This is a genomic window from Nocardioides oceani (genome assembly GCF_030412965.1).
GTDB classification, from domain to species: Bacteria; Actinomycetota; Actinomycetes; order Propionibacteriales; family Nocardioidaceae; genus Nocardioides; species Nocardioides oceani.
In genome coordinates this window covers 384,418-441,699 of record NZ_JAUHJQ010000001.1, presented here as the reverse complement: position 1 = coordinate 441,699, position 57,282 = coordinate 384,418, and the positions used below count along the sequence as shown (strand labels likewise).

50 protein-coding genes and 1 tRNA gene (2 of these 51 cut by a window edge) are annotated in these 57,282 nt (G+C 72.9%); 40 read left to right on the top strand and 11 right to left on the bottom strand.

The window, feature by feature from the left end; genetic code table 11:
* Positions 1-1,484 carry the 3' portion of an ABC transporter permease gene (locus QWY28_RS02185; RefSeq protein ID WP_300950658.1) on the top strand. The gene continues 184 nt to the left of window position 1, outside the view, so 1,484 of the gene's 1,668 nt are visible here — the last part of the coding sequence; its start codon lies off the left edge, out of view; its stop codon occupies positions 1,482-1,484.
* Entirely contained in the window at positions 1,481-2,587 is a 1,107-nt protein-coding gene (locus QWY28_RS02180) for an ABC transporter ATP-binding protein (protein ID WP_300950657.1), read from the top strand. Before QWY28_RS02185 ends, QWY28_RS02180 begins: the two co-directional genes overlap by 4 nt.
* On the opposite strand, the gene QWY28_RS02175 is transcribed toward QWY28_RS02180, so the two are convergent.
* The 3 genes from QWY28_RS02175 to QWY28_RS02165 all read right to left on the bottom strand — a co-directional run bounded on the left by QWY28_RS02175 (position 2,479) and on the right by QWY28_RS02165 (position 6,911).
* Entirely contained in the window at positions 2,479-5,136 is a 2,658-nt protein-coding gene (locus tag QWY28_RS02175; protein WP_300950656.1) for an AMP-binding protein, read from the bottom strand. The genes QWY28_RS02180 and QWY28_RS02175 overlap by 109 nt on opposite strands.
* Before the next feature lie 87 nt (positions 5,137-5,223).
* Positions 5,224-6,429, bottom strand: a complete 1,206-nt coding sequence (locus QWY28_RS02170) for a cytochrome P450 (protein ID WP_300950655.1) — start codon at positions 6,427-6,429, stop codon at positions 5,224-5,226.
* Positions 6,426-6,911: a GNAT family N-acetyltransferase gene (locus QWY28_RS02165; RefSeq protein ID WP_300950654.1), complete on the bottom strand. Its 486-nt coding sequence runs from the start codon at positions 6,909-6,911 to the stop codon at positions 6,426-6,428. The genes QWY28_RS02170 and QWY28_RS02165 overlap by 4 nt, the downstream gene beginning before the upstream one ends.
* Positions 6,912-6,985: 74 nt before the next feature.
* Between QWY28_RS02165 and QWY28_RS02160 the strand changes: the two genes are divergently transcribed.
* Complete coding sequence (locus QWY28_RS02160; RefSeq protein ID WP_300950653.1) at positions 6,986-7,624, top strand: MBL fold metallo-hydrolase; 639 nt, start codon at positions 6,986-6,988, stop codon at positions 7,622-7,624.
* Positions 7,625-7,671: 47 nt separating this feature from the next.
* On the opposite strand, the gene QWY28_RS02155 is transcribed toward QWY28_RS02160, so the two are convergent.
* Positions 7,672-8,958: an isochorismate synthase gene (locus QWY28_RS02155; RefSeq protein ID WP_439117216.1), complete on the bottom strand. Its 1,287-nt coding sequence runs from the start codon at positions 8,956-8,958 to the stop codon at positions 7,672-7,674.
* A gap of 110 nt (positions 8,959-9,068) precedes the next feature.
* Between QWY28_RS02155 and QWY28_RS02150 the strand changes: the two genes are divergently transcribed.
* The 17 genes from QWY28_RS02150 (at position 9,069) to QWY28_RS02070 (ending at position 27,685) form a co-directional block, all read left to right on the top strand.
* A complete protein-coding gene (locus tag QWY28_RS02150; protein ID WP_300950652.1) occupies positions 9,069-9,701 on the top strand; it encodes a hypothetical protein in 633 nt (210 codons plus the stop codon).
* A 55-nt stretch (positions 9,702-9,756) separates the two neighbouring features.
* Entirely contained in the window at positions 9,757-10,446 is a 690-nt protein-coding gene (locus tag QWY28_RS02145) for a demethylmenaquinone methyltransferase (protein ID WP_300950651.1), read from the top strand.
* Between the two features lie 288 nt (positions 10,447-10,734).
* Positions 10,735-11,094, top strand: coding sequence for an NADH-quinone oxidoreductase subunit A (locus QWY28_RS02140; RefSeq protein WP_300950650.1), 360 nt, complete (start codon positions 10,735-10,737; stop codon positions 11,092-11,094).
* Between the two features lie 16 nt (positions 11,095-11,110).
* A complete protein-coding gene (locus QWY28_RS02135; protein WP_300950649.1) occupies positions 11,111-11,665 on the top strand; it encodes a NuoB/complex I 20 kDa subunit family protein in 555 nt (184 codons plus the stop codon).
* Complete coding sequence (locus QWY28_RS02130) at positions 11,662-12,393, top strand: NADH-quinone oxidoreductase subunit C (RefSeq protein ID WP_300950648.1); 732 nt, start codon at positions 11,662-11,664, stop codon at positions 12,391-12,393. The genes QWY28_RS02135 and QWY28_RS02130 overlap by 4 nt, the downstream gene beginning before the upstream one ends.
* Before the next feature lie 30 nt (positions 12,394-12,423).
* A complete protein-coding gene (locus tag QWY28_RS02125) occupies positions 12,424-13,764 on the top strand; it encodes an NADH-quinone oxidoreductase subunit D (protein WP_300950647.1) in 1,341 nt (446 codons plus the stop codon).
* The gene (gene nuoE, locus QWY28_RS02120) at positions 13,761-14,579 is read left to right on the top strand and encodes an NADH-quinone oxidoreductase subunit NuoE (protein ID WP_300950646.1); all 819 of its coding nucleotides are present in this window, start codon (positions 13,761-13,763) and stop codon (positions 14,577-14,579) included. The genes QWY28_RS02125 and nuoE overlap by 4 nt, the downstream gene beginning before the upstream one ends.
* The gene (gene nuoF / locus QWY28_RS02115; RefSeq protein WP_300950645.1) at positions 14,576-15,907 is read left to right on the top strand and encodes an NADH-quinone oxidoreductase subunit NuoF; all 1,332 of its coding nucleotides are present in this window, start codon (positions 14,576-14,578) and stop codon (positions 15,905-15,907) included. Before nuoE ends, nuoF begins: the two co-directional genes overlap by 4 nt.
* On the top strand, positions 15,904-18,336 hold the full coding sequence (locus QWY28_RS02110; protein WP_300950644.1) for an NADH-quinone oxidoreductase subunit G: 2,433 nt from the start codon (positions 15,904-15,906) through the stop codon (positions 18,334-18,336). Before nuoF ends, QWY28_RS02110 begins: the two co-directional genes overlap by 4 nt.
* Positions 18,333-19,649 (top strand): NADH-quinone oxidoreductase subunit NuoH, encoded by a 1,317-nt coding sequence (nuoH, locus tag QWY28_RS02105; protein WP_300950643.1) that lies wholly within the window; start codon positions 18,333-18,335, stop codon positions 19,647-19,649. Before QWY28_RS02110 ends, nuoH begins: the two co-directional genes overlap by 4 nt.
* Positions 19,649-20,245, top strand: a complete 597-nt coding sequence (nuoI, locus tag QWY28_RS02100) for an NADH-quinone oxidoreductase subunit NuoI (protein ID WP_300950642.1) — start codon at positions 19,649-19,651, stop codon at positions 20,243-20,245. The genes nuoH and nuoI overlap by 1 nt, the downstream gene beginning before the upstream one ends.
* Positions 20,242-21,114 (top strand): NADH-quinone oxidoreductase subunit J, encoded by an 873-nt coding sequence (locus QWY28_RS02095; protein ID WP_300950641.1) that lies wholly within the window; start codon positions 20,242-20,244, stop codon positions 21,112-21,114. Before nuoI ends, QWY28_RS02095 begins: the two co-directional genes overlap by 4 nt.
* Entirely contained in the window at positions 21,111-21,413 is a 303-nt protein-coding gene (gene nuoK, locus QWY28_RS02090; protein WP_300950640.1) for an NADH-quinone oxidoreductase subunit NuoK, read from the top strand. The genes QWY28_RS02095 and nuoK overlap by 4 nt, the downstream gene beginning before the upstream one ends.
* Positions 21,414-21,425: 12 nt before the next feature.
* Positions 21,426-23,360 carry an NADH-quinone oxidoreductase subunit L gene (gene nuoL / locus QWY28_RS02085; protein WP_300950639.1) on the top strand — a complete coding sequence of 645 codons (1,935 nt, stop codon included), beginning with the start codon at positions 21,426-21,428 and terminating at the stop codon, positions 23,358-23,360.
* On the top strand, positions 23,357-25,054 hold the full coding sequence (locus QWY28_RS02080) for an NADH-quinone oxidoreductase subunit M (protein WP_300950638.1): 1,698 nt from the start codon (positions 23,357-23,359) through the stop codon (positions 25,052-25,054). Before nuoL ends, QWY28_RS02080 begins: the two co-directional genes overlap by 4 nt.
* A 1-nt stretch (position 25,055) precedes the next feature.
* Positions 25,056-26,666, top strand: coding sequence for an NADH-quinone oxidoreductase subunit NuoN (gene nuoN / locus QWY28_RS02075; RefSeq protein ID WP_300950637.1), 1,611 nt, complete (start codon positions 25,056-25,058; stop codon positions 26,664-26,666).
* Positions 26,663-27,685 carry a polyprenyl synthetase family protein gene (locus QWY28_RS02070; protein WP_300950636.1) on the top strand — a complete coding sequence of 341 codons (1,023 nt, stop codon included), beginning with the start codon at positions 26,663-26,665 and terminating at the stop codon, positions 27,683-27,685. The genes nuoN and QWY28_RS02070 overlap by 4 nt, the downstream gene beginning before the upstream one ends.
* Before the next feature lie 251 nt (positions 27,686-27,936).
* Here QWY28_RS02070 and QWY28_RS02065 read toward each other — a convergent pair whose 3' ends face one another.
* Both QWY28_RS02065 and rarD read right to left on the bottom strand, forming a co-directional pair.
* Positions 27,937-30,009, bottom strand: coding sequence for a PhoX family protein (locus tag QWY28_RS02065; protein WP_300950635.1), 2,073 nt, complete (start codon positions 30,007-30,009; stop codon positions 27,937-27,939).
* A gap of 101 nt (positions 30,010-30,110) precedes the next feature.
* Positions 30,111-31,022, bottom strand: coding sequence for an EamA family transporter RarD (rarD, locus tag QWY28_RS02060; protein ID WP_300950634.1), 912 nt, complete (start codon positions 31,020-31,022; stop codon positions 30,111-30,113).
* 91 nt (positions 31,023-31,113) lie between these two features.
* Between rarD and QWY28_RS02055 the strand changes: the two genes are divergently transcribed.
* A complete protein-coding gene (locus QWY28_RS02055; RefSeq protein WP_300950633.1) occupies positions 31,114-31,506 on the top strand; it encodes a hypothetical protein in 393 nt (130 codons plus the stop codon).
* A 111-nt stretch (positions 31,507-31,617) separates the two neighbouring features.
* Here the strand turns inward: QWY28_RS02055 and QWY28_RS02050 are convergent, their stop codons facing one another.
* Positions 31,618-32,742, bottom strand: coding sequence for a 2-oxoacid:ferredoxin oxidoreductase subunit beta (locus tag QWY28_RS02050; RefSeq protein WP_300950632.1), 1,125 nt, complete (start codon positions 32,740-32,742; stop codon positions 31,618-31,620).
* Complete coding sequence (locus QWY28_RS02045) at positions 32,739-34,724, bottom strand: 2-oxoacid:acceptor oxidoreductase subunit alpha (protein WP_300950631.1); 1,986 nt, start codon at positions 34,722-34,724, stop codon at positions 32,739-32,741. Before QWY28_RS02045 ends, QWY28_RS02050 begins: the two co-directional genes overlap by 4 nt.
* A 293-nt stretch (positions 34,725-35,017) precedes the next feature.
* On the opposite strand from QWY28_RS02045, the gene QWY28_RS02040 reads away from it, so the two are divergent.
* The 4 genes from QWY28_RS02040 to QWY28_RS02025 are packed head-to-tail and all read left to right on the top strand — an operon-like array spanning position 35,018 to position 38,807.
* Positions 35,018-36,097, top strand: a complete 1,080-nt coding sequence (locus tag QWY28_RS02040; protein WP_300950630.1) for a sulfate ABC transporter substrate-binding protein — start codon at positions 35,018-35,020, stop codon at positions 36,095-36,097.
* Positions 36,098-36,128: 31 nt separating this feature from the next.
* Positions 36,129-36,968, top strand: a complete 840-nt coding sequence (cysT, locus tag QWY28_RS02035) for a sulfate ABC transporter permease subunit CysT (RefSeq protein WP_300950629.1) — start codon at positions 36,129-36,131, stop codon at positions 36,966-36,968.
* Entirely contained in the window at positions 36,961-37,806 is an 846-nt protein-coding gene (locus QWY28_RS02030; protein WP_300950628.1) for a sulfate ABC transporter permease, read from the top strand. The genes cysT and QWY28_RS02030 overlap by 8 nt, the downstream gene beginning before the upstream one ends.
* A complete protein-coding gene (locus tag QWY28_RS02025; protein ID WP_300950627.1) occupies positions 37,803-38,807 on the top strand; it encodes a sulfate/molybdate ABC transporter ATP-binding protein in 1,005 nt (334 codons plus the stop codon). Before QWY28_RS02030 ends, QWY28_RS02025 begins: the two co-directional genes overlap by 4 nt.
* Positions 38,808-38,874: 67 nt before the next feature.
* Here the strand turns inward: QWY28_RS02025 and QWY28_RS02020 are convergent, their stop codons facing one another.
* The gene (locus tag QWY28_RS02020) at positions 38,875-39,366 is read right to left on the bottom strand and encodes a YajQ family cyclic di-GMP-binding protein (RefSeq protein ID WP_300950626.1); all 492 of its coding nucleotides are present in this window, start codon (positions 39,364-39,366) and stop codon (positions 38,875-38,877) included.
* A 96-nt stretch (positions 39,367-39,462) separates the two neighbouring features.
* Between QWY28_RS02020 and QWY28_RS02015 the strand changes: the two genes are divergently transcribed.
* Positions 39,463-39,544 (top strand) — tRNA-Tyr (locus tag QWY28_RS02015).
* A gap of 60 nt (positions 39,545-39,604) precedes the next feature.
* On the opposite strand, the gene QWY28_RS02010 is transcribed toward QWY28_RS02015, so the two are convergent.
* Positions 39,605-40,315, bottom strand: coding sequence for a GntR family transcriptional regulator (locus tag QWY28_RS02010; RefSeq protein ID WP_300950625.1), 711 nt, complete (start codon positions 40,313-40,315; stop codon positions 39,605-39,607).
* Positions 40,316-40,497: 182 nt separating this feature from the next.
* Here QWY28_RS02010 and QWY28_RS02005 point away from each other — a divergent pair, with 182 nt between their 5' ends.
* The 10 genes from QWY28_RS02005 (at position 40,498) to sucB (ending at position 51,985) form a co-directional block, all read left to right on the top strand.
* Complete coding sequence (locus QWY28_RS02005; RefSeq protein WP_300950624.1) at positions 40,498-41,475, top strand: isocitrate lyase/PEP mutase family protein; 978 nt, start codon at positions 40,498-40,500, stop codon at positions 41,473-41,475.
* A complete protein-coding gene (locus QWY28_RS02000) occupies positions 41,472-42,899 on the top strand; it encodes an FAD-dependent oxidoreductase (protein WP_300950623.1) in 1,428 nt (475 codons plus the stop codon). Before QWY28_RS02005 ends, QWY28_RS02000 begins: the two co-directional genes overlap by 4 nt.
* Positions 42,893-43,693 carry an SDR family NAD(P)-dependent oxidoreductase gene (locus QWY28_RS01995; protein WP_300950622.1) on the top strand — a complete coding sequence of 267 codons (801 nt, stop codon included), beginning with the start codon at positions 42,893-42,895 and terminating at the stop codon, positions 43,691-43,693. The genes QWY28_RS02000 and QWY28_RS01995 overlap by 7 nt, the downstream gene beginning before the upstream one ends.
* 59 nt (positions 43,694-43,752) lie before the next feature.
* Positions 43,753-44,334, top strand: coding sequence for a cysteine hydrolase family protein (locus QWY28_RS01990; RefSeq protein ID WP_300950621.1), 582 nt, complete (start codon positions 43,753-43,755; stop codon positions 44,332-44,334).
* Positions 44,335-44,354: 20 nt separating this feature from the next.
* Positions 44,355-45,857 (top strand): FAD-dependent oxidoreductase, encoded by a 1,503-nt coding sequence (locus tag QWY28_RS01985; protein ID WP_300950620.1) that lies wholly within the window; start codon positions 44,355-44,357, stop codon positions 45,855-45,857.
* 2 nt (positions 45,858-45,859) lie between these two features.
* Positions 45,860-46,663, top strand: coding sequence for an aspartate/glutamate racemase family protein (locus QWY28_RS01980; protein ID WP_300950619.1), 804 nt, complete (start codon positions 45,860-45,862; stop codon positions 46,661-46,663).
* Positions 46,660-48,027 carry an FAD-dependent oxidoreductase gene (locus tag QWY28_RS01975; RefSeq protein WP_300950618.1) on the top strand — a complete coding sequence of 456 codons (1,368 nt, stop codon included), beginning with the start codon at positions 46,660-46,662 and terminating at the stop codon, positions 48,025-48,027. The genes QWY28_RS01980 and QWY28_RS01975 overlap by 4 nt, the downstream gene beginning before the upstream one ends.
* Before the next feature lie 229 nt (positions 48,028-48,256).
* Positions 48,257-49,213: a thiamine pyrophosphate-dependent dehydrogenase E1 component subunit alpha gene (locus QWY28_RS01970; RefSeq protein WP_300950617.1), complete on the top strand. Its 957-nt coding sequence runs from the start codon at positions 48,257-48,259 to the stop codon at positions 49,211-49,213.
* A complete protein-coding gene (locus QWY28_RS01965; RefSeq protein ID WP_300950616.1) occupies positions 49,210-50,214 on the top strand; it encodes an alpha-ketoacid dehydrogenase subunit beta in 1,005 nt (334 codons plus the stop codon). Before QWY28_RS01970 ends, QWY28_RS01965 begins: the two co-directional genes overlap by 4 nt.
* A 10-nt stretch (positions 50,215-50,224) precedes the next feature.
* Positions 50,225-51,985, top strand: a complete 1,761-nt coding sequence (gene sucB, locus QWY28_RS01960) for a 2-oxoglutarate dehydrogenase, E2 component, dihydrolipoamide succinyltransferase (protein ID WP_300950615.1) — start codon at positions 50,225-50,227, stop codon at positions 51,983-51,985.
* Positions 51,986-52,231: 246 nt separating this feature from the next.
* Here sucB and QWY28_RS01955 read toward each other — a convergent pair whose 3' ends face one another.
* Positions 52,232-52,879, bottom strand: a complete 648-nt coding sequence (locus tag QWY28_RS01955; protein WP_300950614.1) for a TetR/AcrR family transcriptional regulator — start codon at positions 52,877-52,879, stop codon at positions 52,232-52,234.
* A gap of 317 nt (positions 52,880-53,196) precedes the next feature.
* Between QWY28_RS01955 and QWY28_RS01950 the strand changes: the two genes are divergently transcribed.
* The 4 genes from QWY28_RS01950 to QWY28_RS01935 all read left to right on the top strand — a co-directional run.
* Complete coding sequence (locus QWY28_RS01950; RefSeq protein ID WP_300950613.1) at positions 53,197-53,787, top strand: hypothetical protein; 591 nt, start codon at positions 53,197-53,199, stop codon at positions 53,785-53,787.
* 61 nt (positions 53,788-53,848) lie between these two features.
* On the top strand, positions 53,849-54,862 hold the full coding sequence (locus QWY28_RS01945) for a cyclase family protein (RefSeq protein WP_300950612.1): 1,014 nt from the start codon (positions 53,849-53,851) through the stop codon (positions 54,860-54,862).
* Between the two features lie 116 nt (positions 54,863-54,978).
* Positions 54,979-56,571, top strand: coding sequence for an acyl-CoA synthetase (locus QWY28_RS01940; RefSeq protein ID WP_300950611.1), 1,593 nt, complete (start codon positions 54,979-54,981; stop codon positions 56,569-56,571).
* An 11-nt stretch (positions 56,572-56,582) separates the two neighbouring features.
* A protein-coding gene (locus tag QWY28_RS01935) for a class I adenylate-forming enzyme family protein (protein WP_300950610.1) crosses the window boundary here: on the top strand, positions 56,583-57,282 show its 5' end (the start). The gene runs 851 nt beyond the window's last position; the window shows 700 of its 1,551 coding nt (coding positions 1-700); it begins with the start codon at positions 56,583-56,585; the stop codon falls past the right edge of the window.

The following is a 57,282-nucleotide window of genomic DNA, read 5'->3' as shown; positions in this document are numbered from 1 at the left end:
TCGGCCTGGTCGCGGCCGGCACCGCCGTGCTCGGCACCGGGCTGGCGTGGCTGGTCACCGCCTACGACTTCCCGCTGCGCCGGACGCTGGGCTGGCTGCTGGTGCTGCCGCTCGCGATGCCGGCCTACATCCTCGGCTTCGTCTACCTCTCGACCTTCGACTACGCCGGACCGGTGCAGACCTGGCTGCGGTCGGTGCTCGGCGACGACCTGGGCGTCGGGTCGGACGGCATCCCCGTCCGGTCGGTCGGCGGCGCGGCCGTCGTGCTGGTGCTGACGCTCTACCCCTACGTCTACCTGATGACGCGCGCCGCGCTCGCCGAGACCGCCCCGGCGGCGTACGACGCGGCGCGCAGCCTGGGCGCCGGCCCCGGCCGGGCCTTCCGGACCGTCCTGCTGCCGCTCGTGCGGCCGTCCCTGGCCGCCGGCCTGGCGCTGGTGATGATGGAGACGCTGACCGACTTCGCCACGGTCCAGTACTTCGGCGTGCGCACCCTCTCCGTCGGGGTCTACCTCGCCTGGAAGGGCTCCTTCGACGTCGGCTCGGCCATCGCCGTCGCGGTCCTCGTCCTGCTCGCGGCCGTCGCGGTGCTCGCCGCGGAGCGGGTGCTGCGCGGGCGGGCCCGGTTCTCCCAGCGCGGCGGCCGGGGGCGCGGCCTCGCCCAGCGGCGGCTCACCGGCCCCCGCGCGGCCACGGCGACCGGGTGCGCGCTCCTCGTGGTCGCCCTCGCCTTCGGCCTCCCGCTCGCCCGCCTGGGCGCCTGGGCGGCCGCCGCCCTCGCGGACGACCCCGGCGCGGCGGTCGACGAGCGGTTCGCCGACCACCTCGGCTCGAGCGTGACCGTGGCGGCCATCGTGGCCGGGACGTGCGTCCTGGTCTCCCTGCTGATGGCCCACGCCCTCCGGCTCGGCGGCGGGCGCGTGGTGCGGGGCGCCGCCCAGCTCACGACGTTCGGGTACGCCGTGCCGGGCGCGGTGGTGGGCATCGGTGTCCTGGTCGTCTTCCAGGTCGCCGACCGCGCCCTGGTCGCGCTCGGCGTGGAGGGCGGGACGGGGCTGCTCGTGACCGGCTCGGTCCTCGGCGTCCTGATGGCGTACGTCGTCCGGTTCACCGGCCCGGCGTACCAGGCCGTCGACGCGAGCTTCTCGCGCGTCCCGCCGACGGTGACCCAGTCCGCGCTGGCCCTCGGCGCCGGTCCGCTCCGCCTGCTGGCCCGCGTGCACCTCCCGCTGGTGCGCCCGGGCGTGGCCGTCGCGCTCACCCTCGTGGTCGTGGACGCCGTCAAGGAGCTGCCGCTGGTGCTGCTGCTGCGGCCCTTCGGGTTCACGACGCTCTCGGTGTGGGTCTACGAGCTGGCGTCGGAGAACTTCTGGGAGCAGGCGGCGCTGCCCGCCCTGCTGATCGTCGCCCTGGCGCTCGTCCCCGTGGCGCTGCTCAACCGGTCCTCGCGACCGGTCGACCCCCGGGCGGGAGTGCGCCCGTGACCGGGCCAGGCTCCGGGCCGGGCTCCGGGCCGGCGCTGGGCCTCGCCGGTGTCGACAAGCACTACGGGCGCGTGCACGCCGTCCGGTCGCTGGACCTCTCGCTCGCCGCCGGGGAGGTGCTGACCGTCATCGGGCCCTCGGGTTGCGGCAAGTCGACGCTGCTGCGGCTGGTGGCCGGGCTCGAGCGGCCCGACGCGGGCCGGGTGACGGTGGGCGGCGTCGTGGTGGCCGAGGGCCGCCGCTTCGTGCCGCCGGAGGCCCGGCACGTGGGGCTGGTCTTCCAGGACCACGCGCTGTTCCCCCACCTCGACGTCGGCCGCAACGTGGCCTTCGGCCTCGCCCACCTGCCGCGCGGTCAACGCGCGGCCCGCGTCGCCGAGGCGCTCGCGCTGGTCGGGCTCGGGCACCTGGCCGGACGGCACCCGCACGAGCTGTCCGGCGGCGAGCAGCAGCGGGTCGCGCTGGCGCGCGCGCTCGCCCCCCGCCCGGCGGTCGTCCTGCTGGACGAGCCGTTCTCCAGCCTCGACGAGAACCTCCGCGCCCAGGTCCGCGGCGACACGCTGGCCGCGCTGCGGGAGACCGGCAGCGCCGCGCTGGTGGTCACCCACGACCAGGCGGAGGCGATGTCCCTGGGCGACCGGCTGGCGGTGATGCGTGGGGGCGTCGTCGAGCAGGTCGGCTCCCCGGCCGAGGTCTACGAGCGTCCGGTGAGCCGGTTCGTCGCGACCTTCATGGGTGAGGCCGACTTCCTGCCGGCCCACGTCCACGACGCGCTGCTCACCTCCGAGATCGGGCCGGTCTCGACGGTGCCCGGCTGGGGCGGGGTGGACCTGGACGTGGAGGTGATGCTGCGGCCGCACGAGGTGGCGCTGCGCCACGACCCCGCGTCGACCAGTCGGGTCGAGCGGACGGAGTACCACGGCGGGTTCGTGCTCCACCACGTCCGCCTCGCGTCCGGGCGCGTGCTGCGCTCGTGGCAGCAGCACGGCGTGCGTCACCCTGCCGGTACGCCGGTCGCCGTGAGCGTCGTCCCCGGTGCCCGGCCCGTGCTGCTCTCCGGCGACACGGCGATGACCGAGCCGCCCTCCGGCGCGGCGCGCTGAATAGCCGGCCTGCCCGAACGCAGGCCACGCACCGCCCGACCACCGACGGCGGTCGCCGCCGTCCAGGCGCGCTGGGCGGTCACGCCGACGGCCAGCGACGCCAGCAGGGCGAGCAGCGGCCAGCGGTCCTCCAGGTGCGGGTACACCTGCCAGTGGGTCAGGTAGATCCACAGGGACGCGCCGGCCAGGGTGCCGCACGCCCTGGCCACCACGGCCGGGAGACGGACCACCGGCGCCCACACCAGGGCCAGCAGGCCGGCCGCGACGACCGCCTCCCGCGCGGGGTCGCCGAAGAAGCCGGGCACCGTCGCGACCAGCAGCAGCGAGACGACCGCCCGGTGCTGCCACGTGGTCGCTCGCGCCGCCGCCCAGCCGAGGGCCACGAGCCACGCCAGCACGTGCGCCCGGTGGATCTCGTCGCCGCCGCGCAGGGACACCAGGTCGTAGCGGGTGGCCAGCGCGGCGACGGCGACGGCGACGGGCAGCCAGAACGGCCAGCGGCGCTCGACCCGGTGGATCCCCGGCACGACCACGAGGGCGGCCGCGCCGAGCAGCAGCGCGACGACCGCCTCGACGAACCACAGGTGCCACGCCGGCTCCGACCACGAGGCCGGCCCGGCCACCCCGTTGAGCAGCAGCGCGGTCCGCCAGGGGTAGGCCCCGGCCAGGAGCGTCACCGCGCCGGCCCAGAGCACGGTGGGCACCGCGATCCGGGTCGCGCTGCGCACGAGCCGGCGGGCGCGCTCCGGCGCCGACGTCCCGGTGAGGTGGAACCGCGCGAGGTTGAAGCCGACCAGCCCCAGCAGCAGGTGCGCACCGCCGGCCAGGTCGACGAGGTTGCCGTGCGTGGCGACGATCGCCGTGATCGCCAGCGCCCGGAGCAGCACGCCCGTCTCGACCGACCGGCCACGCCGTCGCGGTCGCTGCGCCGCGTCGCCGCGGCGGCGCAACGCCTCGAGCTCGCCGACCGACAGCACGTGCCAGCCGGTCGGGAGCGTCCCCAGCAGCTCCTCCAGGCGCACGGTGGTCTCGACGTAGGAGAGCGAGTCGGCCCCGAGCGAGGTGAACGTGTCCTCGTCGTCGACCCGCTCGACGCCCAGCACCAGCGCGAAGGTGCCCCGGACGTCCTGCGGCTCCGGCGCGCCGGAGCCCGCGGCCAGCTCGAGGACGGCGCGGGCGTCGGGCTTGCCGCTGGGCAGCCGCGGGATCTCGCGGACGGCGACGACGCGGACCCCCGACGGCGGCAGCGAGGTGATCGCCCCGACCCGCGCTGCGACCCGTGCTGCGACCCGTGCCTCGAGCCGGCGGCCCGGGCCGGGACGCGCGGGACCCTCCACCTGCACCGCGACCACGAGCCGCTGGTCGTCGGAGGCGCAGGCGGCCACCAGGCCGTCGTCGGCGAGCACGTGGTCCACCCGGTCGAGGTCGACGCGCAGGCCGTAGACCTTCGCGAACCGGGCGACCCGGCCGACGACCTCGACCAGCCCGGCCTCGTCGAGCCGGGCGAGGTCGCCGGTGCGGAGCTCGGTCACCTCCCGCGGCCGCGCGAGGTCGGCCGGCCCGGCGGCGTACCCGAGCATGACGTTGGGGCCGGCGTAGACCAGCTCGCCGACGCCCGTCACCGGGTCCGGCGCGTCGATGCGCAGCTCGCCGCCCGGCACCGCGACCCCGACCGAGCCCGGGTGCTCCAGGACGAGGTCCGGGGGCAGGTAGGCCATCCGGGCGGTCGCCTCGGTCTGCCCGTACATCACGAACAGGTCGAAGCCGTGGCGCTGGCCCAGCTCGGCGTACCGGCGGACGAGGTCGGGCGCCATCCGCCCGCCGGCCTGGGTGAGGTAGCGCAGGCTCGGCGGGACCCCGGCGCCGAAGCCGACCCGGTCGAGCAGCTCGAAGGTGTGCGGCACCCCCGACAGCGAGGTGACCCCCTGCGCGCGCACGAGGTCCCAGAAGCAGGCGTCGACCACGGAGAGCGAGGTCAGCACGACGCTGGCTCCCCGGAGCAGGTGGCTGTGCAGCACCGACAGGCCGTAGCAGTAGTGCAGCGGGAGCGTCGTCACCGCGACGTCGCTGTCCCGGACCGCGAGGTACTCCGCGATCGACTCGGCGTTCGCCTGCACGCCCTCGACGCCGAGCCGCACCAGCCGCGGGGAGCCGGTCGTCCCGGAGGTGGACAGGAGAAGGGCGAGGTCGGGGTGCAGGTCGTGCGCGGTCCCCGCGCGGCGCTCGTCGACCCGTCCACCGCGCACGACGACGTCCGGGTCGTACGTCGCCACGAGCTCCGCGACCGACGCGTCCCGGTCGGCGGTCAGCAGGACGACGTGGCCGGCCGCCAGCGCGCCGAGGTGCGCCACCACCGAGCCGCGGTCGTTGCCCGCGGCCACCAGGACCAGGCGGCGCGTCCCGCCGAGGAGGCGCCCGACCTCCTCGACCTCCGCCGCCAGCGCGGCGTAGGTCAGGACCCGCTCGCCCTCGACGAGTGCCGGGCGGTCGCCGAAGCGGGCGAGGCCGGTCGCCAGGGCGACTCGTCGGTCGGGGGGCAGGCTGAGCACCCGCTGAGAATAGGCGAGGCTAACCTTGGTGTCGCGCGGAGTCCGCAGCTCGCGCAGGCTCCGCAGCGGCCCCGGCCAGCACCCGGGTCAGTGCCCGGGCGTGAACCGCACCGGGAACGACAGTGCGCCGGTGTTGCCGGAGACCGGCAGCCAGCGGCCCGGCCCGTCGGGGACGGCGTCGGGCATCCGGCGGGCGAGCAGGGGCAGGGCGACGGCCATGTCCGTGCGGGCGACGTAGTGCCCGAGGCAGTGGTGGATGCCGGCGCCGAAGCCGTGGTGCGGCGGCCGCTCCGCGGTGATGTCGAAGGCCGGCCCGGGCACCGCCCGGGGGTCGGTGCCGGCGCTGTGCGAGAGGACCTGGACGATCCCGCCGGCGGGGATCCGCAGGCCGTGCAGGTCGACGTCCTCGACGGCCTCGCGGGTGACCCAGGTGACCGTGGGGTTGACCCGCATGACCTCCTCGACGGCGTTGCGGCCGAGCTCGGGACGCTCGGCGAGCAGGCGCCACTGGTCCGGGTGCTCGAGCAGCGTGCGGACCGCGAGCCCGATCTGGTTGCGGGTGGTCTCCATGCCGGCGAAGGCGAGGAAGACCAGCGCGACGTCCAGCTCGCGGCGGCTGAGGCGCTCCGCGCCCTCCTGGCTCGCCCGCACCAGCGCGGTCACCAGGTCCTCGCGCGGCGCGGCCGTGCGGTCGGCGACCACCTCGTCGAGGTAGCCGGTCAGCCCCTCGATCGCCGCCTCGATGCGCGGCACCTGGTTGCCCACGTCGATGGAGAACGACGCGCCGAGGTCGTCGGCCCAGTGGGCGACCTGCGACCAGTGCGCCTCGTCGAGGCCGAGCAGCCGGCAGATGATCCGGGCGGCGTACGGCTCGGCGAACTCACCGATCAGCTCGACGCTGCCGCGAGGGGCGAAGGCGTCGACCAGCTCCTCGGCGAGCTCGGTGAAGCCCGGCACCATCGCCTCGATCGAGCGCTTGCGGAACGCCGGCAGCATCAGCCGGCGGATCCGCGCGTGGTCCTCGCCCTCCAGGCTCAGCAGCGTCTCGCGCCACCAGCCGTGGAAGAGGCCGGCGTGGATGCCGTTCTGCTCCGGCCAGCGGGCGTTGCCCTGGCGGAACCGCCGGTCGCGCAGCAGCGCCGACGCCTCGTCGTACCGCAGCACGGCCCAGCCCCACGTCGTCTCGACGTACCACTGCTCCTCCCGGGCCGCGTGCACCTCCGGCGAGGTGACGTCGAACGTCGGGTCGCCCAGGTCGAAGCGGCGCGCGCCGGCCGGGGGAGCGGTGGTCACGGGCGGACCATCCGGATGTGCAGGCCCTCCTCGGCGTGCTGGAAGGCGCCGTCGGGGTGGTAGCCGTGGTTCTCGTAGAACCGGATCGCGCGCTTGTTCGGCTCCAGGACCCACAGGTACGACGGGGCGTCGTCGATCGTGGCCACGAACAGCAGGTGCCCGAGCCCGGTGCCCCACCAGTGCGCCCGCACGTAGAGCGCGAGCAGCGGCAGACCGAGCTCGTCGGGCTCGCCCGCACCGGCGAAGCCGACCAGGCCCTCGGGCGCCTCGGCGACCAGCGTCCGGTCATGCAGGGCGACCATCTCCCGCCACACCTCGATGCGCTCGGCGAGGTGCTCCTCGCGGCCCGCGCGGACGGCGTCGGGCACCAGGTGGGCGTAGGACTCGTCCCAGGAGTCGACGTGCAGCCGGCCGAGCGCGTCGGCGTCGTCGAGCGCCGCGGGCCGGATGGTCACGCCGTCGAAGCAGTCGCGGGAGCTCACCTGCTCATCGTAGGGAGGGCGGGACCGGCGACCACGATCGCCGTCCCCCGCGCCCGCGCCCTACGGTGGGTGGCATGCGGATCACCAAGCTCGGTCACGCCTGCGTCCGGATCGAGCACGACGGCACGACCGTGGTGCTCGACCCCGGCGTCTTCACCGACCCCGGGGCGGTCGACGGCGTGGACGCCGTCCTGGTCACCCACGAGCACCCCGACCACTACCTCGCCGAGACCCTGCGGCGCGCCGACGCCCCGGTCCACACCATCGAGGGCGTCGCCGCGCACGTGCGCGAGGACGCGCCGGACGTCGCCGAGCGGCTGCAGGTCGTCGCGCCGGGGCAGGACTTCACCGTCGGCCCGATCGCGGTCCGGGCGGTCGGCGAGCTGCACGCCGTCATCCACCCCGAGCTGCCGCGGATCACGAACTCCGGCTACCTGCTCGACGTCGGCGGCACGCGGGTCTTCCATCCGGGGGACGCCCTCACCGGGCCCGGCGAGGACGTCGACGTCCTGCTCGTCCCGGTCTCCGCGCCGTGGCTGCGCGCCGCCGAGGCGATCGACTTCGCCCGCGAGGTCGGTGCTCCCCGCAACCTCGCCATCCACGACCGGGTCTACTCCGAGGCCGGTCTCGGCATCGTCGACGGGCACCTGCAGCGATTCCTCGAGCCGAACGGCCAGACCTACACCCGGCTGGCCGACGGCCAGGAGCTCTGAGCCCCGGCCCGCTCGTCGGGTCGTCGGTTCGCCGGTTCGCCGGTTCGTCAGTCGGCGAGCGCGTCGCGCACGGGGACGAACTTCGCCTGCGACTCCGCCAGCTCCGACTCCGGGTCGGAGTCGGCGACCACGCCGCAGCCGGCGAAGAGCCGGACGGTGGCGCCCTCGTGGAACCCCGAGCGCAGCGCGATGCCCCACTCGCCGTCGCCCGAGGCGTCCATCCAGCCGACCGGCCCGGCGTACCGGCCGCGGTCCATGCCCTCGATCCGGCTGATCAGCTCGGTGGCCTCGGGGGTCGGCGTGCCACCGACGGCCGCCGAGGGGTGGAGCGCCTCGGCCAGCTGCAGCGAGGAGACGGTCGCGGCGTCGTGCACCACGCCGTTCACGTCGGTCGCGAGGTGCATGACGTTCGGCAGGTGCAGCACGAACGGCGCCTCGGGGACGTTCATCGACGAGCAGTGCGGCTCGAGCGCGTCGGCGACCGAGCGGACGGCGTACTCGTGCTCCTCGAGGTCCTTCGACGAGCGCGCCAGCGTCGCGGCCAGCGCGAGGTCGCGCTCGTCGTCGCCGGTGCGCCGGATCGTGCCGGCCAGCACGCGCGAGGTGACCAGGCCGCGCTCGCGGCGCACGAGCAGCTCGGGAGTGGCGCCGAACATCCCGTCGACGTGGAAGGTCCAGCACATCGGGTAGCCGGCGGCGAGCCTGCGCAGCGGCCAGCGGACGTCCAGCGGCTCGGCGGCGGTGGCGAGGAGGTCGCGGGCCAGCACCACCTTCTCCAGCTCGCCGGCGGAAATCCGGGCGACCGCGTCGGCGACCACGCTCATCCAGCGCTCCCCGTCGAGGGCGCCGTCGGCGAAGGTCAGCCCCACCGGCGGAGGGGGTACGTCGCGGATGCGGACGTCGGCGTCCGGGACCGGCTCGTCGGCCGGCGAGACGGTGGTGACCCACGCCCGGTCGCCGCGGCGGCCCACGACGACCGACGGCACGACGAGCACGGAGTCGCCCGGCTCGTCGGCGAAGGCGAAGGTCCCGAAGGACACCAGCCCGGTGCCGGGCTCGTGGACCTCGTCGACCACGTCGGCGCGGGCGACGGTCTCGGTCCACCACTTGGCGGCGTCGGCGAAGCGGGTCGGCCCGCTCGTCCGCAGCTGGGCGGCGACGCCCCAGCCGACGAGCCCCTCGCCGCGGCGCAGCCAGGTGACCGGCGCGTCGGTCGGCAGCACGTCGAGCAGCGAGCCGCCGGGCCAGAGGGGGGAGCCGGGCTCGAGCGCCACGGTCCGCGCGACCAGCCGGCCGGCGGACACCTGCTCGTCCGGAGCCGTACGGGTGGTCACCCCCCGAGCGTACCCACGCCCCCGGACCCGCTCAGTCGTGCCTCAGGTCGGCCGGTTACGGTCCGCGAGGCCCTGCGCCGCGTCCTGCAGTCCCGATCGAGGAGTCCCCCGTGAGCAGCACCCCGTCCCCGTCCACGACCCGCTGGACCGGTCTGCTGGCCGGCGTGGTGGTGCTCGCCCTGCTGGTGGTCTTCGCGGTCCTGCTCCCGCGGACCACCGACGGTGCCGGCGCCGAGGAACCGCTGGGCCTGCCGGACACGCTGCCGGGCGGCTACACCGCGGCCGACCTCGACGAGGCGTTCGCGGGGCAGTACGACGCCGACCAGGCCGAGACGCTCTCGGGCCGCCAGGCCTCCTCGCGCGAGCACGGCGACGACGTGCTCGCCGACGTCTACGACCACGCCGCGGAGACGCGGACCTACGCCAGCGAGGACCTGTCCACGGCCGTCTTCGTGCAGGCCTTCCGCGCGCCCGGCGGCGCCTTCGCCCCCGAGACGATCTCGGGGGAGGACGCGGCCGCGTCCGGCGCGGCCACCCAGGAGCTGGTGCGCGAGGGCGACGCGATCTGCATCGTCCAGCGTCCGGCCGCCGACCCGACGGCCGGCGCGCCCCAGGGCGACGCTCCGTCGTACGTCGCCTGCCAGCGCAGCGAGGACGAGCTGACCGTCCAGGCCACCGCCGCGGGCCTGCCGGCCGAGGACCTGGTCGCGCTGGTCGACGCCGCGTGGGACGCGGTCGCCTGAGCCACGACCGCGGCGCGGCTGCGGCGCGCTCGCGGCGTCCCCGTAGGGTGCGGCCGTGGCCCGTGCAGAGCTCGACAAGCAGCCGACCGACGTCCGTCGGATGTTCGACGCGGTCGCGCGCCGCTACGACCTGACCAACGACGTCCTCTCCCTCGGGCAGGACCGTCGCTGGCGCCAGGACGTCATCGAGGCGGTCGACGCGGGCTGGGGCGACCTGGTCCTCGACCTCGCCGCCGGCACCGGCACCTCCAGCCAGCCCTTCGCCGACCGCGGCGCGACCGTCGTCCCGTGCGACTTCTCCCTCGGCATGCTCCGCGTCGGCAAGCAGGCCCGCCCGGACCTGCCGTTCACCGCGGGTGACGGCACCCGGCTGCCGTTCGCCGACGACACCTTCGACGCGGTCACCATCTCCTTCGGGCTGCGCAACATCGTCGACCCGCTCGCCGGCCTGCGCGAGATGCGCCGGGTGACCAAGCCGGGCGGACGGCTCGTGGTCTGCGAGTTCAGCCACCCCACCCACGCGGCGTTCCGCACCGTCTACCTCGAGTACCTCATGAAGGCGCTGCCGACGATCGCCCGCGCCGTCTCCTCCTCCCCGGACGCCTACGTCTACCTCGCCGAGTCCATCCGCGCCTGGCCCGACCAGCGGGGGCTGGCCGACCTCGTCGCCGAGGCCGGCTGGCAGCGCCCGGAGTGGCGCGACCTCTCCGCCGGCATCGTCGCCCTGCACCGCGCCACCAAGTAGCCGCGCTCCTCCGCTCGGCCGGGCCGTCGACGGGACGGCCGAACCCCGTGGCGTGCACCACAGCACCGGTGCAACGCCGCGTTCCCGCAGGTCAGCCCGCGGATCCATATAGGCAACATCGGCATGCGTTAAATGCCCAGGTCAGACACGGTTTGACCGGTTCCCACCCCAGGCGTGCGCCATCCCGGGACCAGTGGCACTATGTGTTCCGCACCACTTAGTGATTCTGTTCACAAGGTCACATGAGGTGCGGACGCGACGCCCGACCGACGTTCGACAGGAGTGCCCGTGGAGCTCTACACACCGGTGCTGGCCCTCGTCGTGCTGGCCACCCTCTTCGCGGCCGGCTCGGTCGCGATGAGCGCCCTGGTGGGACCCAAGCGGTACAACCGGGCCCGGCTCGACAGCTACGAGTGCGGCATCGAGCCCACCCCGCAACCGGTCGGTGGCGGCCGCTTCCCGGTGAAGTACTACATCACCGCGATGCTCTTCATCGTCTTCGACATCGAGATCATCTTCCTCTACCCGTGGGCCGTGCACTTCGATGCGATGGCGCTCTTCGGGCTCGTCGAGATGGTCGTCTTCATCGCCACCGTGTTCGTCGCCTACGCCTACGTGTGGCGCAGGGGCGGGCTCGAGTGGGACTGAGCGGAGGAACCACCTGATGGGTATCGAGGAGAAGCTCCCCAGCGGCGTCCTGCTGACGACCGTCGAGGGCGTCGCCGGCTACATGCGCAAGGCGTCGTTCTGGCCGGCCACCTTCGGCCTGGCCTGCTGCGCCATCGAGATGATGACCAGCGGCGGCCCGAAGTACGACCTCGCCCGCTTCGGCATGGAGGTCTTCCGCGCCAGCCCGCGCCAGGCCGACCTGATGATCGTCGCCGGCCGGGTCAGCCAGAAGATGGCGCCGGTCCTGCGCCAGATCTACGACCAGATGCCCGAGCCCAAGTGGGTGCTCGCGATGGGCGTGTGCGCCTCCAGCGGCGGCATGTTCAACAACTACGCGATCGTCCAGGGCGTCGACCACGTGGTGCCGGTGGACATGTACCTCCCCGGGTGCCCGCCGCGGCCCGAGATGCTCATCGACGCCATCCTCAAGCTGCACGACCAGGTGCAGCAGACCAAGCTCGGGCCGAACCGCGCCCGCGAGGTCGAGGAGCGGGAGAACGCCGCGCTCCGCGCGCTGCCCACCTCCGAGATGCGGGGTCTGCTGCGGTGACCGAGGACAAGAGCCCCGACCAGCGCGCGCTGGAGGAGTCGCCGGAGAACGCCCCGGCCTCGCTCGACCCCGAGGTCCGCGCCGTCGGCGTGCGGCGCGGGATGTTCGGCACGCGCGGCACCGGCGACACGAGCGGGTACGGCGGTCTGGTGCAGCCCGTGGTGTACCCCGGGCTCGCGCGCCGGCCCCTCGAGGGCTGGCACGAGGAGGTCGCGGCCGCGCTGGACGCCGCACTCGCGACGGCCGGCGCGCCGGACGCGGTCGAGGGCGTCGTGGTCCACCGCGGCGAGCTCACCTTCCACGTCCGCCGCGACGGGCTGCCGGCGGTCGCCCGGGCGCTGCGGGACGACCCGTCCCTGCGGTTCGAGCTGCTCAGCGGCGTCAGCGGGGTCCACCACCCCGACGACGCGGGCCGCGAGCTGCACGTGGTCCACCACCTGCTGTCGATGACGTGGAACCGCCGGGTCCGGCTCGAGGTCGCGGTGCCCGACGCCGACCCGCACCTGCCGTCGGTCGTGGCGACGTACCCCACGGCCGACTGGCACGAGCGGGAGACCTACGACATGTTCGGCGTGGTCTTCGACGGCCACCCGTCCCTGACCCGGATCCTCATGCCCGACGACTGGCCGGGCCACCCCCAGCGCAAGGACTACCCGCTCGGCGGCATCCCCGTGGAGTACAAGGGCGGCAGCGTCCCGCCGCCCGACCAGCGCCGGAGCTACAGCTGATGTCACCCCAACGCCTCGGAGTGATCCGCCATGACCACTGACCACGACATCTACGCGAGCTCGACCGAGACCACCGAGGGCCGGGTCTTCACCGTCTCCGGCCAGGACTGGGACCAGATCGCCGAGGGCCTCGCCGAGGACGACAGCGAGCGGGTCGTCGTCAACATGGGTCCGCAGCACCCCTCGACCCACGGCGTGCTGCGGCTGATCCTCGAGCTCGAGGGGGAGACGGTCACCGAGGCCCGCTGCGGCATCGGCTACCTCCACACCGGCATCGAGAAGAACATGGAGTTCCGCTCCTGGGTCCAGGGCGTCACGTTCTGCACCCGGATGGACTACCTCTCGCCGTTCTTCAACGAGGCGACGTACTGCCTGGGCATCGAGCGGCTCCTCGACATCGAGGACCAGGTGCCGGAGAAGGCCAACGTCATGCGGGTGCTCCTCATGGAGCTCAACCGGATCTCCTCCCACCTGGTGGCGATCGCTACCGGCGGCATGGAGATCGGCGCGCTGACGGTGATGACGATCGGCTTCCGCGAGCGCGAGCTGGTGCTGGACCTCTTCGAGCTGATCACCGGCCTGCGGATGAACCATGCGTTCATCCGCCCCGGCGGCGTCGCCCAGGACCTCCCGCCGGGCGCGCTGGACGAGATCCGCGCGTTCATCGCCCTCATGCGCAAGCGGCTGCCGGAGTACGAGGCGCTCTGCAACGCCAACCCGATCTTCAAGGCCCGGCTCGTCGACGTCGGCCACCTCGACCTCGAGGGCTGCGTCGCGCTCGGCCTCACCGGCCCGGTGCTGCGCAGCACCGGCTACCCCTGGGACCTGCGCAAGACCCAGCCGTACTGCGGCTACGAGACCTACGACTTCGACGTCCAGACCTGGGACACCGCCGACTCCTACGGCCGCTTCCGGATCCGGCTCGCGGAGATGTGGGAGTCGCTGAAGATCGTCGAGCAGGCCGCCGAGCGGCTCGCCGGCCTCGAGGGCGCGCCGGTCATGGTTGCCGACAAGAAGATCGCCTGGCCCAGCCAGCTGGCCATCGGCAGCGACGGCATGGGCAACAGCCTCGACCACATCCGCCACATCATGGGCGAGTCGATGGAGGCGCTGATCCACCACTTCAAGCTGGTGACCGAGGGCTTCCGCGTGCCGGCCGGCCAGGCCTACGTGCCGGTCGAGGGGCCGCGCGGCGAGCTCGGCGCCCACGTCGTCTCCGACGGCGGCACCCGCCCGTACCGCGTGCACTTCCGCGACCCGTCGTTCACGAACCTGCAGGCGACGAGCGTGATGAGCGAGGGCGGCATGGTCGCCGACGTCATCGTCGCGATCGCCTCCATCGACCCCGTCATGGGAGGTGTCGACCGATGAGCGCCACCGCTGCGCTGACCGAGACCACGCTGGAGGAGCTGCGCGCCATCGCCGCGCGCTACCCCCAGCCGCGGTCGGGCCTGCTCCCGATGCTGCACCTCGTGCAGTCGGTCCAGGGCCGGATCACCCCCGAGGGCATCGAGGCCTGCGCGGACGTCCTCGGCATCACCGCCGCCGACGTCAGCGGCGTCGCGACCTTCTACACGATGTACAAGCGCAAGCCGGTGGGCGACTACCACGTCGGCGTCTGCACCAACACGCTGTGCGCGGTCATGGGCGGCGACGAGATCTTCGCCCGGCTCAAGGACCACCTCGACGTCGGCAACGACGAGACGACCGCCGACGGCTCGGTCACCCTCGAGCACCTCGAGTGCAACGCGGCCTGCGACTACGCGCCGGTGATGATGGTCAACTGGGAGTTCGTCGACAACCAGACGCCCGAGTCGGCCGTCCAGCTCGTCGACGACCTCCGGGCCGGCGTGGAGGTCCGCTCCACGCGCGGGCCCCGGATCTGCACCTGGCGCGAGGCCTCGCGCGTGCTCGCCGGGTTCCCCGACGGCCGCGTCGACGAGGGCCCGAGCGCCGGCCCCGCCTCGCTGGCCGGGCTGGGCCTGGCCACCGAGCGCGGCTGGTCCGCGCCGCCGGCCGACGCGTCGGGCGAGGCGGGCGGCGAGCCGCAGCACGCCGTCGCCGAGGAGCCCCGCCGGGAGGCCGCCGCCACGGCGGACGCCGGGACCAAGGAGGCCGAGGCCGCCGTGGTCGAGAAGGAGAGCCCGACGACCGAGACGGCCGCCGAGAAGGGAGACGCGAAGTGACCGACACCCTCACCCCCGTCCTCACCGCCGGCTGGGCCGACGAGCGGTCCTGGACCCTCGACGCCCACGTCCGCCGCGGCGGGTACGCCGCGCTGGACAAGGCCTTCGCGATGGGCCCGGACGCTGTCATCGCGGCGGTCAAGGACTCCGGCCTGCGCGGCCGCGGCGGCGCCGGGTTCCCGACCGGGATGAAGTGGTCCTTCATCCCGCAGGACAACCCGAACCCGAAGTACCTCGTGGTCAACGCCGACGAGTCCGAGCCGGGCACCTGCAAGGACATCCCGCTGATGATGGCCAGCCCGCACACGCTGGTCGAGGGCGTCATCCTCAGCAGCTTCGCCATCCGCGCGCACACGGCCTTCATCTACATCCGCGGCGAGGTGCTCCACGTCATCCGTCGCGTCCAGGCCGCGGTCGCCGAGGCGTACGCCGCCGGGCACCTCGGCCGGGACATCCACGGGTCGGGCTACGACCTCGACGTCGTGGTGCACGCCGGCGCCGGTGCGTACATCTGCGGCGAGGAGACCGCGCTGCTCGAGGGCCTCGAGGGCCGCCGCGGCCAGCCCCGGCTGCGCCCGCCGTTCCCGGCGGTGGCCGGCCTCTACGCCAGCCCGACGGTCATCAACAACGTCGAGTCGATCTCCTCGGTGCCGAGCATCATCGCCCACGGCCCGGAGTGGTTCGCGGGGATGGGCACCGAGAAGTCCAAGGGCTTCGGCATCTTCTCCCTCTCCGGCCACGTGCAGCGGCCCGGGCAGTACGAGGCGCCGCTGGGGATCACGCTGCGCGAGCTCATCGACCTCGCCGGCGGCATCCGCCAGAAGTCCGACGGCCAGCGTCACGAGCTGAAGTTCTGGACCCCGGGCGGCTCCAGCACCCCGCTGCTGACCGCCGAGCACCTCGACGTGCCGCTGGACTTCGAGGGCGTCGGCGCGGCCGGGTCGATGCTCGGCACCCGCGCGCTGCAGATCTTCGACGAGACCGTGTGCGTGGTCCGTGCCGTGCTGCGGTGGACGGAGTTCTACAAGCACGAGTCCTGCGGCAAGTGCACCCCGTGCCGCGAGGGGACCTGGTGGCTGGTGCAGACCCTGGCCCGGCTGGAGAAGGGGCAGGGCACCGAGGCCGACCTCGACCTGCTGCTCGACCAGTGCGACAACATCCTGGGCCGCTCCTTCTGCGCGCTGGGCGACGGCGCCACCAGCCCGATCTCCAGCTCCATCCAGCACTTCCGCGAGGAGTACCTCGCCCACCTCACGCACGGCGGCTGCCCGTTCGACCCGGCCGCCGCGACCGCCTGGGCCGACCGCACCGTGGGAGCGAACGCATGACGCTGCAGCAGGACCGCACCGGTCAGGACGTGGACCGGACCGACCTGGTCTCCCTGACCATCGACGGCGTGCAGGTCAGCGTCCCGAAGGACACGCTGGTCATCCGCGCCGCCGAGCAGGTCGGTATCCAGATCCCGCGCTTCTGCGACCACCCGCTGCTCGCGCCGGTCGGCGCGTGCCGCCAGTGCCTGGTCGACGTCCCGGACGCCGGCAACGGGCGCGGCTTCCCCAAGCCGCAGGCCTCGTGCACGCTGCCGGTCGCCGAGGGCATGGTGGTCAGCACCCAGGCCACCAGCGAGGTCGCCGACAAGGCGCAGCAGGGCGTCATGGAGTTCCTGCTCATCAACCACCCGCTCGACTGCCCGGTCTGCGACAAGGGCGGCGAGTGCCCGCTGCAGAACCAGGCGCTGTCCAACGGACGCGGGGAGTCCCGCTTCGCCGCGTCCGGCGGCGTCAAGCGCACCTACCCCAAGCCGATCAACATCTCGGCGCAGGTCCTGCTCGACCGCGAGCGCTGCGTGTTGTGCGCCCGGTGCACCCGCTTCTCCGAGCAGATCGCCGGCGACCCGTTCATCGCGCTGGTCGAGCGCGGGGCGCTGCAGCAGGTCGGTATCTACGAGAAGGAGCCGTTCGAGAGCTACTTCTCGGGCAACACCATCCAGATCTGCCCGGTCGGTGCGCTCACCAGCGCCGAGTACCGCTTCCGCTCGCGCCCCTTCGACCTCGTCTCCACCCCGGCCGTCGCCGAGCACGACGCCTGCGGCTCCGCCATCCGCGTCGACCACCGCCGCGGCAAGGTCATGCGCCGGCTCGCCGGCAACGACCCCGAGGTCAACGAGGAGTGGATCACCGACAAGGACCGCTTCGCGTTCCACTACGCCCAGCAGGCCGACCGGCTGACCTACCCGCAGGTCCGCGACACCGACGGGTCGCTGCGGCCGGCGTCGTGGACCGAGGCGTTCGCCGTCGCCGCCCGCGGGCTCGCCGAGGCGGGCGCCGTCGGCGTGCTGCCCGGCGGCCGGCTCACCGCCGAGGACGCCTACGCCTACAGCATGTTCGCCCGGGTCGCCCTCGGCACCAACGACGTCGACTTCCGCGCCCGGCCGCTCTCGGCGGAGGAGGCCGACTTCCTCGCCTCCGAGGTCGTGCTGACCGGGCCGTGGGACGGCGCGGTGACGTACGCCGACCTCGAGGCCGCGCGGACCGTCGTCCTCGTCGGGCTCGAGCCGGAGGACGAGGCCGGCGCGATCTTCCTGCGCCTGCGCAAGGCGTCCGGGCGCGGCACCCGCGTGCTCGCGGTCGCGCCCTTCAGCAGCCGCGGCCTGCGCAAGATGAACGGCACGCTCGTCCCCGCGGTCCCCGGCGCCGAGGCCGAGGTGATCGAGTCGCTCGCCGACCGGGCCGAGCACGGCATCGGCGCGGACACGGTGGTCCTGGTGGGGGAGCGGCTCGCGACCTCGCCCGGTGCTCTGACCGCCGCGGCCGCGCTGGCGCGGCGTACCGGCGCCCGCCTCGCGTGGGTGCCCCGCCGGGCCGGCGACCGCGGCGCGGTCGAGGCCGGCTGCCTGCCGACGCTGCTGCCGGGCGGTCGCCCGGTCGCCGACGCCGCGGCCCGGGTCGACGCCGCCACCACCTGGGGCGTGCGGTCGCTGCCGGAGGCGCCCGGCCGCGACGCCGACCAGATCGTGGCCGCCCTGGTCTCCGGCGAGCTCGGCGGCGTCGTCGTCGGCGGCGTGGACCCCGACGACACCGCCGACCCCGCCGCGACCCGCGCGGCCCTGCGCGCCGCCCGCTTCGTGGTGGCGCTCGAGGTGCGCGAGACCGACGTGACCCGCGAGGCGGACGTCGTGTTCCCGGTCGCCCCGGTCAGCGACAAGGCCGGCACCTTCATCACCTGGGAGGGCCGGCCGCGGCCCTTCGAGGCGGTCTTCACCAACCCCGGCTCGCTCCCGGACCTGCGGGTGCTCGCCGGGATCGCCGAGGAGCTCGCCGTGCTGGGGCGCGGCCGCCCGCTCGGGTTCCGCACCGTCGCCGACGTGCGCGCCCGGATGGAGGAGCTCGGCGGGTGGGACGGCGAGCGGCCACGCCCGGCCGCCGACCCGTTGCGGCCGTCCTCCCTGGGCGCGGAGGGCATGGCCCTCGCGACCTGGAAGCAGATGCTCGACCTCGGGTCGATGCAGGACGGCGACGCGGCGCTGCGGGCCACGGCCCGGATGCCGGTCGCGCGCGTGAGCGCGGCGACGTACGACGTCACGGGCCCGACGGTGACCGTCACCGGCGACCGGGGCTCGGTGACGCTGCCGGCCGAGATCACCGACGACCTGGTCGACGGCGTGGTCTGGGTCCCGGCGAACTCCTTCGGCGACGGGGTGCTGGCCGGCCTGGCCTCGCCCGGGTCGCGCGTGAGCGTGAAGGGAGCAGGCGCATGAGGACCCTCGCGGCCGACGGGCCGGACCTCTCGGCGTTCGGCGGTGACCCCTGGTGGATCATCGGCATCAAGACGCTGCTGATCTTCGTGGTGCTGGTGCTGCTCACCCTGTTCAACATCTGGTGGGAGCGCCGGGTCGTGGCGCGCATGCAGCACCGCATCGGCCCCAACGTCAACGGCCCCTTCGGCCTGCTGCAGTCGCTGGCCGACGGCGTGAAGCTGGCGCTGAAGGAGGACATCATCCCCAAGGCCGCCGACCGGGTGGTCTTCCTCCTGGCGCCGGTCATCGCGGTGGTGCCGGCGTTCGTGACCTTCTCGGTGATCCCGTTCGGGCCGGAGGTCGACTTCTTCGGCGAGCGCACCCCGCTGCAGCTGACCGACATGCCGGTCGCGGTGCTGTTCGTGATGGCGATCGCCTCGATCGGCATCTACGGCATCGTGCTCGGCGGCTGGTCCAGCGGGTCGACGTACTCCCTGCTCGGCGGCCTGCGCTCGAGCGCGCAGATGATCTCCTACGAGGTCGCGATGGGCCTGGCCCTGGTCGCGGTGTTCCTCTACGCGGGGTCCATGTCGACCTCGGAGATCGTCGAGGCCCAGGACGACCTGTGGTTCGGCCTGATCCTCGTGCCGTCGTTCGTCATCTACGTCATCGCGATGGTCGGGGAGACCAACCGGGCGCCCTTCGACCTCCCCGAGGCCGAGGGCGAGCTGGTGGGCGGCTTCCACACCGAGTACTCCTCGCTGAAGTTCGCCCTGTTCTTCCTCGCCGAGTACATCAACATGGCGACCGTCTCGGCCCTGGCCACGACGCTGTTCCTCGGCGGCTGGCACGCGCCGTTCTGGATCGACGAGCTGTACGCCGGGTTCAACGAGGGCTACTGGCCGGTGCTGTGGTTCTTCGGCAAGGTCCTGTTCTTCATCTTCTTCTTCATCTGGCTGCGCGGGTCGCTGCCCCGGCTGCGCTACGACCAGTTCATGGCGTTCGGCTGGAAGCGGCTCATCCCCGTCGCGCTGGTGTGGATCATCGCCGTCGCGACCATCCGCGCGGTCTCGCTTGAGGGCGGCATCGACCGCCGCTACCTGCTCATCGGGATCGGCGTCCTCGCGGTGGTCTTCCTCGCGCTGTTCTTCGTCGGCGAGTCCGGCGACTCCGACGAGGAGGCGGCGACGCCCCGGGCCGAGGAGCCCGGCACCCGCGGCCCCGGCGGCTTCCCGGTGCCGGCGATGCCCGCCGGCGGCCCCGTGCGCGGCGCCGCGGCGCCGCTCACCTTCGACCACCCGTCCACCGCCCGGTCGACGGCAGGAGAGAGCTGATGGCCACCGTCAAGGAACAGTTCTGGGACCCGATCGCGGGTTTCGGCGTCACCTTCCGCACCATGTTCAAGAAGGTCGTCACCGAGCAGTACCCCTTCGAGAAGAAGCCGACGGCACCACGCTTCCACGGGCGGCACCAGCTCAACCGCTGGCCCGACGGCCTGGAGAAGTGCGTGGGCTGCGAGCTGTGCGCGTGGGCCTGCCCGGCGGACGCGATCTACGTCGAGGGCGCCTCGAACGTCGACCTGCCCGACGGGTCGGGGCGCTACAGCCCCGGTGAGCGCTACGGCCGCGTCTACCAGATCAACTACCTGCGCTGCATCCTGTGCGGGCTGTGCATCGAGGCGTGCCCGACGCGGGCGCTGACGATGACCAACGAGTACGAGCTGGCCGACGACAACCGGGCCGACCTCATCTACGAGAAGTCCGACCTCCTCGCCCCGCTGCTGCCGGGCATGGAGCAGCCGCCGCACGCGATGCAGCTGGGCTCGGACGAGGGCGACTACTACCGCGGCACGTTCGCCGCGCCCTCGACCGGCACCGCCCCGGCCGCGCCCGTCGACGAGGACGACACGCTTCGGGAGGCCGGCCGGTGACCGCCTTCTGGATCCTCGCCCCGGTGATGGTGCTCGCGGCGCTCGGCATCCTCGTCGTGCGCAAGGCGGTCCACGCCGCCCTGCTCCTCGCGGTGGTGATGATCAGCCTGGCCGTGCTGTACGCCGTGCTCGACGCACCGTTCCTCTTCGCGGTGCAGATCATCGTCTACACCGGCGCGATCCTCATGCTGTTCCTCTTCGTGATGATGATCGTGGGCGTCGACGCCTCGGACTCGGTGGTCGAGACGATCCGCGGGCAGCGCCCGCTCGCCGTGCTGCTCGGTCTCGGGCTGGCGGTGATCCTGGTGGCCTCGGTCGGGCAGATCACGCTCGGCACGGTCGTCGGGCTCGACGCCGCCAACGAGGGCGGCAACATCGAGGCGCTCGCCAACCTGCTCTTCTCCCGCTACGTCTTCGTCTTCGAGACCACCAGCGCCCTGCTCATCACCGCAGCGGTCGGCGCGATGGTGCTGGCCCACCGCGAGCGGACCGGCCCGCGCCCCACGCAGGCCTCCCGGGCTGCGCAGCGGGTGCGGGACTTCGCCGAGCGCGGCGAGCACCTCGGCCCGCTGCCGGCCCCCGGCGTCTACGCCCGCCACAACGCGGTCGACACCCCGGCGCTGCTGCCCGACGGCACCCCCGCGGAGTCGTCGGTCTCCCGGACCCTGGCCGCCCGCGGCCGGATCCGGTCCGCGCCGGACCTCGCCGACGACATCGAGGACGTCCAGCGCGCGCTGGGCGGCCTCCCCGGTGGCTCCGGCTCGCCCGGTGACACCGCGTCCGGCTCCGGCCACAACACCGAGAACCCCAGCGCCGCGGCCGGTGGCCCGGCGACCGACGGCGACCCCGGATCGGAGGCCCCGCGATGACCGACGTGACGCCGTACGTCGTGCTGTCCGCGATCCTCTTCAGCATCGGCTGCGTGGGGGTCCTGACCCGCCGCAACGCGATCGTGGTCTTCATGTGCGTGGAGCTGATGCTGAACGCCTGCAACCTCGCGCTCGTCGCGTTCGCCAAGCAGCACGGCAACCTCGACGGCCAGATCGCGGCCTTCTTCGTGATGGTCGTCGCCGCGGCCGAGGTCGTGGTCGGCCTCGCGATCATCATGACCATCTTCCGCACCCGCCGCTCGGCCTCGGTCGACGACGCCAGCCTGCTGAAGTACTGAGGAAGAGAGCGGATGTACTCACTGTCCGAGGCCGCCCACCAGGTGCCGGTGATCGACCCGAGCGCCGCCGACGGCACCTTCTCGCTGCTCTGGCTGGTCATCGGCCTGCCCCTGATCGGCGCCGCCGTGCTGCTGCTCGGCGGCCGCGCCACCGACCGCTGGGGCCACTGGCTCGGGACGCTCGCGTCGGTCGGCTCCTTCGTGGTCAGCGTGCTGCTCTTCGTCGAGCTGAGGGGCCGCGAGGAGGCCGAGCGGTCGGTCACCCAGCACCTGTGGGACTGGATCGCCGTCGGTGACCTCGAGGTCGGGCTGGACCTGCTCTACGACCCGCTGTCGGCGCTGTTCCTGCTGCTGATCACCGGCGTCGGGTCGCTGATCCACGTCTACTCCATCGGCTACATGGAGCACGACCCTCGCCGGCGCCGGTTCTTCGCCTACCTCAACCTCTTCGTCGCCGCGATGCTCATGCTGGTGCTGGCCGAGAACTACGTCGGCCTGTTCCTCGGCTGGGAGGGCGTCGGCCTGGCGTCGTACCTGCTCATCGGGTTCTGGCAGCACAAGCACTCCGCGGCCGCCGCGGCGAAGAAGGCCTTCGTCATCAACCGCGTCGGCGACATCGGCATGGCGCTGGCCATCGCGCTGCTGTTCACCACGTTCGGGACCACGAGCTTCTCCGCGATCAGCGAGGTCTCCGGTGCCGCCGAGGAGGACACGCTCACCGCCGTCGGCCTGCTGCTCCTGCTCGCGGCCTGCGGCAAGTCCGCCCAGGTGCCGCTGCAGGCCTGGCTGCTGGACGCGATGGAGGGCCCGACCCCGGTCTCCGCGCTCATCCACGCCGCGACCATGGTCACCGCCGGCGTCTACCTCGTCGTCCGCTCGAACTTCATCTTCGAGCTCGCGCCGCACGCGCAGACCGTCGTCGTCGTGGTCGCCACCGTCACGCTGCTGTGGGGCGCGGTCATCGGCTGCGCCAAGGACGACATCAAGAAGGCGCTCGCCGGCTCCACGATGAGCCAGATCGGCTACATGATGCTCGGCGCCGGCCTCGGCGTCGCGGGCTACGCCTTCGCGATCTTCCACCTGATCACGCACGGCTTCTTCAAGGCCAACATGTTCCTCGGCGCCGGCTCGGTCATGCACGGCATGAACGACGACGTCGACATGCGGCGCTACGGCGCGCTGCGGCACGCGATGCCGGTGACCTTCCTGACCTTCGCGATGGGCTACCTCGCGATCATCGGGTTCCCCGGCTTCTCGGGCTTCTGGTCCAAGGACAAGATCATCGAGACCGCGCTGGCCGAGAACTGGGTCGTCGGCGTCCTCGCCCTGCTCGGCGCCGGCATCACCGGCTTCTACATGACCCGCCTCATGCTGCTGACCTTCCTGACCAGCAAGCGGTGGAAGGACGACGTGCACCCGCACGAGTCGCCCGCCGTGATGACCGTGCCGCTCATCGTGCTCGCGGCGCTCTCGGTGCTCGGCGGCGTGCTGCTGCTGGGCGACTGGATCGTCGAGTGGCTGGCCCCCGTGGTCGGCGAGGCGCCGCACCACGAGCCGCCGCTGCCGATCATCGTGATCACGCTGCTCACCGTCGCGGTCGTCGCCGTCGGCGTCGCGGCCGCCTGGTTCCTGGTCGGCCGCCGGGAGGTGCCGCTCACCCCGCCGCAGGACGTCTCCTTCGCGACGCGCGCGGCCCGGGCGGACGTCTACGGCGACGCGATCAACGACGTGCTCGTCGTGCGCCCCGGCGCCGCGACCGTCCGCGGCATCACCGCCGGCGACCGGACGCTGGTCGACGGTCTCTTCACCGGCGGGTCGAGCGGGGTCAAGGCGGTCGGCAACGTCCTGCGCCGGCTCCAGAACGGCTTCGTCCGCTCCTACGCCCTGTCCGTCCTCGGCGGCGTGCTCCTCGTCGTCCTCGCACTCCTGGCGGTGAACCTCGCATGAGCGATGTCCCCTGGCTCACCGTCCTGGTGGCCGTGCCCCTCGTCGGCGCGGTCGTCGTCGCCGCGCTGCCCCGCGCCGAGCTGGCCAAGCTGGTCGCGCTGCTGGTCTCGGTGCTGACCCTCGGGGTCGGCGTCGCGGTCGCGCTGCAGTACGAGCTCGGCGGCGGCATGCAGCTGACCGAGACCCACGACTGGATCGCCGCCTTCGGCGTCCACTACGCCCTGGGCGTCGACGGGCTCTCGCTGCTCATGGTCCTGCTGACCGTCGTGCTCGTGCCGATCGTGCTGGCCTACTCATGGACCCACGCCGACGAGGGCCGCGGCGCGAGCGGGTCGACCCGCTCGTTCTTCGCCTGGGCGCTGGCGCTCGAGGCGCTCTCGCTCGCGGTCTTCCTCGCCACCGACGTCTTCCTCTTCTACGTCGTCTTCGAGGCCACGCTGATCCCGGCGTACTTCCTCATCGGCGGCTTCGGCAAGGCCGGCCGCGGCGCCGCGGCCGTGAAGTTCCTGATGTTCCAGCTCGGCGGCGGCCTGGTGCTGCTCGGCTCGGTGATCGGGCTCTACGTCGTCTCCGCCCAGGCCGGCGAGCCGTCGTACCTCCACGCCGACCTCGCCGAGCTCGACCTCTCGACGTCCGCGGAGCGCTGGCTGCTCGCCGGTTTCCTCATCGCCTTCATCGTCAAGGCGCCGCTGTTCCCGCTGCACACCTGGCTCGCCGACACCACCGAGAAGGCGACGCCCGGGACCAGCGTGCTGCTGGTGTGCGTGCTGGACAAGATCGGCACCTACGGGATGCTGCGCTTCTGCCTCGAGCTGTTCCCCGAGGCGTCGCGCTGGGCGACGCCGCTCGTGGTCACCCTCGCGCTGATCTCGATCGTGTACGGCGCGCTGCTGGCGATCGGCCAGGACGACCTGCTGCGGCTGGTCGGCCTCACCTCGCTGAGCCACTTCGGCTTCATCACCCTCGGCATCTTCGTCTTCAGCAGCCAGGGCCAGAGCGGCGCGATCCTCTACATGGTCAACCACGGCCTCGGGACGGCCCTGCTGTTCCTCACCGCCGGCCACGTGATCGAGCGTCGGGGCACGTCCTCGATCAGCCGGATGGGCGGCATGGAGAAGCTGACGCCGGTCCTGGCCGGGCTGTTCCTGGTCGCCGGGCTGGCGACGCTCAGCCTCCCCGGCCTGAGCCCCTTCGTCTCCGAGCTGCTGGTCATCATCGCCGCGTTCGACTACCACTGGTGGGTGGGCGCGGTGGCCGTCACCGGCATCGTGCTGGCCGCGATCTACGTGCTGTGGATGTACCAGCGCGTGATGACCGGCCCCGGCCCGCTCGCCGCAGGCGCCGCCGGCGGCGCGGGCGAGCACGCCGACGACCCGGCTCGTCGCGAGCCCGCCGGGCACGGCACCGACGCGCCGACCGGCGGCACCGCGACCGCGACCGCGACCCGCCCCACCACCGGCACCACCGCGGGGAGCTCCACCGCCGTCGGCCCGCGCGACCTGCGTCCCCACGAGGTGGCGGTCCTGGCGCCCCTGGTCGCGGGGCTGGTGTTCCTCGGGTTCTACCCGATGCCGTTGTTCGACGTGGCCAACCCCTACGTCGAGGACCTGATGTCCCACGTCGGCGTCGAGGACGACGCCCCTGCCGTCCCGGAGGGGACGACGGTGGAGCACGCTGGAGAGGGAGCTCACTGAGATGGACTTCGTCAAGCCCACCATCGAGTACGCCGAGCTCGCCCCCCTCCTCATCGTCCTCGGCGGGGCCTGCCTCGGCGTGGTCGTCGAGGCGTTCGTGCCGCGCGAGCGGCGCCGCCTGGTGCAGGTGGCGCTGGCCGCCGTCGTGCTGGTCGCGGCGTTCGCCACCACGATCTGGGTCGCGACCGACCTCGCCGAGGTCGCCGACGGCGCCGCCCGCGGGCTGCTCGCCGCGGAGGGCACGATCGTCGTCGACGGCCCGACCGTCTTCCTGTGGGGCCTGGTCCTGCTGCTGTCCCTCGGCGGCGTCGCGCTGTTCGCCGAGCGCCGGCTGGAGGGCGGCGTCTCCGCGTTCGCCGGCCAGGCCGCAGCGCTGCCGGGCACCGAGGCGGAGCGCGAGGTCTCCACCCGCGGCTGGGAGCACACCGAGGTCTACCCGCTGCTGCTCTTCGCGGTCGGCGGCATGATGCTCTTCCCCGCCTCCAACGACCTGCTGACGATGTTCGTCGCGCTCGAGGTCCTCTCGCTGCCGCTCTACCTGCTGTGCGGCCTGGCCCGCCGGCGCCGCCTGCTGAGCCAGGAGGCCGCGCTCAAGTACTTCCTGCTCGGCGCCTTCTCCTCCGGGTTCTTCCTCTACGGCGTCGCGCTGGTCTACGGCTTCGCCGGCTCGATGCAGCTCGCGGCGATCGCCGAGGCCGTCCGCAACGACACCGAGAACCAGGGCCTGCTCCTGGTCGGCATGGGCATGCTCGCGGTCGGCCTGCTGTTCAAGGTCGGCGCGGCGCCGTTCCAGGGCTGGACCCCCGACGTCTACCAGGGCGCCCCGACCGCGGTCACGGCGTTCATGTCGGCCGCCACCAAGGTCGCGGCGTTCGGCGCGATCCTGCGGCTGTTCTACGTCGCCTTCGGCTCCGACCGGTGGAGCTGGCAGCCGATGATGTGGGCCGTCGCCATCCTCACCATGGTCGTCGGCGCGGTCGTCGCGGTCTCCCAGACCGACGTCAAGCGGATGCTCGCCTACTCCTCGGTCGCCCACACCGGCTTCCTGCTGACCGGTGTCCTGGGCGTGCAGGGCGCCGGCGAGCTGGCCGAGGGCCAGGTCACCTCGCTCCAGGCGGTGCTGTTCTACCTGACGACGTACGGCGTGGCGACGCTCGGCGCGTTCGCGGTCGTCACCCTCGTGCGCGACTCCAACGGCGAGGCCACCCACTTCGACCGGTGGGCCGGGCTCGGCCGGCGCTCGCCGTGGCTGGCCGCGGCGTTCGGGCTGTACCTGCTGTCGATGGCCGGGATCCCGCTGACGGCCGGCTTCGTCGGCAAGTGGGCCGTCTTCACGGTCGCGATGTCGGCCGGTGCCTGGCCGGTCGTGCTGACCGCGATCGCGTCGAGCATCATCGCGATCTTCTTCTACGTCCGCTACATCCGGATCATGTTCTTCGCCGAGCCCGAGGCCGGGCCCGACGGGCTGCCCGGCGAGGTCGCGTCGGTGACGACGCCCTCGCTGCTGACCTCCGCCACCATCGCGGTGGGAGTCCTCGCGACCGTTGTGATCGGCGTCGTGCCGGGCCCGGTTCTCGATCTCGCGGCCCGTGCGGGAGACTTCATCAGGTGAGCTCCCGAACGGCCGCGGGCACCTCGTCCGCGGGTCTGGCCCTGCCGGTCACCGACCCCGCCCTCGAGGCGCGCCTGCGCGAACGCATGGTCGAGGTCGAGAAGGCGCTCTACGCGCACGTGCAGAGCCGCTACCCGTACGTCACCGAGGCGGCGAGCCACCTGCTCGACGCCGGCGGCAAGCGGTTCCGGCCGCTGCTGGTCCTCCTCGCGGCCGAGGCCGGCCCGCACCCGCTGGCCGAGGAGGTGCTCACCGCGGCCTGCGTCGTGGAGATCACCCACGTCGGTTCGCTGTACCACGACGACGTCATGGACGAGGCCGCCCTGCGCCGCGGCGCGGACTCCGCGAACGCGCGCTGGGACAACCACGTCGCGATCCTGACCGGCGACTTCCTCTTCGCGCGGTCCTCCGAGCTCACCGCGCAGCTCGGGCCGGACGCCGTGCGGATCCAGGCCGAGACCTTCAGCCGGCTCGTCGAGGGCCAGATCCTCGAGACCGTCCCGCCCGGCGAGGGCGAGGACCCGCTGGCGCACTACCTCGACGTGGTCGCGGGCAAGACCGGCTCGCTCATCGCCACCTCCGCGCGCTACGGCGCCCGCTTCGGCGGCGCCTCGCCCGAGGTGGAGGAGGCGCTGACGGCGTACGGCGAGATCGTGGGCTCGGCCTTCCAGCTCTCCGACGACATCCTCGACATCGCCTCGGAGTCCGACGAGTCCGGCAAGACGCCCGGCACCGACCTCCGGGAGGGGGTCCCGACGCTGCCGGTGCTGATGGCGCGCGCCTCGACCGACCCGGCCGACGCCCGCCTGCTCGAGCTGCTCGACGCCGACCTCACCGACGACGCGCTGCACGCCGAGGCGCTGGACCTGATGCGCCGGCACCCCGCCCTCGCCGAGGCCCGGGCGTACGTCGTCGCCCGCGCCACCGAGGCCAAGGAGCTGCTCTCGGTGCTCCCCGAGGGCCCCGTCCGCGCCGCTCTCGAGGCGTTCGCCGACGTCGTGGCGGTCCGCTCCGCCTGACCCGGCCCGCTCCGGGGGAAGTCCGTCTTCGGGCGACACAAAAGCGCAATTGAACGATTGCGACGGGTTTCCGGGGTCTGCGGGCGACACAACCGCGCAATTGAACGATTGCGACGGGTCCTCGGGGTCTGCGGGCGACACAACCGCGCAATTGAACGATCGTCGACCGCGCGACGGCGGACCGGCCGCGGAGTCCCCCGGACGCCGAACGGGCCGGCCCCGGAGGGACCGGCCCGCTCGCGGGTGGGACGTCAGGCGTGCTTGTAGACCACCGCGATCGAGGGGCGCGGGAAGTCGTCGGTGTGCGGCCAGGTGCTCGCCGGGGCCTCGAAGGTGGCCCCGTCGATCTCGCCGGGGTGCTGGACCGCGACGAACAGCGAGCGGTCCTTGTCGGCGAGCAGCGGCCCGCAGGCCTCCGCGCCACGGGGCACGGTGACGAACTGCTCCACCTTGCCGCGGTCCGGACCGGCCGTCGGCACGCGGAAGATGCCGTCGTTGGAGCCCAGGACGTTGCCGTCGGTGGAGATCCAGAGGTTGCCTTCGGAGTCGAACGCGACGTTGTCCGGGCAGCTGATCGGGCTGACCTTCGACTTGTCGAAGCCGGCGAAGTAGGTCTCCTGCGCGGCCGGGTCGCCGCAGACGAGCATCAGGTCCCAGGTGAAGGTCGTCGTGGCGTGGTCGCCCCGGGCGGGGGTCACCTCGAGCACGTAGCCGTTGCGGTTGCCGGACTTCTGCTCCAGCGGCGCGCCCAGCGAGGGACGCGTCATCGAGGAGCCGACCGGGTTGGCCTCGTCGACCGGCAACGTGGCGGAGCCGCGGTTGGAGTTGTTGGTCAGGGCGACGTACACCTTGCCGTTGACCGGGTTCGGCTCGACGTCCTCGGGGCGGTCCATCCGGGTCGGGCCGACCTTGTCGGCGGCGAGGCGGGTGTCGATGAGGACGTCGGCGACGCTCATCCCCTCGACGTAGGACGTCGTGTCACTCGTGAGGCGGATCCACTCGCCGGTGCCGTCGTAGCCGTCCTCGGTGCCGTCGCCGACGAGCTTGGCGACGTACAGCGTGCCGTGCGTCAGCAGCGTCATGTTGTGCCGGCGGGCGGCGGCGCCCTCGCCCTTCTTCATCTTGTCGCGGGAGACGAACTTGTAGAGGTAGTCGCCGCGCTCGTCGTCACCCATGTACGCCACCGCGCGGCCGTCCTTGGCGATCGCGACGTTGGCGCCCTCGTGCTTGAACCGGCCGAGCATCGTGTGCTTGCGCGGGGTCGAGCGGGGGTCGCTCGGGTCGAGCTCGACGACCCAGCCGAAGCGGAACGGCTCGTGCGGCTCGGTGGTGAGGTCGAAGCGCGGGTCGACCGAGGACCAGCCGCGGCCCGCACCCGTGACGCCGATGCGCTTGTAGGAGTCGGCGTAGCGGGGGTCGAGGTCGCCGGAGGCGTCGAAGTACTGGTTGAAGTTCTCCTCGCCCGAGAGCACCGTGCCCCAGGGCGTCGTGCCACCGGCGCAGTTGTTGAGGGTGCCCATGACCGTGCGGCCCGCGGGGTCCGCGGTGGTCCGCAGGCGGGCGTCGCCGGCGGCCGGGCCGGTCATCGTGAAGGCGGTGCGGGCGCTGATCCGGCGGTTGTGCCGGGCGCGGGTGTGGTCGGCGCGGAGCCAGGAGCCGGGCGTGCGGCCGCGCACGATCTCCAGCACGGACATGCCGTGGCTGAGGATCTCGATCCGCTTCTGGGTGTCCTCGTCGTAGACGTCGGCGGGGAACATCAGGTTGGGGTCGGTGTACTCGTGGTTGACCACCAGGAGCGCGCGCGAGCCGCTGATCGGCAGCACGCCGACGTAGTCGCAGTTGTAGCCGAACTGCTGGGCCGCCGAGTCCGGGGTCTGCCGGCGGACGTCGAAGCGAGGGGCGCCCTTCTCGACCGGGTCGCCCCACCGGGCGACGACGTCGCTGCGGAAGCCCTCGGGGGTCACCAGCGCGTCGCGCCGGTTCGGCGGGACGGCACGGAACGCCGTGCGGCCGAGGTCGCCGGAGACGGCGGCGCGGGCCACGCCGGCCCGGGCCGTGGTCGGCTCCGCCGCGGCCGGGGTGGCGGCGAGACCGCCCAGGACGAGCGCGCCGGTCCCGACGGCCGCACCCTGCAGCACCGAGCGCCGGGCGACGGCCTTGCTGATCTCGTCGCGGACGTGGCCGTTGCCACTGGTGTTCGGGACCGGCTGGTCGCAGGCGTTGCCGCACCGGAACTGGCAGGTCAGGTGGCTGCGCGAGCCGTGCGGACCGCGGGGGGTCAGCAGGGGCAGCTGGGTGCGCGGGGCGCGGGGGAGGGTCGTCATGGCGCGGAGGCTAGGGACGGGCGGTGAGGCGACGGGGAGGTCGCGGGGAGCGGCCGGTGACGAGGAGGTGAACGCGTGGGGACCGCGCTCGCCGGGCGGGCTCAGGCGGCGGTGCTGGTCGTCGCGAGCAGGCGCAGCTGGCGGCGCCGGTGGTTGTTGGCCTCGACGGTGAAGATCACCAGCGCCAGCCAGACCAGCGCGAAGCCGGCCCAGCGCGCGGGCGGCATCGCCTCGTCGAAGACCGTCACGCCGAGCGCGAACTGGATCACCGGCGTGAGGTACTGCATCAGCCCCAGGGTCACCAGCGGGACCCGCGTCGCGGCGGCCCCGAACGCGATCAGCGGGACGGCGGTGACGATGCCGCTGCTCATCAGCAGCAGCGCGTGCCCGGTGCCGTGCTGCCCGAAGCCCGACGCGCCCGTGGCGACCAGCACGGCGACGTACGCCAGGGCCAGCGGGGCGACGACGGCGGTCTCCACCGCGAGGCTCTCGACCGCCCCGACGTCGGCGGTCTTCTTGGCCAGGCCGTAGGCGGCGAAGGAGAGGGCCAGGACGAGAGCGACGTACGGCGGGTGGCCGTAGTCGACGGTCAGCACGGCGACCGCCGCCGCCGCGACGCCGACCGCGCCCCACTGCGCCGGACGCAGCCGCTCGCCGAGGACGAAGACCCCGAGCAGGACGGTCACCAACGGGTTGACGAAGTAGCCCAGCGAGGCCTCGACGACCCGGTCGTTGGTGACGCCCCAGATGTAGGTGCCCCAGTTGACGGTGACGCTCAGGGCCGCGACGGTCAGCAGCAGCATGGTCCGCGGCGAGCGCAGCAGGTCCCGCACGTGCGGGACCCGGCCGAGCACGAGGACCAGCACGCCCATGGTGACCGCGGACCACAGGATCCGGTGGGCGAGCACCTCGACGGCCCCCGCCGGCTCGAGCAGGGGGAAGTAGAGCGGGAAGCCGCCCCAGACCGTGTAGGCCGCCAGGCCGAGCAGGAGACCTCGGCGCGCGTTCGACACCCGAGGAGGATAGGACCGGAGGGTTTGCCCACCGGGCGGCGGGGGCAGATGGGTGGTCACGTCACCGACCCTCCTGGAGGAGAGCCACCACATGCGCATGAACCGTCTCGTCGCCACCCTGATCGCGCTGGTCGTCACCGCCGCGACGCCCCTGGCCCTCGCGGCCCCGGCGACCGCCGCCGACAAGGTCAAGCGCGAGATCAGCGTCCAGGGCAAGGAGCCCAAGCCCAACAAGTTCTTCATCGTGGGCGAGGTGGTGACCGGGTCCTACCCGACGTCCAAGCTCGTCATGATGAAGAGGCCGGGCGGCTCGAAGAAGTGGACGACCTACTCGACCTTCAAGACCGACGCCAAGAGCAAGTTCCGCGTCCGCGTCGTCGGGCCGGGCCGCGGCAGCCAGAAGGTCTGCTACAAGGTCAAGGCTCCCTCGAGCGCCAAGTACAAGACCTCGTTCTCGCGGAGCCTGTGCATCGTCAAGCTCTGACACGGACGCCGGGCCGGCCCACCAGCCCCCGGAACAGCACGAAGGGTCCCCGCTCTCGGGCGGGGACCCTTCGTGCTTCGTGCGTCGCTGTGCTCGACGCGCGGGTGGCGCTCAGACGACCGTCCAGGTGTCGCCGGACCCGATGAGGGCGGCCAGCTTGTCGGTCGGTTCGCCGGGCGCGTCCTCCCGGGCAGTGGCGACCTGGGCGCGGGCCTGGTCGTCGTACGTCGGCCGCTCGACGGCGCGGAAGATGCCGATCGGCGCCTGGTGGAGGTAGTCGGCCGCGGTGAGCCGGCTGATCGCGAACGCCGTGGACGGGTCGGTCGCGTGGGCGTCGTGGACGAGGACCGCGGAGTCCTCGACGTCGGCGGCGAGGGCCACCTTGACCCCACCGGTGACGTGGTCGCGGACGACGACCTTGGAGCCGCGGCCGTCCTCGTCCGGGGCGCCGAAGCGGATCTGCTCGCCGTGGACGAGCGGGATGATCGCGTCGGCCTTGCCGTCCTTGAACTCGCCCTGGCCCTTGATCGCGTCGAACGCGCCGTCGTTGAAGATCGGGCAGTTCTGGTAGATCTCGACCAGCGACGTGCCGCGGTGGGCGGCGGCCGCGGAGAGCACCGAGGTGAGGTGCTTGCGGTCGGAGTCGATGGTGCGGGCGACGAAGGACGCCTCTGCGCCCAGCGCGAGCGAGACCGGGTTGAACGGGTGGTCGACCGAGCCCATCGGGGTGGACTTGGTGACCTTGCCGGGCTCCGAGGTGGGGGAGTACTGGCCCTTGGTCAGGCCGTAGATCCGGTTGTTGAACAGCAGGATCGTCATGTTGACGTTGCGGCGCAGCGCGTGGATCAGGTGGTTGCCGCCGATCGAGAGCGCGTCGCCGTCGCCGGTGACGACCCAGACCGAGAGGTCCTCGCGGGCGGTGGCGATGCCGGTGGCGATCGACGGCGCACGGCCGTGGATCGAGTGCATGCCGTAGGTGTCGAGGTAGTACGGGAAGCGGCTGGAGCAGCCGATGCCGGAGACGAAGACGATGTTCTCGCGGCGCAGCCCGAGGTCGGGCAGGAAGCCCTGGACGGCCTTGAGCACGGCGTAGTCACCGCAGCCGGGGCACCAGCGGACCTCCTGGTCGGAGGTGTACTCCTTGCCGGTCTGGGGCTGGTCGTTGGTCGGCACCAGCTCCACGCCCGAGCGCAGGCCCGGGAAGGGCAGCTCGGTGCCGGACGAGAGGGCGGTCATCGGGAGATCTCCTCCGCAGTGTGGGGGTCGTTCGTGGTGGACAGGTCGACGGTGATCCCCTCGGCCTCGGCGACGAGGTTGCCGATGGCCTCGGCCAGCTCGGCCGCCTTCAGGGGCAGGCCCCGGACGTGGTTGTAGCCGATGGCGTCGACGAGGTACTTCGCGCGCAGCAGCATCGAGAGCTGCCCGAGGTTCATCTCGGGGACGAGCACCTTGTCGTAGCGCTTCAGGATCTCCCCGAGGTCCTTCGGGAAGGGGTTGAGGTGGCGCAGGTGGACCTGCGCGACGTCGTACCCGGCCTTGCGGACCCGGCGTACGCCGGCGCCGATCGGGCCGTAGGTCGAGCCCCAGCCGAGCACGAGCACCTTCGCGCGGCCCGAGGGGTCGTCGACGGTAAGCGGCGGCAGCGACTCCGCGATCCGGTCGACCTTCGCCTGGCGGGTGCGGACCATGAAGTCGTGGTTGGCCGGGTCGTAGGAGATGTTGCCGTGGCCCTCGCCCTTCTCCAGCCCGCCGATGCGGTGCTCGAGGCCGGGGGTGCCGGGCACCGCCCAGGGACGGGCCAGGGTCTCCTCGTCGCGGAGGTAGGGCCAGAAGTCGCGCTCCTCCTCGGTGACCGTGCCGTCCTCGGCGGTCGCGGCCGGCTTGACCACGTGGTTGCGCTCGGTGGCGAAGTTCGGCTCGATGACCGGCAGGTCGGTGATCTCGGGGATGCGCCACGGCTCGGAGCCGTTGGCGAGGTAGCCGTCGGAGAGCAGCATCACCGGCGTGCGGTAGGTGACCGCGATCCGGGCCGCCTCGAGGGCGGCGTCGAAGCAGTCGCCCGGGGACTGCGGCGCGACGATCGGCATCGGCGCCTCGCCGTTGCGGCCGAACATCGCCTGCAGCAGGTCGGCCTGCTCGGTCTTGGTGGGCAGGCCGGTCGAGGGACCGCCGCGCTGGACGTCGACCACGACGAGCGGGAGCTCGGTCATGATCGCCAGGCCGATCGCCTCGGACTTCAGCGCGATGCCGGGTCCAGAGGTGGTGGTCACGCCGAGGTGGCCGGCGAAGGAGGCGCCGATCGCGGCGCCGACGCCGGCGATCTCGTCCTCGGCCTGCAGCGTGGTCACGCCGAACGCCTTGTGCTTGCTGAGCTCGTGGAGGATGTCGGAGGCCGGGGTGATCGGGTAGGACCCCAGGAAGACCGGCAGGCCCGACTGCACGCCGGCCGCGACCAGGCCGTAGGCCAGCGCGAGGTTGCCGGAGATGTTGCGGTAGGTGCCGGCCGAGACCGGCGCCGGCTTGATCTCGTAGGAGACCGCGAAGGTCTCCGTGGTCTCGCCGAAGTTCCAGCCGGCCTTGAACGCCGTGATGTTGGCGTCCCGGATCGCCGGGACCTTCGCGAACCGCTTGGTGAGGAACGCGATCGTCGACTCGGTCGGGCGGCCGTACATCCACGACAGCAGGCCGAGCGCGAACATGTTCTTGGCCCGCGCCGCGTCCTTGCGCGACAGCCCGAACTCCTTGACCGCCGCGACCGTCATCCCGGTCAGGTCGACCGGGTGCACCGCGAAGTCGCCCAGCGGGTCGTTGGCGTCCCCGAGCAGGTCCAGCGGGTTCGCGTCGTACCCCGCCTTGGTGAGGTTGCGCGCGCTGAAGTCGTGGGTGTCGACGATGATCGACGCGCCGCGCGGCAGGTCGGGCAGGTTCGCCTTGAGCGCTGCCGGGTTCATCGCCACCAGCACGTCCGGGGCGTCGCCCGCGGTGAGGATGTCGTGGTCGGCGAAGTGCACCTGGAACGACGAGACGCCGGGCAGCGTGCCCTGAGGGGCGCGGATCTCGGCGGGGAAGTTCGGCAGGGTCACCAGGTCGTTGCCGAAGACCGCCGACTCCTGGGTGAACCGGTCCCCGGTCAGCTGCATGCCGTCACCGGAGTCGCCGGCGAACCGGATGATCACCCGGTCGAGCTGCTTGACCTGCTTCTGTACCTGGCTGGACACCTCGCGCCCACTTCCTTGCGTGTATTTCGGACGACGCTCGTCCATTGATGGAGTCGATCGTAGGGCTCAACGAACAGAACTGGAACACGTTCCAGTTCTGGGTGTGACGCCGCGACCTCTCCACGATAGAGACCGCACGAGCGCATCCGAAGTCGTCTCCGGTCGTGGACCCGGACCAGACCAGTGAGTCGCGACACAGCGGACCTAACCGATGTTTCTGAGTTAAGTGCCCTAGAGTCCTCGACATAAGCAACAGACCCGGATTCGCCGGGCCGGAAGAAAGTCGGGACGACATGAAGATCAAGGTTGCCGCGGCAGGTGTCGCCGCGGGGGTGCTGGCCTTGGGACTGGCTGCCTGCGGTGGAGACGCCGACGGGGCGTCGGACAGCAACACCATCAGCATCGTCGGCTTCGCGGTCCCGGAGGCGGCGAACAAGGCCATCGCCGAGGAGTTCGGCAAGACCGAGGCCGGTGACGGCGTCGAGTTCAAGACGTCGTACGGCCCCTCGGGCGACCAGAGCCGCGCGGTCGAGGGCGGCCTGGACGCCGACTACGTCCACTTCTCCGTCGCGACCGACGTCGACCGCCTCGTCGAGGCCGACCTCGTCGACCCGGCCTGGAACCAGAACGAGACCAAGGGCATCGTCTCCACGTCGGTCGTCGTGCTCGGCGTCCGCGAGGGCAACCCGCTGGACATCCAGGGCTGGGACGACCTGGTGAAGCCCGGTGTCGGCATCGTCACGGCCAACCCGGCCTCGTCGGGCGCCGCGCGCTGGAACGCGCTGGCCGCCTGGGGGCACGTCACCGAGAACGGCGGCTCGGAGGAGGAGGCGACCGCGTTCGTCGACAAGCTCTTCGCGAACGTCGTCTCGCTGACCAACTCCGGTCGCGACGCCACGACCAGCTTCCTGCAGGGCAACGGCGACGTGCTGCTGGCCTACGAGAACGAGGCGATCCTGGCCGCGCAGAACGGCGAGGGCTTCGAGTACGTCATCCCCGAGACGACCATGCTCATCGAGAACCCCGGCGCCGTGCTGGAGGAGGCGGCCCCGGTCGCCCAGGACTGGCTGGACTTCGTGCTGTCCGAGGACGGCCAGCGCCAGTTCGCGCTCACCGGCTTCCGGCCGGTCAACACCGCCGAGCCCGGCACCGTCGACTGGGCGGCCGTCGGTCTCGAGCCGGCCGACATCGAGGGCGCCCCGAACCCCGAGGACCCGTTCCCCGCGGTCCCCAACCTGCTGACGCTGGACGGGAACTTCGGCGGCGGTGACTGGAGCGGCGTGGCGGACAAGCTGTTCGGCGACGGCGAGGACGGCAACCCGCTCGGGATCGTCACCGAGGCCATCGCGAAGTCCGGCAAGGCCAGCTCGTAGCGGCGACCGCGGGACGACAGGACAGGGTGCCATGACTGTCGCGCTCGAGGCTCGGCCGGGACGCTCCCGGCCGAGCCTGGTCGGCCACAACCTCACCATGGCGTCCGGGATCGGTCTCGGCGTCTCCATGCTCTGGTTCAGCCTGCTCGTGCTCATCCCCCTCGCCGCCGTGATGGTGACGGCGTCCTCGGGCGGCTGGGCGGAGTTCTGGCGGAGCATCACCAACGACCAGACGGCGGCGGCCATCCGGCTGACCGTCACGGCGGCCGCGGTCGTCACGCTCGCGAACATCGTCACCGGCACCGCCATCGCGTGGGTGCTGGTCCGCGACAGGTTCCCCGGCAAGGGGCTCCTCGAGCTGGTCATCGACATCCCGTTCGCGCTGCCCACGATCGTCGCGGGCCTGGTCCTGCTCTCGCTCTACGGCAACGACAGCCCGCTCGGGCTCCACCTGGCGAACACCGAGTGGTCGATCTACCTGGCGTTCCTCTTCGTGACGCTGCCGTTCGTCGTCCGCATGGTGCAGCCGGTGCTCGAGGAGCTCGACCTGGAGGTGGAGGAGGCCGCGGCCTCGCTCGGCGCGAGCCGCGCCACGATCTTCCGCCGGGTCGTGCTGCCGAGCCTCGCGCCGGCGATCGCGGCGGGCGCGGCTCTGTCCTTCGCTCGCGCGGTGGGGGAGTACGGCTCGCTGGTGCTGCTGTCGGGCAACCTGCCCTTCGAGTCCGAGGTCACCTCGGTGCGCATCCTCAGCGCGATCGAGAACGACAACCAGGCGGCCGCGACGTCTATCGCGGCGGTGCTGCTGGTGATCTCGCTGCTCGTGATCGTCGCGCTCGACGTGCTCCAGCGACGGGTGGCCCGCCGTGGCTGAGACACGACGCGCCGCCGCCGGCCCGGCGACGTACCTCCTGCGGGTCTTCGTCATCGCCTACCTGGTGCTGCTGGTCGCCTGGCCGGTCGTGCTGGTGGGGACGAACACGTTCGCGAACGGCACCCAGGCGCTCACCGACGTCTTCGCCGACCCCGACATGGTCGCCGCGCTGCGGCTCTCGGCGATCGCCGCCGTCGTCGCGACGGTGATCAACACCGTCTTCGGCGTCACCATCTCGATGCTGCTGGTGCGCAAGCAGTTCCCCGGCAAGCGGGTGCTGAGCGCGCTGATCGACCTGCCGCTGTCGGTCTCGCCGATCGTCGTCGGCCTCGCGCTGATGCTGGTGTACGGCGGCCGCAACGGCTGGTTCGGCCCGACGGTCGAGGACTGGGGGCTGCAGGTCGTCTTCGCGACACCGGGCATCGTCCTGGCCACCGCGTTCGTGTCCCTGCCCCTGGTCATCCGCGAGGTCGTGCCCGTGCTGCACGAGCTCGGCACCGAGCAGGAGCAGGCCGCGCAGAGCCTGGGCGCGAGCGGCTGGCAGACCTTCTGGCGGATCACCCTGCCGAGCATCAAGTGGGCGGTCATCTACGGCGTCGTGCTGACGCTGGCCCGCTCCCTGGGCGAGTTCGGCGCGGTCAAGGTCGTCTCGGGCAACGTCCTGGGCGAGACCAGGACCGCGACCCTGGCGGTCGAGGAGAGGTACCTCAACTTCGACCAGGAGGGGGCCTACGCCGTGGCGTTCCTCCTCGCCAGCGTCTCCGTCCTCGCCATCCTCGTGGTCTTCGTGCTGCGCGCACGCGGGACCCGTCACCGTGCGTTCGAAAGGCAGTCATGAGCATCGACGTGTCAGGCGTCAACAAGCGCTACGGCGACTTCGTCGCCCTGCAGGACATCAACCTCTCCCTGCCCACCGGCCAGCTCACGGCTCTCCTCGGCCCGAGCGGCGGCGGCAAGACCACGCTGCTGCGCATCATCGCGGGCCTCGAGACCGCCGACTCCGGGTCGGTCGTGATCGAGGGCGTCGAGGCCACCCGGCTGCCCGTGCAGAAGCGGAACGTGGGCTTCGTCTTCCAGCACTACGCGGCGTTCAAGCACCTCTCGGTCGCGCGCAACGTCGCCTTCGGCCTGGAGATCCGCAAGAAGCCGAAGGCCGAGATCCGGGCCAAGGTCGACGAGCTGCTCCAGCTGGTCCACCTCGACGCGTTCGCCGACCGCCTGCCGTCCCAGCTCTCGGGTGGGCAGCGGCAACGCATGGCGCTGGCGCGGGCGCTCGCGATCGAGCCCAGCGTGCTGCTGCTCGACGAGCCGTTCGGCGCGCTCGACGCCAAGGTGCGCAAGGAGCTGCGCGACTGGCTGCGCCGCCTCCACGACGAGGTCCACGTGACGACGGTGTTCGTGACCCACGACCAGGAGGAGGCGCTCGAGGTCGCCGACGAGATCGTCGTGGTCAACGAGGGTCGCGTCGAGCAGGTCGGCAGCCCCGACCAGCTCTACGACGAGCCGGCCAACGACTTCGTCATGGGCTTCCTCGGCGAGGTCACCACGCTCGGCGACCTCCGGCTGCGGCCGCACGACATCGAGGTCACCACCTCGCCCGCACCCGCTGCCACGCAGGGCACCGTCACCCGCGCGCTGCGGGTGGGGTTCGAGGTCCGGGTCACGGTCTCCGTGCCGGACCAGGACGTGCCGGTCACCGTCGTGATGACCCGGACCCACGCCCGTGCGCTCCGGCTCGAGGCGGGGTCGGCCGTCTGGCTGGTCGCCGCCGAGGGTGCGACCGCCGTGACCAGCTCCCGCCCCTCCGCCCGTCCGTCCGTCGAACCGGTCGCGGGCTGACCCAGACCGGGCGTCCGCCCGAGCCGTGCACCCGGCTCGGGCGGGCGTCCACCCTCCGGCGTACCGGTCAGCGGTAGTTGGTGAACTGCACCGCGAAGTCGTAGTCCTGCTGCTTGACCAGCGCGATGATCGCCTGCAGGTCGTCGCGCTTCTTCGACGACACCCGCAGCTCGTCGCCCTGGATCTGCGCCTTGACGCCCTTGGGGCCCTCGTCGCGGATGAGCTTGGAGATCTTCTTGGCGTCCTCGGAGGAGATGCCCTCCTTGAGGGTCACGGTGATCTTCGAGACCTGCCCCGACGGGCGCGGCTCGGAGGCGTCGAGGACCTTCAACGAGACGTCGCGCTTGACGAGCTTGCCCTTGAACACGTCGAGCACGGCGCTGGCCCGGTCGTCGGCGGACGCGCTGATCTCGATGACCTGCTCGCCCTGCCACTCGATGCTCGCGCCGGTCCCCTTGAAGTCGAACCGGGTCGCGATCTCGCGCGCGGTCTGGCCCAGCGCGTTGTCCACCTCCTGGCGGTCGATCTTGCTGACGATGTCGAACGACGAGTCGGCCATCTGTCCCTCCCGGTGACGTTTTTTCCTGGCGTTGGTGCTGCGCTATTGTTTCGCCTCGTCGTCACCATGGGCCAATCGCCCGCGGCGCGACATCCCGGCAGGTTGCCCGAGCGGCCAATGGGAGCGGACTGTAAATCCGTCGGCTTTGCCTTCGAAGGTTCGAATCCTTCACCTGCCACGCCGGGATGGAAGGCCCCGCACAGGACTCTGTGCGGGGCCTTCCGCGTTCCCCGCGTCGTCAGGGGGCGGGCGCCTGGAGCCGCTGCGCGGCGTTCTCGAGCGCGGCCCGGAGATGGCTCTCCATCAGCTCCGCGGCGCCGGCGGCGTCCCGGGCCAGGACCCGCGCGACGACCGCCGCGTGCTCGTCGTAGGCAGCGCGGGCGCGCCGGGGGTCGTGCGCCGACCGGGCGCGGGCGAGGTGGAGCCGGGCATGGGTCTCGCGCACCTGCGTCAGCAGCGCCTCGTTCCGGGCCAGGGAGACGACGCGGGCGTGGAAGTCGAGGTCGGCGGGGTAGGGCTCGTCGGAACGGCGCTCGAGGATGGCCCTGGTGCGGGCCAGGTCGGCGTCCAGGCCGGCGAGCTGCTCGTCGCTCGCGCGCTCGACGCCGAGCCGCACGGCGTAGGTCTCGACCGCGATCCGCAGCTCGTAGAGGTCCCGCAGGTCGCTCGGCGACACGGTGCGGACGTAGGCACCCTTGTGGGTCACGACCGTGAGCAGCCCCTCGGCGGCGAGCCGCGAGACGGCCTCGCGCAGCGGGCCCCGGCTGATGCCGAGGGAGTCGGCGAGGGCTACCTCGTTGAGGCGCTCACCGGCCTCGAACCGGCCGCCGAGGACCATCTCCCGCAGCTCGCGCTCGGCGAGGGCCGCGATCGTCGTGCGCCCCTTGTGGATCCGCTCGGACGCCGACCCCGTGCCCCCGTCGGCGCTCGCGCGCCGTGCTGCCGCCATGGGCGGACCGTAGCAATGGCAGCGGTGCCACAGAGTGGAATGACAACTGTTGACAGTTGTGCGTCGCGGGCCGACGCTCTCGGCGGTGGTCGGACAGCCGGCCGCCGGGGACCCGCCCCGGGAACCGCTGCAGGAGCGGTCCCGGGAGCCGGCCCGATGACACCGGACCCGAGGAGACGCCCGTGCCCGAGCCGCGCTGGTCGGCCGACCTGACGAGCACCCTCCCCGCCGTCGGGCGGGGCAGGAGCGCCGCCGAGAAGCGGCAGGCCCTGCGCGACGCGCTGGCCGAGGCCGTGCCCGCCCCGGGGCGGGTCGCCGAGCCGCTCGTGCTCCCCGGTGTGACCGACGCCCTCGGCGCCCGGTTGGTCGAGGAGGCGGGGTTCCCGGCGGCGTACGCGACGGGGGCGGGGCTGGCCAACGCCGGCCACGGCGTGCCGGACATCGGGCTGCTCTCGCAGACCGAGGTAGTCGACGCCGCGGCTCGTGTCGCGGACGCGACCGCGCTGCCGCTCGTCGTCGACGCCGACACCGGGTTCGGCGGTCCGCTGGTGGCCATGCGGACCGTCCGGCTGCTGGAGCGGGCCGGGGCAGCCGCGGTGCAGCTGGAGGACCAGGAGATGCCCAAGCGGTGTGGTCACTTCGACCACCACCAGCTCATCCCGCTCGGCCACATGCAGACCAAGATCGCGGCGGCCTGCGACGCCCGCACCGACGAGGGCCTGGTGGTCCTGGCCCGCACCGACGCCCGGTCCGCGGAGGGGATCGACGAGGCGATCGAACGGGCCCTCGCCTACCGCGAGGCGGGCGCGGACGTGCTGTTCGTGGAGGCGCCGCGGACCGTCGAGGAGCTGGAGCTCGTCGGGCGCGAGCTCGCCGGCGTCCCCCTCGTGGTCAACGTGGTCGAGGGCGGGAGGACGCCGCAGCTGACGCTCGAGGAGTACGCCGGGCTGGGCTTCGGCGTGGTGCTCTTCGCCAACTACCTGATGCGGTCCATGCACCTCGCCGGGCGCGAGGCGCTCGCGCACCTGCGGGAGCACGGGGAGACCGCGTCGCGGGCCGATCGCATGGTCGGCTGGAGCGAGCGGCAGCAGCTCTTCCGCCTGCCGGAGTTCACGGCCGCGGAGACCCTGCTCGACCGGTCCTGGGAGGACCTGCGGTGACCGGCGCGATCCCGGGGCTGCCCCTCGAGACCGAGCTGCCCGAGCGGGTCGGCGTCCTGGTCGTCGGGGCCGGTCTCGCCGGGTGCGCCGCGCTGCTCGCGGCCGCCGAGGCCGGGCAGTACGCCGTGCTCATCGAGAAGACCGACGCGATCGGCGGGTCGACGGTGAAGTCGGCCGGGCTCTCGGCGTTCGCGGGCACCGACGAGCAGACCGAGCAGGGCATCGAGGACTCCGTCGACCTGCTCCGCGCCGACCTGCTCGAGGTCGGCCGGCACCGCAACGACCCCCGGCTGGTGGACCTCTACTGCGAGCACCAGCTGGAGACCTACCGCTGGCTCAAGCGCCACGGCGTCGCGTACGGGGAGATCCACGCCGCCTCCGGGCAGTCGGTGCCGCGCAGCCACCCCACCGACACCACGGCGATGCTGGTGCACCTCCTGCGCGCCGCCGGCCGCTCCGGCGCCCGCCTGCTGCTGGGCACCGCCGCCCAGCGGCTGGTCCGCGACGGCGAGCGCGGGCGCGTCCTCGGCGTCGACGTCGTCGGCCCCGACGGCGAGCACCGCCGGGTCCTGGCCGACGCGGTGGTGCTGGCCACCGGCGGGTTCTCCCAGGACCCCGAGCTGCTCGCGACCTTCGCCCCGCAGATGGCGAACGCGCTGACCGCCGGCGGCGCCGGCAACCGGGGCGACGGGCTGAAGATGGGACTGGCCGTGGGCGCCGGCCTGCGGGACACGCCGTACATCAAGGGCACCTACGGCCACTACGCCGAGCCGCACCCCGACGAGGACGGCACCGGGATCCTCGCGGTCTACAAGGGCGCCATCGCTGTGAACGCGCTGGGGCGCCGGTTCGTCGACGAGTCCAGCAACTACAAGGAGATCGGCGACGCCGCGCTGGCGCAGCCCGGGGTGCGGACCTGGCAGGTCTTCGACGCCCGCACGATGGCGATGTCCAACGACGAGGTCCCGATCTACGAGTTCGCCGGCCGCGAGCGGGCCGGGATGCTCGTGCGGGCCGACAGCGTCGCGGAGCTCGAGACCGCGCTCGGGTTGCCGGAGGGTTCCCTGCAGCGGACGGTGGCGGACTACAACGACGCGATCGAGGACGGGCGGCCCGACCCGCTCGGGCGGCGCCACCTGTCCGGGGCGGTGGGGGAGCTGTTCCCCCTCGCCCAGCCGCCGTTCTACGCCCACCCGACCGGGACCGTCGTGCTGGCGACGTACTGCGGGCTCACCGTCGACACCCGGATGCGGGTTTCCGACTGGTGGCACGAACCGATCGACAGGCTCTACGCCGTCGGGGAGGTTGTGGGCGGCTTCCACGGCGCCGGCTACATGACCGGCACCTCGATCGGCAAGGCGGCCGTGTTCGGCCGCTTGGCCGGGCAGCACGCGGCGGCAGAGGAGAGCGAGCTCGCATGGTGAACCCCTTCGCCCTCGACGGCCAGGTGGCCCTGGTCGTCGGTGCCGCGCACGGCGGCCTCGGCGCGGTCGCCGCCCGGACCCTCCGGGACGCTGGAGCCACGCTCGCCGTCGCCGACCTCGCCGGGCGCCGGGAGGACCTGCGGGCGACCGCCGCCGCCACGGACGCGAGCGAGCACGAGGTCGACGTGACCGACGAGCCGTCGGTCGCCGCACTCCTCGCCGCGGTCCGCGCCGAGCACGGGCGGGTCGACGTCGTCGTGAACGCCGCCGGGATCATGCTGCGCAAGCCCTACGACGAGACGACCCTCGAGGAGTTCGAGCGGGTCGTCCGGGTCAACCTCACCGGCACCTGGCTGGTTGGTCGCGAGGCGGGCCGCGTGATGACGGCGCAGCTGGCCGAGGACCGGGCGCGGGGTGCGTCCGACGCCCCCGCCGGCCGGATCGTCAACCTGACCACGGTCTACGCCGAGCGGGTCGGGCCGGTCCCGGAGTCGGCGTACTACAGCTCCAAGGCGGGCGTGGTGAACGTGACCCGCAGCCTCGCCCAGGAGCTCGGCCACCTCGGCATCACGGTGAACTGCCTGGCCCCCGGGGTCTTCTACCCCACCCAGATGACCGCGGCGCTCGGCGAGCAGCCCGAGCGGCTCGCCTGGTTCGCCGAGCGCACCATGCTCGGCCGGCTCGGCGACCCCGACCGGGACCTCGCCGGACCGCTGCTCCTCCTGGCCGCGCCGGCCTCGTCGTACCTGACCGGACAGGTCCTGTACGTCGACGGCGGCTGGTCGGCCTGGTGACCACCCCCCGACCTGCACGCCCCCTGCACCGCCCCACCGGACGAGACGAAGGAACCACGATGACCAAGGCACTGCTCATGCTCGACTACCAGGTCGCGCTCTGCGAGGAGGGTCCCCACCTCAAGGCCCCGCCGCTGCAGGCGCAGGTCGCCGAGCGCGACGTGCTCGCCACCGCCGAGCGGGTGCTCGGGGCGGCGCGGGAGGCGGGCGTGCTCGTCGTCCACGTGCGGCTCGCGTTCGACCCCTCCTACAAGCTGCGCACCAACCGGCTCCCGCGCTTCGACCCCTACGAGGTCAACCGGGTGATGCTGGCGGACTCCCCGGAGGCGCAGATCGTCAAGGCACTCGCGCCGGTGGACGGTGAGCCGGTGGTCGACAAGGGGTGCGTCGACCCGTTCATCGGCACCCCGCTGCGCGACCTGCTCGCCGCCGAGGGCGTCACCGAGGTCGTCCTCGGCGGCGTGGCCACCAACCTGGTCGTCGAGTCGGCGGCCCGGCACGCCTCCGACAGCGGCCTCCAGGTCACGGTCGTCGAGGACATGTGCGCCTCCTTCGCACCCGAGCTGCACGACTTCGCGATGGAGAAGGTCATGCCGCTGTTCGGTGCCGTCACCACCTCCGCCGCGCTCACCTTCGCCTGACCCCCTGGAGGAGCAGACCCATGACGCACCAACCCGTTGCCGGACCCGTCCCCGCCCGCCACGAGTACGACGTGGTCGTGGTCGGCGGGGGCGTCGCCGGCCTGTCCGCGGCCGTCTCCGCCGCCGAGGCCGGCGCGCGCGTCGCGGTGCTGGAGCGCTCGGTGGAGTCCGAGACCGGCGGCAACACCCGCTACACCGAGGCGTTCCTGCGGATGCGGTCGGTCGACGAGGTGGCCGAGGGGTTCGAGGACACGCTGGTCGACGACTTCATGGGCCACCCGGACCCGTCGGTGGTCCACGAGGCCGCTCGCCCGGCGGAGCGGCGCAGCGCGCTCTACCGGGCGACGCACACCATCGACCCCGACTACGTGGCGGCGCTGTCCGAGCACGCGCCGGCCACGCTGCGGTGGATGGCGGGGCACGGGCTGCGGTTCGACGCCGTCCCCACCCCGTTCCTCACCCGGTCCACGACCCGGTTGGCGCCGGTCGGCGGCGGGCTGGCCATCGTCGAGACGATGGGGAAGGCAGCCCGCGGCCTCGGGGTGGACTTCCACTTCGAGACCACCGCCCGCCGGCTCGCCGTCGCCGAGGACGGCACCGTCGACGGCGTGGTGGCGCAGACCGTGCGCGGACCGGTCGTCTTCGCGGGATCGGTGGTGCTGGCGTGCGGCGGCTACCAGGGCAACGCCGAGATGATGGCCCGCTACCACGGCGACCGGGCGTTGACCTCCCGGCCCGTCGCCCGCGGCGGCAACTACAACAAGGGCGAGGGACTGGAGATGGCGCTCGCGCTGGGCGCCGCCACCTCCGGCAACTTCTCGCTCTTCCACGCCGAGCCCGTCGACCCTCGTAGCGGCGAGCCGGAGGCGGCGATCTTCTGCTTCCCCTACGGCGTGCTCCTCAACCAGGAGGGCGAGCGCTTCGTCGACGAGGCCCGCGGCACCGTCGACGCGTGGTACGAGCGGACCACCCGCTCGATCCAGGAGCAGACCGGTGGCGTGGCCTGGGTCGTCCTCGACCAGCGCGGGCTCGCCGTCCCCAACGTGATGAGCGGTGTGCGCACCGACGTCCCGCCAGTCACCGCGCCCACGCTCGCGGCGCTCGCCGAGGCGGCCGGGCTCCCGGCCGACGCGGTCGTCGCCACGGTCGACGCCTACAACGCCGCCTGCCCCGACGGTGCCGGTTCCGACCCGCTCGTCCTCGACGGCGTCGCGACGTCCGGGCTCACCCCGCCGAAGTCGAACTGGGCCCGACCGGTCAACCAGGGCCCGTTCGTCGCGTACCCGGTCATGGCGGCCAACGTGTTCACCTTCGGCGGCCTCCGGACCACGCCCGAGGCCGAGGTCGTCGACCGAGACGGCCGCCCGCTCGCCGGGTTGTACGCCGCCGGCGAGCTGACCGGGCTCTACTACTCCAACTACACCGGCTCCACCTCGGTCCTCCGCGGCGCGACGTTCGGCCGGATCGCCGGTGCGAACGCCGCAGCCGACCGGGCCGACCGCCGTACGCCAGCGGTGGTGTGACGATGCGGATCTGGCACCAGTCGTTCACGGTCCTCGACGACGTCCCGCACTACCGCGACGCCCTCGCCCGCCACCTGCGGGCCCAGCTGGCCCCGGGCAGCAGCATCGACCTCCACGGGATGCGGCCCGGCACCTACCCGAGTGACTACCCCGGCACCCACATCGGCCACGCCTACCTGGCCGGGCTGCACCGCGAGCAGTTCGTGCACGCGGCCCTGCGCGCCCAGGACGAGGGGTACGACGCCTTCCTCATCGCCACCGTCCCCGACACCGGCTACGAGGAGGTCCGCACGGTCGTCGACATCCCGGTCGTCGCCTACGGCCACACGTCGGTGCTGATGGCGGCCGCGCTCGGCACCTGCGTGGGCATCGTCAACTTCATCGCCGCGCTCGAGCCGCAGCTGCGTCGCAACCTGCGCAACTACCGGCTCGACCAGCTGGTCGGGCCCATCGTCCAGGTCGAGGCCGGCTTCGGGGACGTGATGGCGGCCTACGCCGAGCCGCAGCCGCTGCTCGAGGCGTTCACCCGCGCCGCGCGACGGGCGATCGCCGCGGGCGCCGACGTGATCGTGCCGGGGGAGGGGCCGCTCAACGTCTTCCTCGCCGACCAGGGGGTCTCCCGGGTCGACGACGTCCCGGTGCTCGACTCGCTGGGCACGTGCGCGCGGGTCGCGGAGCTGCGGGCCGCGCAGCACCGGCGCACCGGCCTGAAGCCGTCGCGCGTGGGCTTCTACGGAGCGCAGCCCGACCGCCGCCTGCTCGACGCCGCGCGGGCCTTCTACGGCACCCCGGACGCCCTGGCATGAGCAGCCCGGGGTCGCCGGACCGGTCTGGGGACGGGCGCTGGGACGGGGAGGTGGACGTCGCCGTCGTGGGCGGCGGCGCCTGCGGGGTGATGACGGCGCTGCGCGCCGCGCGGGACCCCGACCTGGTCGTGGCCGTCTTCGAGAAGTCCACCCGCGAGGGCTGCAACGCCGCCATCTCCTCGGGCTCGCTCGCGGCCGGTGGCACCCGGTTCCAGGCGGCCGCGGGGGTCGACGACTCGCCCCAGCGCCACGCGGACGACATCCTGCGCGCCAGTGGCGACGAGGAGTGGCGCCCGGTCGTGGAGGCGCTGTGCGCGGTGGCTCCCGAGCTCGTCGAGTGGATCGCCGACACCGGCTACCCGATCGAGGTGGGGATGGACATGCCGCGGGCCGGGATGTCGGTCCCGCGGCTGCACTCCGACGTCGGGCGGCTGGGCGGAGGGCGCCTGATGCGGCACCTGACGACCCTGCTCGAGGCGCAGCCCCACGTGGCGTACGTCGACGAGGCGCCCGTCGTCGACCTGGTGGACGACGACGGGGTCGTGACCGGCGTCGTCGTCGAGCAGAACGGCACGCTCCAGCGGATCCGCGCGCGGGCCGTCGTGCTCGCCGCGGACGGCTTCGCCAACGACCCGGCGCTGGTCCGCGAGCACCTCGCCGACCTCGGCACCCCGTTCTACGGCGGCGTCTCGACCTCCACCGGCGACGCGCTCGCGTGGGCTGTCCGGCTCGGCGGCCGGCTGCGCAACATGGGGGCCGGGCTCCGGTCCGGGCTCGTCGTGCTCGACCACGGCACCCGGGTGTCGCCCGCGCTGCCGTTCAACGGTGCCGTGCTGCTCGACGTGGAGGGCCGGCGCTTCGTGGACGAGGAGTCCAAGGGGTACTCCTCGATGGCCGCCGTCCTGCAGCAGCAGCCGCGCGAGCGGGCGGTGATGGTCTGGGACGCGGTCGCGATGGCCGCCACGCGGAACTCCGAGATGATGCGCGACTGCCTCGCGGCCGGCGCGATCCGCGACGCCGCGACCCTCCCCGACCTCGCGCACACCCTCGGGGTCGCGGAGGACACGCTCGCGCGGGGGCTCGAGCCGCTGCCCGGTCGCCGCGCGCTCACCGCGCCGTTCCACCTCGCCTGGGTTACCCACGGGCTGCTCGCCACCCAGGGCGGCCTCGTGGTGTCCCCGCGCGGTGAGGTGCTCGACGCGGCCGGGCGGCCGGTGCCCGGGCTGTACGCCGGCGGCGGCACGGCCTGCGGCCTGGCCGGCCCGTCCTCGGACGGCTACTCCTCCGGCAACGGCCTGCTCTCCGCGTTCGGCATGGGCTGGATCGTCGGCAACGCGCTGGCGGCGGCGCGGGTGGGCACGTAGCGCCGTCGGCGTCGGCCGATCCGGCCCACCGGCTCGTCTCCCGTCCGCCCCGGGCCCTGCGGCGGCCAGCCCTCCCGACCTGACCCCACGGTCGGTCGCAGCTCTCCCGCGGCCATTGTCAGGAGCTGACCGGTTGTGGCACCCTTCACACATCGAACCGACCGAGCGGTCGGTCTGTCGAATGTGAGTCCCAGTCGCGCGTCACTGCGCAGTCGGAGGAGCCGAGCCCGTGAACTCTCCCGGACCCACCGCCGAGCAGGTACAGCTGGAGGTCTACCGCAAGGTCGTGACCATCCGCTTCGCCGAGCTCCGCATCCGTGAGCACGTCGAGAAGGAGGGCTTCGGCGGCTTCTGGCACCCCGGCATCGGCCAGGAGGGCCTCCAGGTCGGCGCGGTGAGCGCGATGCAGCCCGACGACTACCTCTACTACGCGCACCGCGGACTCGGGTACGCCTTCGCCAAGGGCATGGAGCTCGAGCCCCTCTTCGGCGACCTGCTCGGCCGTCGCACCGGCAGCACCGGCGGCAAGGGCGGTGGCACCGTGCACTTCGCCGACGCGTCGAGACACGTGATGGGCCAGGGCGGCACGCTCGGTTCGAGCTTCGTGATGGGCGCGGGCACGGCCGCCGCCTCGCAGCTGCTCGGCGACGGCCGGGTCACCGTCGTGTTCTTCGGCGACGGCGCGTCCGGCCGCGGCACCTGGCACGAGGCGGCGCTGCAGGCCTCGGTCTGGAAGCTGCCCGTCGTGTGGATCTGCGAGAACAACGGCTGGGCGCTGTCGGCTCGCTTCACCGAGCAGAGCCCGACCGAGCACGTGGCCGACCGCGCCCCGGCGTACGGGATTCCCGGCGTCGTCGTCGACGGCCAGGACGCGATGGCGGTCCGCGAGGTGACGCTCGAGGCGATCGAGCGCGCACGTCGTGGCGAGGGCCCGACGCTGATCGAGGCCAAGACCCTGCGGATCCGCGGCCACTACGAGGGCGACCGACAGCCGTACCGGGACGACCCGGTGCTGGGCGACGAGATCCCCAACGACCCGGTCCACCGGCTCGGCGAGGGCATCGCCGACGACGTGCGCCGTGGCATCGACGCCGAGGCCCGCGCGCTGGTCGACCGCGCCTTCGACGCGGCCCTCGCGGCGCCGCGGGCCGACGACTCCGTGATCTTCGAGGACGTGTGGGCATGAGTGCAGCAGCTGCGACGACCGACCGGGTGATCGGCTATTCGCGGGCCATCAACGAGGCGCTCGCCGAGGAGATGCGGCGCGACGAGCGGGTCTGGATGATGGGCCAGGACATCGGTCGGCTCGGCGGCGTGTTCGGCCTCACCCGTGGCCTGCTCGACGAGTTCGGCCCGATGCGGGTGCGCGACACCGCGATCAACGAGACCTTCATCGTCGGCGGTGCCGCCGGGGCGGCGCTCGCCGGGACGATCCCCGTGGTCGAGCTCCAGTTCGCCGACTTCCTCTTCACCGCGGCCGACGAGATCTTCCACAAGCTGGCCAAGTGGCGCTACATGCACGGCGGCCAGTTCACGATGCCGGTCGTGGTGCGCCTTCCGACCGGCGTCGTCGGCGGCGCCGGCGCCGAGCACTCGCAGAGCCTCGAGACCATCGCCATGCACGTCGCCGGGCTCAAGGTCGCCGTGCCGGCCACCCCGTCGGACGCCAAGGGTCTGCTCAAGGCAGCGATCCGCGACCCTGACCCCGTGCTGTTCTTCGAGCACAAGGGCCTCTACCGCGTGAAGGGGCCGGTCCCGGAGTCCGACGAGCACGTGGTGCCGTTCGGGTCCGCCCGCATCGCCCGCCCCGGCTCGGACCTCACGGTCGTGGCGACCGGTCTCATGGTCGACCGCGCACTCGCTGCCGCGGAACAGCTGGCGCCGCAGGGCATCGACGTCGAGGTGATCGATCCGCGCACGCTCGTGCCGCTCGACATCGACACGATCGTGTCGTCGGTCGAGCGGACGCACCGCCTCATGGTGGTCCACGAGGCGTCGCGGACCGCCGGGTTCGGCGCGGAGATCGCGGCGCAGGTCCACGAGCGTGCGTTCTTCGCGCTCGACGCCCCGGTGTGGCGGGTGTGCGGCACCGACACCCCGCTGCCGCAGGACCCCGACCTCGAGCAGGCCTGCATCCCATCCACGGACGAGATCGTCACCGCGGCCCTCGCGCTCGCGGCCATCTAGGAGTTCACCCATGGCGCACGTCCTGATGCCCCGCCTGGGCGTCTCGGTCACCGAGGGCACGGTGTCGTCCTGGCTCAAGCAGGTCGGTGACCCCGTCGAGGTGGGTGAGCCGATCTGCGAGGTGGCGACCGACAAGGTCGACACCGAGATCGAGAGCACCGTCGCCGGGGTGCTGGCCGAGCAGCTGTACGCCGTCGACGAGGTCGTCCAGGTCGGCGAGCCGCTGGCCACCGTGACGACCGCCGACGAGAGCTCGGCGCCGGCCCCCGCCGAGCCGGCCCCTGCCGGGCCGGCTCCTGTGGAGCCCGAGCAGCCGCCCTCGATCGTTCCGGACCCCGCGTCGTTCGGCGACGACCCCGAGCCGCCGCCCGCACCGGCCGTGGCGGACGCGGCCCACGCGGTCCTGATGCCCCGCCTGGGCGTCTCGGTCACCGAGGGGACGGTGTCGTCCTGGCTCAAGCAGGTCGGTGACCCCGTCGAGGTGGGTGAGCCGATCTGCGAGGTGGCGACCGACAAGGTCGACACCGAGATCGAGAGCACCGTCGCCGGGGTGCTGGCCGAGCAGCGGTACGCCGAGGGCGAGGTCGTCCAGGTCGGCGAGCCGCTCGCAGTGGTCACCGCCGACGGCGCCCTGCCCGCAGCGCCTCCCGCCGCGGCTCCCGCCGGCAGCCGGTCGGCCGCGGCGGTCCCGACGCGGCCCGCGCCCGCACCCGCCGGTCCCACGGTCCCCGGGCAGCCGGCGCGGGTGGACCCGTCGCGCTTCGACCACCACGCGGCCGTCCAGCGGGCCCTCGAGACGATCGTCCGCACCGCGCGCCCGGCTGCCTCGCCCGCGGCGCGACACCTCGCCGCGACGCTGGGAGTCGACCTGGCGTCGGTGGGCGGCACCGGTGGCGGCGGCCACGTCACCCGGGACGACGTACGCCGCCACGCCGAGCAGCCCGCGCCCGCTGCCGCGGCCCCCATGCCCCCACGCGGTCCCGCCCCCGTTCCTGCGTCCACGCCGTCGCCCGAGCCGGGGACGACCGGTCCGGACGGGCTCCCGGTCGGCTACGAGGACGTGCCCTACGACGCCGTGCCCACGAGCCGGATCCGGCGGGTGACCGCCGAGCACATGTCGCGGTCGCGACGGACCGCCGCCCACATGACCACGGAGGTCGACGTCGACCTCGGGCTGCTCACCGAGGTCCGGGCGCGGCTGAACACGCAACGGGTCGCCCAGGGTCGCGCGAAGCTGTCGTTCCTGCCCTTCGTGGCGCGGGCCGCCTGCGCGGCTCTCCTGGACCACCCCGACCTCAACGCGACGTTCGAGACGGAGCGGCTCCTGCGCTGGGGCGAGGTGAACCTCGGGATCGCGGTCGACACCCCGCGCGGCCTGATGGTCCCGGTGCTGCGCGGTGCCGAACGGATGACCGTCGAGTCGCTCGGCGAGGGCATCGCCGACCTGGCTGGTCGCCTGCGCGACGGCAAGCCCGGTCCCGACGACTTCCGGGCCGGCACGTTCACGATCTCCAACCCCGGGTCGGTGGGCGCGGTCTCCGCGCCCGCGATCATCAACCAGCCGCAGGTCGCCATCCTCGGGATGCCGACCATCCAGCGCCGCCCGTGGGTCGTCACGATGGCCGACGGGCAGGAGTCGATCGCGATCCGGCCCATCCTCCGGCTCGCGCTCACCTTCGACCACCGCGCCGTCGACGGCGCGGACGCGACGCGCTGCCTGGTCGACATCCGCCGCCGCCTCGAGGCGTGGGGCGTGGACGAGTACCGCTGAGCCGGCGCCGGCGCGCGCTGGTCGAGCCCGGAGGCACGCCAGCGCCGACCGACCTCGAGACCCGGTGAGGGCGCAGGGCGGGAGGGATGGTCGCCGGGTCTCGACGACGCTCGCTGGCGCTCGCTGCTCGACCAGCGGGGTGCTCGCTGGCGCTCGCTGCTCGACCAGCGGGTGCTCGCTGGCGCTCGCTGCCCGACCAGCGGGTGGTCAGCGGCCCGGGCTCGACCAGCGGTGGTCGGGGTCGCGTCAGGCCGGCGGTGTCGCGCGGGGGGTGGGCAGGGTCAGCTGGTCCGTGCCGAGCCCGTAGACGAGGTAGTTCCAGAACTGGTAGGCCAGCTCGCGTGAGCGCAGCCGCCCGCCGGGGCGGTACCACTGGTAGGCCCAGTTGCACATGCCGAAGGTCGCCAGGGCGGCGAGGTGCGCGTCGGCGGCCCGGAACACGCCGGACTCGATGCCGGCGGCGATCAGGTCCTCGACGATCCGCTCGTAGCGGTCGCGCTTCTCCTTGATCGGGCCGCGCGCCTCCGGCGGGAGCTCACGGTGGTGCTCGAAGAACACCCGGACGTGCCCCCGGTGGGTCTCCATCAGCTCCAGGATGTCGGCCATCACCTCCAGCAGCAGCTGTTCGGGCCGCAGGCCGGTCTCCGTGCGAGCCTCGTGGCGCTCGATGAGCAGGTCGATGAACTCGCCGTGGATGGCGTGGAGGATGTCGTCCTTGCTCGGGAAGTAGTGGTACAGCGTGGGCTTGGCGACACCGACGTCCCGAGCGATGTCGTCCATCGTCGTGTTCGAGTAGCCGGACTGGTCGAACAGGCCCGCAGCCCGCGTGACGATCTGCTGCCGGCGCTCGGTCGACGACATCCGGCGCCGGGCGGCCCTGTCCACTGTCTTCACGTGTGCGCGTCCTTCCGTGGCTGACGGGTGGTGACTGTAGTGCGCCCCGTCCGGCGAACCGACTCTTCGGTCGAATTGAATGGTGGGTGGCCGTCAGCGCCGACTACCCGGTCGGTCGACGGGGCATGACGGCTCCTGGTCCGGATCGCCCGCTGCTGCGATGGTGCTGGACGCGTATCCCGTCGTCAAGCCAGTGATGAGAATCCAAACTCTTGTGACCCCAGTCACCGGAAACCCTTGACAGTGTGATCGAGGTTACCTAGCGTCTCGACCATCGAACCGACCGACGAGTCGGGTGGATCGAAAGGGTGGGACCGATGACCTCTGGGACGGGCACGTTCGTCGCCGACGCGGTCGGTGCGGGCGAGGCGGTCCTCGTGGACCACGCCTGCGGGCGGTGCGCGACCTGCCGGTCGGGTGCCGGCCTGTGGTGCCCGTCGCCGCTCGTCGTCGGGCGCGTGGTCTCGCCCCGGGTGCCGGCGTCGGCCGCCGACGGCCTGCGCTGCGGCCTGCTCGCGGCGGCCGCGCTGCTCGAGGCGCCGCCCGCGCGGACCACGCTGGTCGTGGGGGAGCCGGGCTCCCCGACGGTCCTGCTGGCGCGGCGGCTCCTCGACGGGTTCGTCCTCGCTGCGCCGTCCCTGACCGACGACGCGGTCCGCGCGCAGGTCGCCGGCCGCGAGCCTTCCGGGCGCGCCGCCGTCGTGGTCGCGGGCCCGGACGTCCGCGCGGCCGTCCGCGCCGTACGCCGCGGCGGGCATGTGTGCGTGCCGCACGCCACCCCGGACGCCCGCCCGAGCGTGACCGAGCTCGTCCAGCGCGAGGTCACCCTCCTCGCCCCCCGACAGGTGACCCCGGTCCTCGGACGGCTCTCCGAGCCGGACTGGGCCGCCGCGGTCGCCGCTGCCTGACCGCGGTCCCGACCGCTGCTTCTCATCCACCCCGCCAACCCGAACTACCAGGAGGAAACACATGGGCCGCACCGCAGATGGCAAGTGGTCGGACGAGTGGACGCCGCCGGTCTTCTCCGTCGACGCCAACGGCAAGGTCATCGGCTACGTCAATGACCGGACCCCCAACAACTGGGGTCGCTGGGGCGAGCTGGACGAGAAAGGCACGGCCAACCTGCTGACGCCCGAGCGGGTCGCGGCGGCTGCCCGTCTGATCGAGACCGGCAAGGTCGTCAGCTGCGCGATCCCGCTGGACAGCACCGGACCGGTCCACCCCACCCGCACCGGCGTCGTCCACCTCTACGGCTACACCGGCTCGGACTTCGTCGCGGGCACCAAGGCCGGGCAGGACTACCCGAACTTCCAGGGCACCGACGACTACATCTTCATGCCGCTGCAGGGGAGCACCCAGTGGGACGGCCTCTCCCACTTCTTCTACAAGGACACGATGTTCAACGGCTTCTGGATCGGCAACGTCGAGTCCTACGCCGGCGCGCGTCGCGGGTCGATCCACCAGATGAAGGACACGCTGGTCGGTCGCGGGGTGCTGCTGGACCTCCCGAAGTTCAAGGGCGTCGACCGCCTCCAGCCGCAGTACGGCATCACCCCCGACGACCTCGACGCCTGCGCGGAGGCCCAGGGCGTGACGGTGGGCGAGGGCGACATGCTCGTCATCCGCACCGGGCACGTGCCGTGGTACTACCAGCTCGAGGACAAGATGGAGTACTGGAAGGTCGGTGCTCCGGGCATCACGCGGGCGGTCGTCGACTGGCTGGCGGAGAAGGACGTCGCGTCGCTGGCGATGGACAACATCGCCGTCGAGGTTGAGCCGCACGAGGAGCCCTTCGAGCACGTCTACCCGCTCCACGCCCGGTTGATCCGGGACCTCGGCCTCACCCTCGGCGAGGTGTGGTGGCTCGAGGACCTCTCCGCCACGTGCGCGGAGCTGGGCCGCTACGAGTTCTTCCTGTCGGCGCCGCCGCTCAACGTCACCAACGCGTCGGGCTCGCCGGCGAACCCGGTCGCCGTCTTCTGAGCGCGGCGGCCCCGAGCCGTCCGCCCGAGCCGTCTGCCCGGGTCGGGCCGGCCCCGTGCCGGCCCGACCCGGGTCCCCGCCTCCACACCACCTGCACATCACGAGGGAAAGAGCGCATGCACACCACGCAGCACGACAGCGAGCTCGTCCGCAGCCGCCGTCTCGTCCTGGGCGAGATCCTCGCGCGGAACGCTCGGCGGGCGCCCGAGCGGACGGCCGTCGTCTTCGAGGACTCCTCGCTGACCTTCGCCCAGCTCGACGAGCGGACCAACCGGCTCGCCAACGCGCTCGCCGCCCGCGGCGTCCGCCACGGCGACAAGGTCGCGGTGCTGATGTACAACCGGCTCGAGGTCGTCGAGTCGTTCTTCGCCTGCCAGAAGCTGGGCGCCTGCCCGGTCCCCGTGAACTTCCGGCTCGCCCCGAGCGAGCTCGCCTACATCCTCGAGGACTCCGACGCCGTCGCGGTGCTCGCCGACGAGGAGCTGACGGGCCTCGCGCTGGAGTCGACGGCCAGCCTCGACGCCGTTCGCCTGGTCGCCACCACTGGTACGCCGGAGGGCGGCGCGGAGTCCTACGAGGCGCTCCTGGCCGGGGGCTCGACCGCCGCGCCGGACGCCGACGTCGACGAGGACGACCTCGCCTTCCTCATGTACACCTCCGGCACGACCGGCCGCCCGAAGGGCGCGATGCTCACCCACCAGAACCTGGTGTGCAACACGATCAACTGGATCCTCGAGATGGAGGCCCGGCCGGGGGACACCTGGCTCTCCGGGCTCCCGTTGTTCCACATCGGGGGCGTCAACGGGCTGCTGCCGTTCATCTACCTGGCGGGGACCTGCATCATCACCCCGTCCACCGGCTTCGACCCCGAGGAGTCCCTGCGGCTGCTCGAGCGGCACCGGCCGGACATGTGCTACTTCGTGCCGACCCAGTGGCAGCAGATCTGCGAGCTGCCGCGCGCCACCGAGATCGACACCTCCCGGCTCCGTCGGGCGCTCTGGGGCGCCTCGCAGGCACCGCCGAGCACCCTCGAGCTGCTGGTCACCACGTTCCCGACGGTCGGCATCGTCAACGCGTTCGGCCAGACCGAGATGTCGTCCAACACCTGCTTCCTCAAGGCCGACGACGCCGTGCGCAAGATGGGCTCGGTGGGCCTGCCCGCCGTCAACGTCGAGGTCCGGATCGTCGACGACGAGGGCAACGACGTGGCGCAGGGCGAGGTCGGCGAGATCGTCTACCGCGGACCGACGGTGATGAAGGGCTACTACAAGCTGCCCCAGGCCACGGCCGACGCCTTCCGCGGCGGCTGGTTCCACAGCGGCGACCTCGTCCGGCAGGACGAGGAGGGCTTCATCTACGTCGTCGACCGGGTCAAGGACATGATCATCAGCGGCGGCGAGAACATCTACCCCGCCGAGGTCGAGCGGGCCGTCGAGCGGCACCCGGCCGTCCGCGAGGTCGCGGTCGTCGGCGTCCCGCACCCGCGCTGGGTCGAGACGCCGGTCGCGGTGGTCGTCGCGAAGGGGGAGGAGCGGCCGCCGGCCGAGGAGGTCCTCGACTTCCTGCGCGCCGACCTGGCGTCGTACAAGAAGCCCTCGGCGGTGGTGTACGTCGACGAGCTGCCGCGCAACGCGTCGGGCAAGATCCTCAAGCGGAACCTGCGCGACAGCTACTGGGAGATGTTCGCGCAGACCGGGCAGACCGAGTGAGCACCCCGCCCGTGGCCACCCGCACCGACGAGCGGGGCATCCGTCACTACGACGTCCCGCTGCCGGTCGACCTGGTCGACATGCTGCGGCGGACCGTCGCCGCGCGCGGCGAGCACCCCGCGTTCGTGACCCCCGCCGGCCGGGCGACCTGGTCGGAGGTCGGTACGGAGGTCGACGGGCTCGCCGGTCGGCTGCGCGGCGTCGGGGTCGGCGCGGGTGACCGGGTGGCGGTGCTGGCCGGCAACGGGCTGCCGTTCACCGTCGCCGTCCTGGCGACGTGGGCCGCGGGCGGGATCGTCGTGCCGCTCAACCACCGGCTCACGCCCGGCGACCTCGGCGTGCTGCTCGCCGACAGCGGCGCGGGCCTGCTGCTCGTCGGTGACGGGATGGAGCAGGTGGCCGAGGCCGCGTCCGCGTCCGTCCCCGACCGGCCGGTCCGGCTGGCGGTGGCCGACCCCTCGGGCCGGTTCCTCCCGGACGAGCAGGCTGCGGAGCTGCCGGCCGCCACGCCCGGCGCCGACGCACCCGCCGCGATCATGTACACGTCCGGCACCACCGGCCGGCCCAAGGGCGTGGTGATCAGTCACGGCAACGCCCTGCAGAACGCCGTCACCTGCACGACCGTGATCGGGCGGCGCCCCGAGGACGTCGAGCTGGTGATGGTCCCGCAGTTCAACATCACCGGCCTGTGCTCCCAGACGGTGCCGGTCG

What these genes read in the sequence shown, in the direction of transcription:
- QWY28_RS02020 (WP_300950626.1), bottom strand. Translation starts at nt 39,366, where the DNA reads ATGGCCGACTCGTCGTTCGACATCGTCAGCAAGATCGACCGCCAGGAG.
- QWY28_RS02025 (WP_300950627.1), top strand. Translation starts at nt 37,803, where the DNA reads ATGAGCATCGACGTGTCAGGCGTCAACAAGCGCTACGGCGACTTCGTC.
- nuoH (WP_300950643.1), top strand. Translation starts at nt 18,333, where the DNA reads ATGAGGACCCTCGCGGCCGACGGGCCGGACCTCTCGGCGTTCGGCGGT.
- sucB (WP_300950615.1), top strand. Translation starts at nt 50,225, where the DNA reads ATGGCGCACGTCCTGATGCCCCGCCTGGGCGTCTCGGTCACCGAGGGC.
- QWY28_RS01950 (WP_300950613.1), top strand. Translation starts at nt 53,197, where the DNA reads ATGACCTCTGGGACGGGCACGTTCGTCGCCGACGCGGTCGGTGCGGGC.
- QWY28_RS02160 (WP_300950653.1), top strand. Translation starts at nt 6,986, where the DNA reads ATGCGGATCACCAAGCTCGGTCACGCCTGCGTCCGGATCGAGCACGAC.
- QWY28_RS02050 (WP_300950632.1), bottom strand. Translation starts at nt 32,742, where the DNA reads ATGACCGCCCTCTCGTCCGGCACCGAGCTGCCCTTCCCGGGCCTGCGC.
- QWY28_RS02080 (WP_300950638.1), top strand. Translation starts at nt 23,357, where the DNA reads ATGAGCGATGTCCCCTGGCTCACCGTCCTGGTGGCCGTGCCCCTCGTC.
- QWY28_RS01980 (WP_300950619.1), top strand. Translation starts at nt 45,860, where the DNA reads ATGCGGATCTGGCACCAGTCGTTCACGGTCCTCGACGACGTCCCGCAC.
- QWY28_RS02135 (WP_300950649.1), top strand. Translation starts at nt 11,111, where the DNA reads ATGGGTATCGAGGAGAAGCTCCCCAGCGGCGTCCTGCTGACGACCGTC.
- QWY28_RS01990 (WP_300950621.1), top strand. Translation starts at nt 43,753, where the DNA reads ATGACCAAGGCACTGCTCATGCTCGACTACCAGGTCGCGCTCTGCGAG.
- QWY28_RS02010 (WP_300950625.1), bottom strand. Translation starts at nt 40,315, where the DNA reads ATGGCGGCAGCACGGCGCGCGAGCGCCGACGGGGGCACGGGGTCGGCG.
- QWY28_RS01965 (WP_300950616.1), top strand. Translation starts at nt 49,210, where the DNA reads ATGAGTGCAGCAGCTGCGACGACCGACCGGGTGATCGGCTATTCGCGG.
- nuoI (WP_300950642.1), top strand. Translation starts at nt 19,649, where the DNA reads ATGGCCACCGTCAAGGAACAGTTCTGGGACCCGATCGCGGGTTTCGGC.
- QWY28_RS02040 (WP_300950630.1), top strand. Translation starts at nt 35,018, where the DNA reads ATGAAGATCAAGGTTGCCGCGGCAGGTGTCGCCGCGGGGGTGCTGGCC.
- QWY28_RS01985 (WP_300950620.1), top strand. Translation starts at nt 44,355, where the DNA reads ATGACGCACCAACCCGTTGCCGGACCCGTCCCCGCCCGCCACGAGTAC.
- nuoN (WP_300950637.1), top strand. Translation starts at nt 25,056, where the DNA reads ATGGACTTCGTCAAGCCCACCATCGAGTACGCCGAGCTCGCCCCCCTC.
- cysT (WP_300950629.1), top strand. Translation starts at nt 36,129, where the DNA reads ATGACTGTCGCGCTCGAGGCTCGGCCGGGACGCTCCCGGCCGAGCCTG.
- QWY28_RS01995 (WP_300950622.1), top strand. Translation starts at nt 42,893, where the DNA reads ATGGTGAACCCCTTCGCCCTCGACGGCCAGGTGGCCCTGGTCGTCGGT.
- QWY28_RS01945 (WP_300950612.1), top strand. Translation starts at nt 53,849, where the DNA reads ATGGGCCGCACCGCAGATGGCAAGTGGTCGGACGAGTGGACGCCGCCG.
- QWY28_RS02055 (WP_300950633.1), top strand. Translation starts at nt 31,114, where the DNA reads ATGCGCATGAACCGTCTCGTCGCCACCCTGATCGCGCTGGTCGTCACC.
- nuoK (WP_300950640.1), top strand. Translation starts at nt 21,111, where the DNA reads ATGACCGACGTGACGCCGTACGTCGTGCTGTCCGCGATCCTCTTCAGC.
- nuoL (WP_300950639.1), top strand. Translation starts at nt 21,426, where the DNA reads ATGTACTCACTGTCCGAGGCCGCCCACCAGGTGCCGGTGATCGACCCG.
- nuoE (WP_300950646.1), top strand. Translation starts at nt 13,761, where the DNA reads ATGAGCGCCACCGCTGCGCTGACCGAGACCACGCTGGAGGAGCTGCGC.
- QWY28_RS02125 (WP_300950647.1), top strand. Translation starts at nt 12,424, where the DNA reads ATGACCACTGACCACGACATCTACGCGAGCTCGACCGAGACCACCGAG.
- QWY28_RS01940 (WP_300950611.1), top strand. Translation starts at nt 54,979, where the DNA reads ATGCACACCACGCAGCACGACAGCGAGCTCGTCCGCAGCCGCCGTCTC.
- QWY28_RS02065 (WP_300950635.1), bottom strand. Translation starts at nt 30,009, where the DNA reads ATGACGACCCTCCCCCGCGCCCCGCGCACCCAGCTGCCCCTGCTGACC.
- QWY28_RS01975 (WP_300950618.1), top strand. Translation starts at nt 46,660, where the DNA reads ATGAGCAGCCCGGGGTCGCCGGACCGGTCTGGGGACGGGCGCTGGGAC.
- QWY28_RS02110 (WP_300950644.1), top strand. Translation starts at nt 15,904, where the DNA reads ATGACGCTGCAGCAGGACCGCACCGGTCAGGACGTGGACCGGACCGAC.